The organism is Candidatus Eisenbacteria bacterium (assembly GCA_005893275.1).
Taxonomy (GTDB): domain Bacteria; phylum Eisenbacteria; class RBG-16-71-46; order SZUA-252; family SZUA-252; genus WS-7.
The window spans coordinates 1-50,483 of the sequence record VBOW01000026.1; the positions used below are offsets into that span (position 1 = coordinate 1).

The 50,483-nt window shown below is 67.7% G+C and carries 47 protein-coding genes; 8 read left to right on the top strand and 39 right to left on the bottom strand.

Annotated elements, in window-relative coordinates:
* Positions 1 to 251: 251 nt before the first annotated feature.
* Both E6K76_05950 and E6K76_05955 read left to right on the top strand, forming a co-directional pair.
* The gene (locus E6K76_05950) at positions 252 to 1,250 is read left to right on the top strand and encodes a glycosyltransferase family 2 protein (protein TMQ59018.1); all 999 of its coding nucleotides are present in this window, start codon (positions 252 to 254) and stop codon (positions 1,248 to 1,250) included.
* A complete protein-coding gene (locus E6K76_05955; GenBank protein ID TMQ59019.1) occupies positions 1,240 to 2,433 on the top strand; it encodes a glycosyltransferase in 1,194 nt (397 codons plus the stop codon). The genes E6K76_05950 and E6K76_05955 overlap by 11 nt, the downstream gene beginning before the upstream one ends.
* Here E6K76_05955 and E6K76_05960 read toward each other — a convergent pair.
* The 31 genes from E6K76_05960 to E6K76_06110 all read right to left on the bottom strand — a co-directional run bounded on the left by E6K76_05960 (position 2,430) and on the right by E6K76_06110 (position 38,190).
* On the bottom strand, positions 2,430 to 3,602 hold the full coding sequence (locus E6K76_05960; protein ID TMQ59020.1) for a glycosyltransferase family 4 protein: 1,173 nt from the start codon (positions 3,600 to 3,602) through the stop codon (positions 2,430 to 2,432). The two genes, E6K76_05955 and E6K76_05960, sit on opposite strands and share 4 nt — an antisense overlap.
* A gap of 28 nt (positions 3,603 to 3,630) precedes the next feature.
* Complete coding sequence (locus E6K76_05965) at positions 3,631 to 5,169, bottom strand: hypothetical protein (protein TMQ59021.1); 1,539 nt, start codon at positions 5,167 to 5,169, stop codon at positions 3,631 to 3,633.
* Positions 5,170 to 5,173: 4 nt separating this feature from the next.
* Positions 5,174 to 6,301: a hypothetical protein gene (locus tag E6K76_05970; GenBank protein ID TMQ59022.1), complete on the bottom strand. Its 1,128-nt coding sequence runs from the start codon at positions 6,299 to 6,301 to the stop codon at positions 5,174 to 5,176.
* Between the two features lie 3 nt (positions 6,302 to 6,304).
* Positions 6,305 to 7,984, bottom strand: coding sequence for a hypothetical protein (locus tag E6K76_05975; protein ID TMQ59023.1), 1,680 nt, complete (start codon positions 7,982 to 7,984; stop codon positions 6,305 to 6,307).
* Positions 7,985 to 8,021: 37 nt separating this feature from the next.
* Entirely contained in the window at positions 8,022 to 9,032 is a 1,011-nt protein-coding gene (locus tag E6K76_05980; protein TMQ59062.1) for an SDR family NAD(P)-dependent oxidoreductase, read from the bottom strand.
* Positions 9,033 to 9,362: 330 nt separating this feature from the next.
* Entirely contained in the window at positions 9,363 to 10,865 is a 1,503-nt protein-coding gene (locus tag E6K76_05985) for a hypothetical protein (GenBank protein TMQ59024.1), read from the bottom strand.
* An 18-nt stretch (positions 10,866 to 10,883) separates the two neighbouring features.
* A complete protein-coding gene (rfbB, locus tag E6K76_05990) occupies positions 10,884 to 11,915 on the bottom strand; it encodes a dTDP-glucose 4,6-dehydratase (protein ID TMQ59025.1) in 1,032 nt (343 codons plus the stop codon).
* Positions 11,908 to 12,372 carry a dTDP-4-dehydrorhamnose 3,5-epimerase gene (locus E6K76_05995; protein TMQ59026.1) on the bottom strand — a complete coding sequence of 155 codons (465 nt, stop codon included), beginning with the start codon at positions 12,370 to 12,372 and terminating at the stop codon, positions 11,908 to 11,910. Before E6K76_05995 ends, rfbB begins: the two co-directional genes overlap by 8 nt.
* Entirely contained in the window at positions 12,369 to 13,670 is a 1,302-nt protein-coding gene (locus E6K76_06000; protein ID TMQ59027.1) for a UDP-glucose/GDP-mannose dehydrogenase family protein, read from the bottom strand. The genes E6K76_05995 and E6K76_06000 overlap by 4 nt, the downstream gene beginning before the upstream one ends.
* A 12-nt stretch (positions 13,671 to 13,682) precedes the next feature.
* Positions 13,683 to 14,777: an NAD-dependent epimerase/dehydratase family protein gene (locus E6K76_06005; GenBank protein ID TMQ59028.1), complete on the bottom strand. Its 1,095-nt coding sequence runs from the start codon at positions 14,775 to 14,777 to the stop codon at positions 13,683 to 13,685.
* Positions 14,662 to 15,615, bottom strand: coding sequence for a GDP-mannose 4,6-dehydratase (locus E6K76_06010; GenBank protein TMQ59029.1), 954 nt, complete (start codon positions 15,613 to 15,615; stop codon positions 14,662 to 14,664). The genes E6K76_06005 and E6K76_06010 overlap by 116 nt, the downstream gene beginning before the upstream one ends.
* Complete coding sequence (pyrF, locus tag E6K76_06015; GenBank protein ID TMQ59030.1) at positions 15,612 to 16,346, bottom strand: orotidine-5'-phosphate decarboxylase; 735 nt, start codon at positions 16,344 to 16,346, stop codon at positions 15,612 to 15,614. Before pyrF ends, E6K76_06010 begins: the two co-directional genes overlap by 4 nt.
* Complete coding sequence (locus E6K76_06020) at positions 16,343 to 17,326, bottom strand: dihydroorotate dehydrogenase (protein TMQ59031.1); 984 nt, start codon at positions 17,324 to 17,326, stop codon at positions 16,343 to 16,345. The genes pyrF and E6K76_06020 overlap by 4 nt, the downstream gene beginning before the upstream one ends.
* Positions 17,323 to 18,135 carry a dihydroorotate dehydrogenase electron transfer subunit gene (locus tag E6K76_06025; protein ID TMQ59032.1) on the bottom strand — a complete coding sequence of 271 codons (813 nt, stop codon included), beginning with the start codon at positions 18,133 to 18,135 and terminating at the stop codon, positions 17,323 to 17,325. The genes E6K76_06020 and E6K76_06025 overlap by 4 nt, the downstream gene beginning before the upstream one ends.
* Entirely contained in the window at positions 18,132 to 19,979 is a 1,848-nt protein-coding gene (locus E6K76_06030; protein TMQ59033.1) for a tetratricopeptide repeat protein, read from the bottom strand. Before E6K76_06030 ends, E6K76_06025 begins: the two co-directional genes overlap by 4 nt.
* Positions 19,888 to 21,207: a dihydroorotase gene (locus E6K76_06035; protein ID TMQ59034.1), complete on the bottom strand. Its 1,320-nt coding sequence runs from the start codon at positions 21,205 to 21,207 to the stop codon at positions 19,888 to 19,890. Before E6K76_06035 ends, E6K76_06030 begins: the two co-directional genes overlap by 92 nt.
* The gene (locus tag E6K76_06040; GenBank protein TMQ59035.1) at positions 21,176 to 22,177 is read right to left on the bottom strand and encodes an aspartate carbamoyltransferase catalytic subunit; all 1,002 of its coding nucleotides are present in this window, start codon (positions 22,175 to 22,177) and stop codon (positions 21,176 to 21,178) included. Before E6K76_06040 ends, E6K76_06035 begins: the two co-directional genes overlap by 32 nt.
* Positions 22,174 to 22,725 (bottom strand): bifunctional pyr operon transcriptional regulator/uracil phosphoribosyltransferase PyrR, encoded by a 552-nt coding sequence (pyrR, locus tag E6K76_06045; GenBank protein TMQ59063.1) that lies wholly within the window; start codon positions 22,723 to 22,725, stop codon positions 22,174 to 22,176. The genes E6K76_06040 and pyrR overlap by 4 nt, the downstream gene beginning before the upstream one ends.
* Before the next feature lie 238 nt (positions 22,726 to 22,963).
* On the bottom strand, positions 22,964 to 23,359 hold the full coding sequence (locus E6K76_06050) for a hypothetical protein (GenBank protein ID TMQ59036.1): 396 nt from the start codon (positions 23,357 to 23,359) through the stop codon (positions 22,964 to 22,966).
* A gap of 91 nt (positions 23,360 to 23,450) precedes the next feature.
* Positions 23,451 to 26,693, bottom strand: coding sequence for a PAS domain S-box protein (locus E6K76_06055; GenBank protein ID TMQ59037.1), 3,243 nt, complete (start codon positions 26,691 to 26,693; stop codon positions 23,451 to 23,453).
* A gap of 11 nt (positions 26,694 to 26,704) precedes the next feature.
* Positions 26,705 to 27,253 carry a GAF domain-containing protein gene (locus tag E6K76_06060; GenBank protein TMQ59038.1) on the bottom strand — a complete coding sequence of 183 codons (549 nt, stop codon included), beginning with the start codon at positions 27,251 to 27,253 and terminating at the stop codon, positions 26,705 to 26,707.
* 158 nt (positions 27,254 to 27,411) lie between these two features.
* Positions 27,412 to 29,151 (bottom strand): ATP-binding cassette domain-containing protein, encoded by a 1,740-nt coding sequence (locus tag E6K76_06065; GenBank protein ID TMQ59039.1) that lies wholly within the window; start codon positions 29,149 to 29,151, stop codon positions 27,412 to 27,414.
* A gap of 49 nt (positions 29,152 to 29,200) precedes the next feature.
* Entirely contained in the window at positions 29,201 to 30,382 is a 1,182-nt protein-coding gene (gene larC, locus E6K76_06070) for a nickel pincer cofactor biosynthesis protein LarC (protein TMQ59040.1), read from the bottom strand.
* Complete coding sequence (gene larB, locus E6K76_06075) at positions 30,379 to 31,164, bottom strand: nickel pincer cofactor biosynthesis protein LarB (protein ID TMQ59041.1); 786 nt, start codon at positions 31,162 to 31,164, stop codon at positions 30,379 to 30,381. Before larB ends, larC begins: the two co-directional genes overlap by 4 nt.
* On the bottom strand, positions 31,142 to 32,200 hold the full coding sequence (gene dusB, locus E6K76_06080; protein TMQ59042.1) for a tRNA dihydrouridine synthase DusB: 1,059 nt from the start codon (positions 32,198 to 32,200) through the stop codon (positions 31,142 to 31,144). The genes larB and dusB overlap by 23 nt, the downstream gene beginning before the upstream one ends.
* Positions 32,201 to 32,205: 5 nt before the next feature.
* A complete protein-coding gene (locus E6K76_06085; GenBank protein ID TMQ59043.1) occupies positions 32,206 to 33,852 on the bottom strand; it encodes a S41 family peptidase in 1,647 nt (548 codons plus the stop codon).
* A gap of 7 nt (positions 33,853 to 33,859) precedes the next feature.
* Positions 33,860 to 34,510, bottom strand: a complete 651-nt coding sequence (locus E6K76_06090; GenBank protein ID TMQ59044.1) for a dTMP kinase — start codon at positions 34,508 to 34,510, stop codon at positions 33,860 to 33,862.
* Between the two features lie 16 nt (positions 34,511 to 34,526).
* Positions 34,527 to 35,699, bottom strand: a complete 1,173-nt coding sequence (locus tag E6K76_06095) for an inositol-3-phosphate synthase (protein TMQ59045.1) — start codon at positions 35,697 to 35,699, stop codon at positions 34,527 to 34,529.
* A gap of 87 nt (positions 35,700 to 35,786) precedes the next feature.
* Positions 35,787 to 36,440, bottom strand: coding sequence for a CDP-alcohol phosphatidyltransferase family protein (locus tag E6K76_06100; GenBank protein ID TMQ59046.1), 654 nt, complete (start codon positions 36,438 to 36,440; stop codon positions 35,787 to 35,789).
* Complete coding sequence (rsmI, locus tag E6K76_06105; GenBank protein TMQ59047.1) at positions 36,437 to 37,195, bottom strand: 16S rRNA (cytidine(1402)-2'-O)-methyltransferase; 759 nt, start codon at positions 37,193 to 37,195, stop codon at positions 36,437 to 36,439. The genes E6K76_06100 and rsmI overlap by 4 nt, the downstream gene beginning before the upstream one ends.
* Complete coding sequence (locus tag E6K76_06110; GenBank protein TMQ59048.1) at positions 37,192 to 38,190, bottom strand: aminotransferase class I/II-fold pyridoxal phosphate-dependent enzyme; 999 nt, start codon at positions 38,188 to 38,190, stop codon at positions 37,192 to 37,194. The genes rsmI and E6K76_06110 overlap by 4 nt, the downstream gene beginning before the upstream one ends.
* A 195-nt stretch (positions 38,191 to 38,385) precedes the next feature.
* Here E6K76_06110 and E6K76_06115 point away from each other — a divergent pair, with 195 nt between their 5' ends.
* The gene (locus E6K76_06115) at positions 38,386 to 39,087 is read left to right on the top strand and encodes a zinc metallopeptidase (protein TMQ59049.1); all 702 of its coding nucleotides are present in this window, start codon (positions 38,386 to 38,388) and stop codon (positions 39,085 to 39,087) included.
* Positions 39,088 to 39,177: 90 nt separating this feature from the next.
* On the opposite strand, the gene E6K76_06120 is transcribed toward E6K76_06115, so the two are convergent.
* On the bottom strand, positions 39,178 to 39,456 hold the full coding sequence (locus E6K76_06120) for an integration host factor subunit beta (protein TMQ59050.1): 279 nt from the start codon (positions 39,454 to 39,456) through the stop codon (positions 39,178 to 39,180).
* Positions 39,457 to 39,968: 512 nt separating this feature from the next.
* Between E6K76_06120 and E6K76_06125 the strand changes: the two genes are divergently transcribed.
* A complete protein-coding gene (locus tag E6K76_06125) occupies positions 39,969 to 40,940 on the top strand; it encodes a peptidase (protein TMQ59051.1) in 972 nt (323 codons plus the stop codon).
* On the opposite strand, the gene E6K76_06130 is transcribed toward E6K76_06125, so the two are convergent.
* The 4 genes from E6K76_06130 to E6K76_06145 form a co-directional block, all read right to left on the bottom strand.
* Positions 40,924 to 41,580, bottom strand: coding sequence for a hypothetical protein (locus tag E6K76_06130; protein ID TMQ59052.1), 657 nt, complete (start codon positions 41,578 to 41,580; stop codon positions 40,924 to 40,926). The two genes, E6K76_06125 and E6K76_06130, sit on opposite strands and share 17 nt — an antisense overlap.
* 14 nt (positions 41,581 to 41,594) lie before the next feature.
* Positions 41,595 to 42,167 (bottom strand): arginine decarboxylase, pyruvoyl-dependent, encoded by a 573-nt coding sequence (locus tag E6K76_06135; protein TMQ59064.1) that lies wholly within the window; start codon positions 42,165 to 42,167, stop codon positions 41,595 to 41,597.
* A 94-nt stretch (positions 42,168 to 42,261) separates the two neighbouring features.
* Positions 42,262 to 43,023: a YbbR-like domain-containing protein gene (locus E6K76_06140; protein ID TMQ59053.1), complete on the bottom strand. Its 762-nt coding sequence runs from the start codon at positions 43,021 to 43,023 to the stop codon at positions 42,262 to 42,264.
* A complete protein-coding gene (locus E6K76_06145; GenBank protein TMQ59054.1) occupies positions 42,984 to 43,442 on the bottom strand; it encodes a hypothetical protein in 459 nt (152 codons plus the stop codon). Before E6K76_06145 ends, E6K76_06140 begins: the two co-directional genes overlap by 40 nt.
* Before the next feature lie 64 nt (positions 43,443 to 43,506).
* Between E6K76_06145 and E6K76_06150 the strand changes: the two genes are divergently transcribed.
* The gene (locus tag E6K76_06150; protein ID TMQ59055.1) at positions 43,507 to 44,628 is read left to right on the top strand and encodes a hypothetical protein; all 1,122 of its coding nucleotides are present in this window, start codon (positions 43,507 to 43,509) and stop codon (positions 44,626 to 44,628) included.
* Positions 44,478 to 45,317 (top strand): glycosyltransferase, encoded by an 840-nt coding sequence (locus E6K76_06155; protein ID TMQ59056.1) that lies wholly within the window; start codon positions 44,478 to 44,480, stop codon positions 45,315 to 45,317. The genes E6K76_06150 and E6K76_06155 overlap by 151 nt, the downstream gene beginning before the upstream one ends.
* A gap of 21 nt (positions 45,318 to 45,338) precedes the next feature.
* On the opposite strand, the gene E6K76_06160 is transcribed toward E6K76_06155, so the two are convergent.
* A complete protein-coding gene (locus tag E6K76_06160) occupies positions 45,339 to 46,118 on the bottom strand; it encodes a tetratricopeptide repeat protein (protein ID TMQ59057.1) in 780 nt (259 codons plus the stop codon).
* Positions 46,119 to 46,192: 74 nt separating this feature from the next.
* Here E6K76_06160 and rsgA point away from each other — a divergent pair, with 74 nt between their 5' ends.
* Together rsgA and E6K76_06170 are read left to right on the top strand one after the other, a co-directional pair.
* On the top strand, positions 46,193 to 47,083 hold the full coding sequence (rsgA, locus tag E6K76_06165; protein ID TMQ59058.1) for a ribosome small subunit-dependent GTPase A: 891 nt from the start codon (positions 46,193 to 46,195) through the stop codon (positions 47,081 to 47,083).
* Positions 46,951 to 48,600: a hypothetical protein gene (locus E6K76_06170; GenBank protein TMQ59059.1), complete on the top strand. Its 1,650-nt coding sequence runs from the start codon at positions 46,951 to 46,953 to the stop codon at positions 48,598 to 48,600. The genes rsgA and E6K76_06170 overlap by 133 nt, the downstream gene beginning before the upstream one ends.
* Before the next feature lie 78 nt (positions 48,601 to 48,678).
* Here the strand turns inward: E6K76_06170 and E6K76_06175 are convergent, their stop codons facing one another.
* Positions 48,679 to 49,164, bottom strand: a complete 486-nt coding sequence (locus E6K76_06175; GenBank protein TMQ59060.1) for a heavy-metal-associated domain-containing protein — start codon at positions 49,162 to 49,164, stop codon at positions 48,679 to 48,681.
* An 82-nt stretch (positions 49,165 to 49,246) separates the two neighbouring features.
* Positions 49,247 to 50,404, bottom strand: coding sequence for an N-acetylmuramoyl-L-alanine amidase (locus tag E6K76_06180; protein ID TMQ59061.1), 1,158 nt, complete (start codon positions 50,402 to 50,404; stop codon positions 49,247 to 49,249).
* Positions 50,405 to 50,483: the final 79 nt, after the last annotated feature.

The following is a 50,483-nucleotide window of genomic DNA, read 5'->3' on the forward strand; positions in this document are numbered from 1 at the left end:
GACCAGACGCCGAGGGCGGCCACCCCCCCCAGCAGGAGGAGAAGCCACCAGGCGCCGGTCGCCAGGGACCCGATCAACACGGCGGGCGCGAGAGCCGCCGCGGCGAGCAGGAGAGCCCGACTCCGCCCTCTCTCTCCCGCCCGCTCCGGAATCGCCGCCGACGCCCCAAGGTGCGTCATGCCGGAAATGGTACGGTCGCAAGGCGCGCGGGGAAAGGCGGAATCGTCGCCGGGTCTTTGGGGGTCCGGGCGGTGATGGTATGCTGCCGGCCGATGATCGGGAAGTCGCGCTGCTCGGTGATCGTGGTGAGCTACAACTCAGCCCGCCACCTTCCACCCTGTCTCTGCGCCATCGAAGCCCAGCGGGGGGCGGACCCCCAGATTCACGTCGTGGACAACGCCTCCTCCGACGGCAGCGCCGAGCTGGTGCGCCGCGCATTCCCGCGGGTCCGCGTGGTGGAGAACCCACGGAACCTCGGCTTCGCGCGCGCCAACAACCAGGTGCTGGAGCGCGAGACGGCGGAGTTCGTTGCCGTCGTCAATCCCGATACCGTGCTCACCCCGAACGCGCTGGCCGCATGCGTGGATTACTTGAAGCGCGATCCCAAGGCGGGGGCCGTGGCGACCCGGCTTGTCTTTCCGGAGGGGACCCTCCAGCCTTCCTGCCACTCGTTCCTCAACCTCGGAAACCTGCTCGGGGAGACCTTCGGCGTCCATCGGCTCCTCCCGGGGCTCCGCTCACTCTCCTCTTTGCACATGCCGTGGTTCGCCCACGACCGGATCGCGGAGGTGGACTGGATCCAGGGCACCTTTCTGGTAGTTCGCGGTGAGGTGGTGCGGACCGTCGGCGGTTTCGATCCCGACTACTTCATGTACGGCGAAGAGATGGATTGGTGCCGCCGTATCCGCCGCGCCGGGTGGAAGGTGGTATTTCTGCCCGAGCCCGCCGTGGTGCACGTGGGCGGAGCCAGCAGCGCGCCGATCGCAGGTCCCATGTTCGTGGAGAATCTGAAGGGCCGGGTCCGGTTCCTCCAGAAGCACCGGGGCTACCTGGTGGCGACCGCGGCGCGGGCGCTGATCGCCGTGTCGGTGCTCCTTCGCTTCGCGTGGCGCGAGGCGGAGGCGCTCGGGCTCTCCCTCGCGGGGCGCGCCCCCGGGGAACCCCTTCGGCAGCGCCGGACGATGTTCCGTTCGGCGATCCGCTGGGTTCTTCGGGGACTCCCACTCTCGGCTCCCGACCTTGGGCCCTAGGACGGCGCTGGTTCTCACGCCCCGACTGCCGTGGCCGCTCGACGACGGCGGCCGGATCGTCATGTGGCAGTCGGTCTGGTCCGCGGCCCAGGAATACCGCACGATCCTCGTGAGCTTGGTCCACCCGGACGCGCCCGCGTCACCGGTGCCGCGCGAGATCGAGGATCTCGGCATCGAGGTGATCCCCATCCCCCACCGCCCGCCTTCGACGCTCGCCGCGGCATGGAGCGGCATCGCCGGACGGTGGCCCCTTACCCTGGCCCGATTCCGCAGCGAGGGCCTCCGGAGCACGCTGGGTCGTCTCGTCGAGACCCGCCGTCCCGCCTTCGCGCTCGTGAACCACCTTCACCTGGCCACCTATGTCGACGATCTCGGCCGCGTTCCCATGGTGCTTCGCGAGCACAACGTCGAATACCTATGGATGGAGCGCTACGCGCGCGCGCAGGGTTTGGGCCCGCGGGGTCTCTACGCGCGCGTCCAGGCGGGGCGCCTTCGCGCCGCCGAAGCGCGCCTCTGCGGGCGGGCCAGCCTCGTGCTCGCCATCCAGGCCCGCGAGGCCGAGATCCTACAGCGCCTCGCCCCGCACTGCCCGGTCCGGGTGGTTCCCATCGGCATCGATTTCGCCCGCTTCGGGGAACCATGCCCCGCGCAGCCCCCGGTGGTCCTGATCGCCGGCTCCTTCGCCTGGGAGCCGAACTCGCGGGGAGCGCTCCGCTTCTTACAGGAGGGGTGGCCCCGCCTGCGGGCCCTGGCGCCCGAGGTACGCCTGCGCCTCGCGGGGAAGGGACCGCCCGCCGAGCTGGTGGAAGCAGCCGAGCGGGGCGGCGCCGAGACGACGGGCTACGTGGCCTCCATGAGCGAGGAGTTCGCGCGCGCCTCGGTGCTGCTCGTTCCTCTCTGGGTCGGGGCCGGCGCGAGGGTAAAGATCGTGGAGGCGATCGCGGCCCAGCTCCCGGTCGTCTCGACCCCCTTGGGAGCGGAGGGACTGGGTTTGATCGGCGGACGGGACTACGTGGAGGCCGATTCTCCGGAAGCCCTGGCGGAAGGCGTGGCGGGCGTGCTTCGCGCCCCGGATCGCGGGCGGGCGGGGGCCCGGAGCGCCCGCGCGCTCGCCGCGGAGAGCAGGGGGCTCCCCGCGGTGGCGGCCCTCCAGAACCGCTACTGCGCCGAGGTCGCTGGCTAGCCCGCCCGATTCGGAATCGAAGCCGGGTGGATCACGCGCGCGCAAAACCCACGAAACGACTCCGCGTCGAAGAGAAATTCCGATCGCTTGCGGAGCGCTTGCGCCCGGACCGCGTCGCAGGCGGAGCTTTCCACGAACCGGAACGCATCCTCGGGGGAATCGTAGGCGTGCCCGATCCCGTGCTCGAGAACGAGCCTCTCCATCGCCGGGAATTTGCCCCGGGGAAGGAGAATCGGGACCCCCGCGGCGAGCGCGATGAGGAGCCGGCTCGGGTAGGACGTCCGGAATCGGATCGGAACCGCCTGGCCCGAAGGGAGCCGGTACGTCACGAGGCAGGCGCGAAATCTGCGCAGGAGCGATGCGGTCTCCCCGCTCGTCATCTTCTCCCCCCCGAAGGCCGGGAAGAAGCGGATGTTCTCGTGGGCGAGCCCGTCCATGCGCACGCAGTGCACGGCGAGCCCCGCTTGCGCGAGCGCGCGCAACTCTTCCCTCACGTCGTTCAGCGAGTCGGAGAAGTCGGCCTGCCCCAGGAACACGATCCCGCGCTCCTCGGGCGCCGCGGGACCGGCTCGATCGTCCTCGGGCGCGAAGGATCGCGGATAGTAGAAGGGCCTTGGGTGGATTTCCATCCACGGAAGCTCGCCCAGAATGCCACGCAGATACTCGCGCATCTCCGGATTGGTGACGATCGCGCCGCGCAGGCTTCGCGCCACTCCCCGGAGGGCCGAGACCTCGAGGCGCTCCCGCGCCCCCCGGCGCCACGCGGTCGGAAACGTCTCCATATTGAGGATAACGGGTGGCGCCCGCCGGCCGGCCGCGAGAAGGAGCCGGATTTCCGGGATCACCGTCGCGCCCCAGTGGGCGAAAACGAAGTCCACCGGCCCCGAGCCATCGAGGACCTCCGCCAGCCGGCGGACGAGGGCGCGATGCCAGGGCATCGGAATCTCCGGAAGGAGGCTCGCGTAGCGCGCGAGCCGCGGAGAGGGGATCTTCACCTCGTGATAGAGATTGCTGGCGACGGGAATGCGGGCTTCGAGCGCGGGGACGAATTCGTAGCGGATCGAGGGATCGGTGTTCACCACCACGGGCTCGATGCCCGCTTCGAGAAAGCCCGCGAGCGTCTTCAGCGAATCGGCCACCCTCGCCAGGTGGAGCGCGCGCAGGCTCATCGCCGCCGCGAGAGCTTTCGCTCCTGGGTCATGACGGAATCGGACCCCGAGCCGGTTCCGCCGCCGCCAGCCCGCGAAGCGGAGGAATGCGCCGCAGGATCCAGGAAAGAAGCGCGAAAACGGCCGCCCCCGCGGTTCCGCCGGCGGCGGCGCCGGCGAGCGCCGCGACCCGGCTCGTGACCCACGCCTCCGGCCACCGGGCCACGACGAAGGCCCCGCAGGCGATGGCGGGCCCCACGGCCAGGCCCGGCACCGCGAAGGCCGCCGCCAGCATCCTGCCCGGCGGGATCTCGAAGGCGGCCGAGAAGCGGAGCAGAAACAAGACCGCCCACACCACCATGGCCGCGAAAAAGGCCGGTCCGACGCCGAGGGGGCCGTAGCGCCCGATGAGGATCGCGCTCGCGACGACGTGCACCGTGAGAGCGATGAGCCCCGGGAGAATCTCGAGACCGGGCCGTCCCGCGGCGCGCCCCGCCGAGGTCGCGACCCCGGTGCACAGATTGAGGGCCAAGCCGGCGAGGAGCCACTGCGCCAGACCCGCCGCCGTGCCGTAACCCGGTCCCACCCACGCGCGAATCAAGAGCGGCGCGGCCGGGATGGCGCCCGATGCGAGAGCGAAGGCAAAGGCCGCGAGGAGGCCCGTCCCGCGGCGGCTGAGTCGCCGGAAGCGATCGCGATCGCCCGAGACCTCCAGCTCGGCGAAGGTGGGCAGCAGTGGAATCAGAGCCAGCGTGGGAAGAGACTGCACGGCGTTGGCCACACGGAAACCGAGCTCGAAATGCGTCACGGCGCGCACGCCCGCCCAAATGACTAGCAGGATCTTGTCGACCTGCTGCTGGGCCATGGCGATCACGTTGCTCGCTTGGATCGTCGAGCTGAAGCGAAGCCAAGGGCTTCCGCCCTTGGGCAGGTGAACGGACGGCCAGGACAGGGAGGGCGCCATCTTCCCCAGGGCGTAGAGGATGGCCAGGGCGGCCACCGCCCAGTAGACGGCCGTGCTCGCCACCACCGCATAAAGCCCGTAGCCCGCCTTGAGCCCGGCGACTAGGATCACGATCTGCGGGAGGGAGGCTCCGACTAGAACGGCGTTCTGTGTCCCCATGCGCTGGAGACCATTCAGGATCCCCATCCCCACGCTGACCAGGTTCGCGAAGGCGAAAACCACCGCGCTCACCAAGATCGCGAAACGGACCTCCTCGCGGTAGGGGGGCGTGATCTTGAGCCAGGCGAGCAAAAGCGGGTGGATGGCAACGATCGCCGCCACCCAAAGGGCGCCGAGGAAGAGATAGAGCCGCGTGATGCCCGCCAGCGTGTCGCGCAGCCGGTCCAGCTCGCCGGCCATGGCGTATTGCGCCGTGAATTTGACGACCGAGGGGCCCAGGCCCAGGTCGAAGGTCAGGAAATAGCTCGAGAGGAGGAAGAGGAGCGACCAAACCCCGAATCGCTCGGGACCCAGCTGATGGAGGATGAAAGGGGTGAGGGCGACCCAGAGGAGGATGGACCAGATTCGCCCGAAGACGATGTAGGCGGCGTTGCGGGCGAAGCGGAGGGCGAGGCCTCGGGGCACGGAGCTAGCCGGCGCCGGACCGCCGCACGCTCCAGGCGATCCAGAGCAAGGCCCCGAAGGCCGAAATCACGAAGCCAAGGGCGGTCAGGAGGCCGCGCCGGGGCCAGAATCGCCGATCTGGCGGATCCGCCCGATCCAGCACCTCCACCGTGGACACGTCCCGCGCCTCGGTGATGCGCGCCTCCTCGTACTGCGCCGAGAGCAACGAGAACACTTGCTCCTGGATCTTGACCTCGCGCACCAGACGGGCGAGCTCGAGCCCCAGCTCGGGTAGAGCCCCGATCTGGCGGTTGACCTGGTCGAGCTGCTGGCGCAAGCGGCGGACCTCCTCACTGCCCTCCGAGGCGTACTGGCGGACGACCCCCAGCTGCACCTCGAGGGCGGCCTGGCTGGCGAAAAACCGCGCCGCGCTCTCCACCGCCGAGAGCTGGTCGGCCGAGAGCGCCACGGTGCGATGCTGCTCCCCGTACTTGCGAAGCGCCTCCTCCGCACCGGCCAACTCCTGCTGCGTCTCCTGGAGGCGCTTCTCCACGAAGACCCGCATGCGCCGCCCCTTGGTCATCCGGATCTCGCGATTGAAGCGGTCCAGCTCGTCGGCGTAGGCGTTGGCGAGGTCGGCGGCCCGCTTGGGATCGCGGTCCTTGACGCGAATGATCACCGTGCCCGTCTCCCCCAATTGGAGGCTCGATTCGTTCTGGAGCCTGCGGATCGCATCGTCCTCGCGCCGCAAACCGTAGACCTTCTTGAGATCGAAGCGCCCTACGAGGGTGGCGGCGATCCGGCGGCTGGTCAGGATGGCCATCGTCACGTCTTCCGCCCCCGTCCGGTTCGGGATCCGGATCCCGGGAACGTTGAGACCGCGGAAGGCGGAGGACATGTTGAATCCGGTGTCCTCTTCCGTGGGCGGGAGGAGAACCGCCACGGCGCGGTACTCGGGCGGCCACACCAAAGCCACGGCGGCGGAGAGCAGGGTTCCCACGGCGACGGCGACCGACGCCCGGCGCAGATAGGGCCTCGCGCTGGCGAGGTAATCGGAGGGGGTGGGCTCGCGACCGGAAGGCGCTCGCGCGAAGCGATCGCGGTCCGGCAGCTCGGGGGTGCGATCGTGGGGAAGGTACGGTTCGCGGCTCATGGGCTACTTGCTCAACTGGTTGATGGCGAGAATGATCGTGGCCACCTGCCCCGTCACGATGACGGCGTCCCGGAACAAGGTCCAGAACGAGGTGTCCCTCTTCTCCGGCACCCAGATGAAATCCCCGGGCTCGATGCGGCTGGCGTCGCGGGCGAAAACCGTGTTGGTGCTCCCGGAATGCGTCAGGCGTGCGTCGCGGACATCGCCTCGCCGCGTCGGTCCCCCCGCCATTTTGATGTATTCGGCCGCCGTCCGCCTTCCCTGAAACGTCACCAGGCCGGGGCTCCTCACCGAGCCGTCCACGCGCACCGCCAGCTCGAGCCGAGGCACGTCGACGTGGTCCCCGTTGCGAAGAGGAACGTCGCTCTCCGGCGGCATCGGCGTCCCGGTCGAGAAGTCGATCAAGTAGGCCGACTGGCGCACGGCCAGCTTGCCGCGGAACGTCTGGTACTCGCTGTTCGTCATCTCGTCGCGCGTCAGCCGGCCCAGGCGCTCGAACTCGACGTCGTTCTCCACGCCCGACGTGTGGCGCTCGAGGCGCACGTTGCGCGCCGCCCCCTGCGGAGTGAAGCCACCCGCCCAGCGCACGAGGTCGCTGACCCGGCTTCGTCCTTCTTCGATCACGTAGGTTCCGGGGGACATCACCTCCCCGGTGATCGTCACCTGGCGGATCGGCCGCCACTCCGGCTGGGAACGAATGAAGACCCGATCGTCGGCCCGGAGCGCAACCGCCTCGGCCCCGGCGCCCTGCTCGAGGCTCGTGGTGAGGGTATCGAGCTGGTGCGCGCCGCGGAAACGGACGATCAGCACCGAGTCGAGACGGGCTTCGAGCAGCAGACCACCGGCGATTCGCAGGGCGGTGGCCAGGCTGTCACCCTCACGGAGCTCGTAGAAATTGGGGCGGGCCACCGCCCCGAACACGCCGAACCGCTGGATCGCCACCGGAACGATCACGCGGTCGCCGTCCTCGAGATACGGATTCGCTTCCCAATCGCCCGTACGCTCGAAGCGCTCGACGTCGGCGATCTCGACCCGTCCGTCGCGGCGGAGCACGCGAATGTTCCGGCGCGAGGCATTCGGGTTGGTCCCGCCCGCGGCCTCGATGGCCTCGAGCACGCGGGCCGAGCCCGCCACCTCCTGCATGCCCGCACTCTTCACCTCGCCCAGAACGTAGACCTTGAACGTGCGCGGTTGGAGGAGGCGGAGGTCGAGGGATGCCCCGGGTACGTACGGACGCAGCCGCTTCAGGATGTCGGCGCGCGCGTCTGCGAGTGTGCTCCCCCCCACTTCGACGAGCCCGAGGTTGGGAATGCGAACGCGGCCCTCGGCGTCGACCACGAAAATCTTCGTGTCGAGCGCTTTGCCGCCGTACTCGAGGCTCAGGACGTCCCCCGGCCCGAGGCGGTACGACGCAGGATCGACGGGGCCGGCGAGCGCAGGGCGCGGACCGCCGAATCGGGGTGCCTCGGCGCCCACACCCACCGCCGGCCCGCCCGTGGATCCGGTCAGCATGCGCAGCGCATCCTCTCCCGCCGTCTGCGCGCCCGCGGGCCCACAGCCGAGGGCGAGCGCGGCGGCGATCCCGATCCACCCTCGGGGGCGAGCGATCTTTCGGCGGGCCGCCGTCTCGATCCGGGTCGCGTCGCAGGCGTGGCGGTGGTCGTGCACGGGCAGGTCCTTCACATGCTGGATCAGGATCCCTTGTCGGTCAAAGGGTTCCCTAGCGCAAGCCTGCGGCCTGCTCGGGCTCGGGGATCATGGAAACCGCCGCTCGGACCCGGAACTCGGCGATCACTTCCCGGAGCGTCTGGTCCAGCGGGATGCGAGGTTCCCATCCGAGGAGCCGGCGGATCTTCTGAATGTTGGGGATCCGACGGCGCATGTCCTCGAAGTCGGAGTCATAGGCTTTTTCGTACGGAACGAATTCGATCTCCGACTCGCTCCCCGCGAGGCCGATGATGCGCCTCGCAAGCTCGAGGATCGTGGTCTCCTGGTCGCTGCCCACGTTGAAGATCCCCCCCTCCGCGCGCGGGCACAGCGCGAGGTCGACGAGCGCGCGCACCACGTCAAAGACGTTGCAGAAGCAGCGCGACTGCCGTCCGTCCTCGTACACCGTAAGAGGCCGTCCTTCCACCGCCTGCTTCACGAGACGCGGGATCACCATCCCGTACGCTCCCGTCTGACGCAGGCCGACCGTGTTGAACAGCCGCGTGATCACCACCGGAACGCGATACTCCTTGTGGTACGCGAGCGCGAGGAATTCATCGAGCGCCTTGGACTCGGCGTAGGCCCAGCGGCTGCGCGTCGTGGGTCCCAGCACGCGGTCATCGTCCTCTTCATAGGGAAGGTGGTCGCTCTTCCCATACACCTCGGACGTTGAGGCGATCAGAGTCTTCTTGTGGTGGCGGCGTGCCAGGCGCAGCACCGCCTCGGTTCCGAGAACGTTGGTCTCTATGGTCTGGACCGGATTCCTGATGATGAGATCGACGCCCACCGCCGCCGCGAGGTGGTAGATCATGTCGCAGTCATCGACGAGTCGGTCCATCACGCTCACGTTCGTGACCGTCCCGTGGACGAATCGAAACTCGGGACGCTCGACCAGATGGGCGATGTTCTCGAAACGTCCCGTGGAGAGATCGTCCACGGCGGTGACCGCCGCGCCGTGGGCGAGGAGATGTTCCGCGAGATGGCTCCCGATGAATCCGGCGCCTCCCGTGATCAGGATCCGCATGGACCGCGAGAAACGCGCCGTGGATTCGTTTCCGTTTCCGTTTCCGTTTCCGTTTCCGTTCCCGCTGCCATTCCCGTTCCCATTCGGGTGCATCGGTCCCTCTCGTTTCACATAGGGTCGGTGTAGGCCCCGACGTGAGGCCCTAGAGCTCCGGGGAAACGCCGCCGGTGGAAGCGATCGCACGGGCACGGCACGAACCGACAGGCAGCCGAGAGGTGCAAAAGGGGGATTGTCACCGTGCTCGATGGCGCCATGATGCCATACGGGGTGCTTCTTGCCAACGCCCTTCCGGGACCTCCTTCCGGAGTCCCAAGTCCATGGATCGTGACGTCAGGAATTGCCCGCCTCACGCGCCGGGCGCGACAGAAGCCCCCCGGCCCTCCGCCACGCCGTCCGCCACTCGTGGGGGCGAACCACGAGCCCCGCCCAGGACGCAAGCGCCGCCAGGGCGAGCGCCACGCCTGGGATGCCCCGCGGGGTCCAGATCGACAGGCCGAGGAGAAGCGCGAGCGAGGCGAAAAGGAGCCGACGATTATCGGGTCCGAATCGAAATCGGAGGGTCTTTCGCGCGAGCGCGTAATTGAGCACCGCATGGCTGACGTGCCCTGCCACGTAGGCGATCACGGCGCTCTTGAGGCCCACGCGATCCACGAGCAGGGTGAACGTGACGAGCATCACCGCACCATAGACCACGTCGAAGAGAACCCAGGGTCTCAGCCGGTTCTTGGGCACGAGCCAGATGGCGCAGAACCAGGCCACGGTGCGGAAGTAATCGCCCAGGAACTGAACGGGGAGCAGATCGAGCGCGGGGAGGAATTTCTTGGAATAGAACAGGGGAATCCAGATCGGGGCTCCCGCGAGCATGGCGCCGGTCACGGCCGTCATGAGCAGGACCCCAAGCCGGAGCGCTTCGCGCATGGTCGCGCTCGTCTCCTCGTCGCTCCGCTGCGCGGCGATCTGCGGCCAGACGATCGCGGTGATCGAGTTCAGGATGAGCGGCATGTAGAGGCCCGAGATGCCGATGCACACCTGGTAGATCCCGTTCGGACCCAGGCCCAGCTTCGACACGAGAACCGAGCGCAGGATGAGGACCGTCAGGGTCGCGGCGAGCCCGACCAGGAGCGCGCTGGATCCGTAGCGGAGGAGCGGGCGTACGAGCGGGCGATCGATGAGCGCGCGGCGCGGCGCGGGAACCGCGCCGGCGGCCGCCTCCTCGCCGCCCGGCACCCCCGCATGCCGCGCGACCATCCTCCCGCTCGCCCATGCGTAGACGCCCGCCACGACGACGAGCTGCGCCACGGCGCCGCGCAACCCGAAGAACCATGCCAGGGGGATGATCGTCGCGATCCCCGCCGCGGCGACGACCGCGTTCAGCGCCGCCATCGGCTTCACCGCCTGGTGCCCCTGCAGGATTGAGACCCGCAGGGAGGCGATCGCGGACAAGGGGACCGTCGCCGCGCCGGCGAGCACGACCCACGTCCATGCGCGGTCGTGGTAGAGCGCGTCCGCGAGCCAGGGGGAAGCAAGCGCCGCGAGCAGCGCGAGCGTCAATCCGGTGAGCCCGGAGAGGGTCAACGCGGTGGTGCGGACGCGCCGCACGAGGAACGCGTCCCCGCGTCCGCGCGCCTCCGCGATCATCGCCGTGATGCCGTTTCCCATGCCGAGCGTCGCGAGCGGGACCAAGACCGCGGTCAAGGTGGAGAGCTGCGCCAGGAGGCCCGTTCCCTGCGGGCCCAGGAGCGCGGCCAGGACCTTGGCGCGGAGGATGGCGGCCACGACCGTGGCGACCGAGCCGAGGCCCAGGAGGGCGGTCGAGCGGATCAGTCGGCGCACGGAGCCCTGGAACCCGGCCTAGCGGGCGCCGTACATGCGTTCGTAGTAGTGCCGGTATTCTCCGGAGCGAACCGATTCCCACCAGGAGCGATGCTCGACGTACCAATCGATGGTCGCGGCGATTCCGCGCTCGAACGCGACGGAGGGCTGAAATCCCGTCCGCTTCCTAAGCTTGCTCATGTCGAGCGCGTAGCGGCGGTCGTGCCCCGGCCGGTCGGTGACGTGCTGGATGAGGCTCTTGGGCTTCTTGAGCCGCTCCAAGATGAGCGCGGTGATCTCGAGGACCGTTTTCTCGTTCCCGGCCCCGATGTTGAAGGTCTCGCCCTCCACGTCCTTCGCGGCGAGAATCGAGAGCATCGCGGCGCAATGGTCGTCGACGTGAATCCAGTCGCGGGTGTTCTTGCCGCTTCCGTAAACCGGCATCGGCATCCCCTGCAACGCGTTCGTGACGAAAAGCGGGATGAGCTTCTCGGGATGCTGGAAGGGGCCGTAGTTGTTGCTGCACCGCGTCACGATCGTGGGAACGCCGTACGTTGCGAAGTAGGAGTACGCGAGCCGCTCTCCGCCGATCTTCGAGGCTGCGTACGGATTGCGCGCCAGGAGCGGCGACTCTTCCTTCGCGGCCTCGCCCAGAATTTCGCCGTACACTTCGTCGGTCGACACCTGCAAGAACCGGCGAACCCCGATCCGGCGCGCCTCCTCGAGAAGCACGTACACCCCGAAGGTATCGGTGAGCACGAACTCGTGCGCCCTCTCGATCGACCGGTCGACGTGCGTCTCGGCGGCGAAATTGACGACGATGTCGCAACCTTCCATCGCGCCGGCCACCGCTCTCGTTTCGCAGATGTCCCCTTTGATGAAGCGGTAGCCCGGGTCGCCCGACAAGGATTCCAGGTTCGCGAGGTTTCCCGCGTAGGTCAGCTTGTCCAGGACGGTGACGCGGGAATCCGGGAATCGCTTCCGGATCAGGCGGACGAAGTTCGATCCGATGAATCCGGCGCCCCCCGTGACGAGAAAGCGGGCCCGCGCGAGATCCGGCGCCTCAGCCATCCTTGCGATCCCAGCTGTAGGGAATGTCGTTCTTGTGGGGATCGATGCGATACTCGTCGGGCTGGTCGTATCGATAGAGCTCGGTCGGGACGTTCACGAGCATCGCGGGCTCGGTGCCGATTCCCTTCATGCCGTGCACCACGCCGGGCGGGATCGTGACGAGGATCGGGTTCTTCTCCCCCATGAAGAACTCGTTGATGAGCCCCCGGGTCGGGGAGCCGTCTCGCTGGTCGTAGAGCACCACCTTCATCATACCCTTCACGATCACGAAGTGGTCGGTCTGGATCTTGTGGAAGTGCCACCCCTTGACGACGCCCGGGTAGGCGACCGAAACATACGACTGGCCGAAGCGCTGGAAAAAGGAGTCGTCCGAGCGCAGCATTTCCATCAAGTACCCCCGCTCGTCCGCGATGATCTTCAAGGGTTTCACATGAACGCCGTGGATCAGCTGCATCATGCCCTCCCCACGCAGCTGTACGTGAACCCGAGGCGCCTCACCATCGCGGGATCATAGATGTCTCTCAGATCCACGATCACCCGCCGGCGCATGACACGGCGAATCTTGAGCAGGTCCAGCTTCCGGAATTGGTTCCATTCGGTCACCAGAACCAGGACGTCCGCTCCCTTCGCGGCGTCATACGCGTTCGCGCCGAACGTGACCCCGGCTGGGACTCCGGCGCTTCCGCGCCGAACGGCGGGGTCGTAGGCCCGGACACGCACCCCCTTTTTCAGAAGGGCCCGGATCAGGTCCAGAGCGGGCGCTTCGCGAAGGTCGTCGGTATCCGGCTTATAGCTCAGGCCGAGGATCGCGGCCGTGCGCGTCCCGCGCCCCTTGAGGGCGGCGAACACCTTCTTGGCCGCGACCACGCGCTGCGCCTGATTCGTGTCGATGACCGCGCTCACGATTCGGAGCGGCACCCCTGCCCGTTTCGCGAAGGAGCGAAGCGCCACCGTGTCCTTGGGGAGGCAGGAGCCCCCGAATCCCGGGCCGGGGTGCAGGAACTTCGGCCCGATGCGCCGATCGAGTCCCATTCCTTTCGCCACGTCGCGGATATCCGCCCCGACCGCCTCGGCCAAGTTGGCCATTTCGTTCACGAAGGAGATCTTCGTGGCGAGAAACGCGTTCGCAGCGTACTTCAACAGCTCCGCCGTGCGCACATCCGTGAGCAAGGTCGGCGTCTCGAGAAGATAGAGCGGCGCGTAGATACCCCGAAGAATTTTCTGTGCGCGCTCGGTGTTCGCGCCGATCACGATCCGGTCCGGCCGCATGAAATTCTCGACCGCCGTTCCCTCGCGCAGAAACTCGGGATTCGAAGCAACGTCAAAGGGCACGCGGCGTTTGGCGTAGCGCTTCAAGATCGCATGGACCCGGTCCCCCGTTCCCACGGGCACCGTGCTCTTCTGGACGACGAGCCGGTACCCGGGCATCGCCTGCGCCACCTTCTTCGCGACGGCGAAGACCGCGCTCAAATCGGCGGTTCCGTCGCGGCGCGGCGGGGTGCCCACGCAAATGAAAACCACTTCCCCCCAGCGTGTCGCCTGCTCGAGCGACGTGCTGAACCTGAGCCTCCGCTCGCGGACGTTTCGGGCGACCAAATCCTTGAGACCGGGCTCGTAGAACGGGATTTCGCCGCGCTCCAGGAGGTCGATCTTGCTTCGATCGACGTCCACGCAGAGCACCTCGTTGCCGAAATCGGCGAGCCCGGCGCCGCTGACGAGCCCCACGTAACCGGTCCCCACCATGACGATCTGCAATGTTTCCCCCTTTCAGCGGCCGATTTCTCGCCGCAGCCGTTCGCGTGCGTCGGTGTACAGATCTTGCAGCGTTCGCTCGATCGGAATGTCGGGAGACCACCGGGTCTTCGATCGAAGCTTCGTCGGATCCCCCACCAGGTAGTCGGCGTCCCGGGACCGCATCCGCTCCGGATCCTGGACGATCGTGGGCTTGAATCCCGCGGCACCGCACAGGATCTCGAGCAGGTCGCGAAGGACGTGCCCCCGTCCGGTGCAGACATTGTAGGTTTCGCCCGGCCCGCCGCGCTCGAGAAGGGCGTCGTACGCGCGCACCACGTCCCGCACGTCCCCGTAGTCCCGGACGCCCTCCAGATTTCCCACGCGCAGCTCCGCCGCGACGAGACCCGCGTCGATCCTCGCGAGCTGATCGGCAAAACCGGCGAGCGCGAAGCGCGGCTGTTGACCCGGTCCCGTGTGGCTGAAGGTGCGCGTCCTCACGATGTTCAAGCGATAGGTGCCCGCGTAGAGCTCCCCGAGCGAATCCTGCGCGGCCTTGCTGAAGGCGTAGGGGTTCATGGGCTTCATCGGGGCATCCTCCCGGATCTTCTGCCCCGGCGAGCCCGTCCCGTACACGTCCGCCGAACCCACGAGGAGCACCATGGCTTCCGGCGCTTCCGCCCGAACCGCCTCCAGGAGATGGAGCGTCCCTACCGCGTTCACGAGATAGGTGCCGGCGGGATCGCGGATGGATTCGGCGCCGGAGGATTGCGCGGCGAGATGGACGATTCGGTCCGGCCGGCATTCCCTCACCCACCCCGCCACCTGGCCGAAATCCCTGACATCGAGGGGACGATGGCTCTTGAGCTTCGCCCGCAGATCCCCGTCGGAATCGGAGTAGCCGAGCGCCACGTGATCCGCGCCGTAGAGCTCCTCCTTGGGACGTTTGGCGAGCTCGCGCGCGAGGTGGCGCCCCACAAAGCCCGCGACGCCGGTGATGAGCGTTCGCAAGGGGCTAGCGGGCCCTCCAGTACTCCAGGAGGTCCCGGAGCGTCTGCTCGAAGGGGATCTTCGGTTCCCAGCCGGTAACCTTCTTGAACTTGCCCGCGTCGCCGAGCAGAACGGGGACATCCGACGGACGCATGCGGGCGGCATCCTGCTCGACCTTCACCTTGACCTTCGACATGCCCAGGAGAACGTCGAGCATCTCGCGGATCGTCCAGGCGCGCCCGGAGCAAATGTTGTAGACCTCCCCCGCCTGGCCTTTCTCGAGCGCGAGCCAGTACGCTCGCACGACGTCGCGCACGTCGGTGAAATCCCGGCGCGCGTCGAGATTGCCGACGCGAATCACGGGCGGACGCAGCCCCCTTTCGATATCCGCGATCTGCTTCGCGAAATCGGAGCACACAAAGACCGGGCCGCGCCGCGGACCCTCGTGGTTGAATCCGCGCGTCCGGATCACGGGAAGCTTGAAGCTCATGAAATATTGATACCCGAGCATGTCCTGACCCACCTTGCTCACCGCGTACGGCGAGAGCGGCCGGAGCGGATTCGTCTCGCGGATGGGCAGCTCGTTCTCATGCACCATGCCGTACTCCTCACTCGAGCACGCGAGCTGGATTCGCGGCAGGATGTGCAGCTTCTTCACGGCCTCGAAGATATGGAGCTGGCCGATGATGTTGGTGACGAGCGACTCGGTGGGGGCGGTCCAGGACGTCGGCACGAAGCTTTGGGCTGCGAGGTGGAAGATCCAGTCCGGCCTGGCCTCGTCCAGCACGTCGCGCACCGAGGATGCGTCGCGGAGATCGCACTCGAACATCCGCACCTTGCCCGCAAAATGCTCGATGTTCTCGGTTCGGCTTCTCCAGCGCTGGATCCCGACGATCTCAACGTCCTTTTTCTCCGCGAGCATGTAGTCGACGAGGTGGCTTCCGGCGAACCCCGTGATCCCCGTGACCAAAACCCTCATGATCCGGTCCTTTCTATGGAAAGATTCGATGCGATCGAGGCCTCATAGGCGGCCACCACGGCCCGCGGGTCCCGTGCCTCGAGGATCGGCCGTCCCACCACGAGATAGTCCGCCCCGCGCGCCAGCGCCTCCTTGAGCGAGAGCGTCCGTTTCTGGTCCTGTACGGGGTCGCCGGGACCTCGGATGCCGGGCGTGACGATCAGGAACGGCGGCGCGTGCTCGTGACGGAGCGCCTCGATCTCGAGCGGCGAGGCCACGACCCCCTCCACCCCCGCCTCACGGCAGGAGCGGGCGAGCCCGAGCACTTTCTCCTCGAGATTCGTCGTGGGGTTCCAGAGCGCCGGCAGCTCCGACCCGGTCAGGCTCGTGAGCATCGTGACGCCGAGAACGCGCGGCCGCGAGGACAGAGACCGGGCCGCATCCGCGGCGGCACGGAGCATCTCGGGGCCGCCGGCCGCGTGGACCGTCAGGAGCGAAACCGGAAGCCCCTCGAGGGCCCGGATCGCTTTCTCGACCGTGGCCGGGATGTCATGGAGCTTGAGGTCGAGAAAGATCCGCTTGCCGCGCTCGGCGAGCGCCGAGACGGCGGGCCTTCCCGCGGCGTAGAAGAGCTCCAGCCCCACCTTGTACCAGGCGGCGGCATCCCCGATCCGGTCCACGTGCAGGAGCGCGGATTTCAGATCGGGGCGGTCGAGCGCGACGATGAGCCGGTCGCGCAGGGCGCCGCTCACGAAGCGTTCCCACGGCGCGCCCGCTTCAGGACCGGCCTTCCGGCGCGGATCACGCCGTGCTCGGAGGAGACTTCCAGGGCACCGACCAAATCGGTCACCGATGCGATTTCCGAGCGGCGCAAGTAGGATTCGATCTCCTCGACACACGCCTCGGGAAGGCCCGGGTTCGCGAAGAGGGCCGTTCCCACCTGGATCGCGGTGGAGCCTACGAGGATGAATTCGATCGCGTCGGCGGGATATGTGATCCCCCCCATCCCGATCACGGGAATGTCCACCGCCTGGACCACTTCCCAGACCTTCGCGAGCGCGAGCGGCTTGATCGCGGGGCCCGACAAGCCCCCGACGACGGTTCCCAGGATCGGCTTGCGCGAGATGGAGTCGACCGCCATTCCCACGAACGTGTTGACCAGCGATACGGCGTCCGCGCCGCAGGATTCGCATGCGGCCGCGATCTCCGCGATCCGGGTCACATTCGGGGTGAGCTTCGCGATGAGCGGCAACGCGGTGAGCGGGCGGATCGCGGTCATGACCTCGCGGGCCATGTCGGCGTCGGTCGAATAGCGAAGCCCGTGCGGTCCGACGTTGGGGCAGGAGATGTTCACCTCGATCGCGTGCGCGACGTCCGCGCGGCTCACCCCCTCGACCAGCTCGCAGAATTCCTGCACGTCCTCCCCCTCGACGGAGACGATCACCGCGCAGGGGAGTTCGCGCAGGACGGGAACTTTGATCTCGAGAAATCCATCGAGGCCGGGGTTCTCGATCCCGATCGAATTGAGCATGCCGGAAGGGGTCTCCACGACCCTGGGAGGAGGATTCCCGGCCCGGGCGTGTCGGGTCACGGTCTTCGTGACGATGCCTCCGATCGTGCTCAGGTCCACCAGGCGCGCGTATTCGGTCCCGTATCCGATAATCCCCGAGGCAACGAGCACGGGATTTCGGAGCACGAGGGAGCCGATGCGCGCTTCGAGGTTCGGCGTCACGGGAGCCGCTCCCAGTCCACGAGGGTCGCGTCCATGACCGGACCCTCGAGGCACATCGCGGGGTAGCGGGCGCCGTTCCCGGGCGCCCCGGGGGTAAGCGGCACGGGGCACCCGCGGCACGCGCCGACCGCGCAGGCCATCGGCCCCTCGAGCGAGGCCTCGCATCGGACTCCACGCCCCCCCGCGAACTCCGCCACCTCGTGGAGGAGCCCGTGCGGACCGCACGTGAAGATCTCCGCGGTGAGGGGCGTGTGGCCCCCGGCCTCCCATTCGCGCTTCAAAAGGGTGAGCACGCTCCCCCGATATCCCGTGGAGCCGTCGTCGGTGGCGAGATGGAGCCTCCCGCCGCGCACTTCGCGCGCTCCGTACAGCTCCCGGTTGGTTCGCGCGCCGAAGAGGAAAATGAAGGGGCGCTTCCTTTCCCGAAGCTTCCGGCTGAGGAACAGGAGCGGCGCCACGCCGCGCCCGCCCGCGACGAGAATCGGCGTGCGGCGGGGGCGCGGCGAGAACCCGACGCCCAGCGGGCCGATGAGGTCCAGCTTCTGCCCTTTGGGCTGCGATGCGAGCGCTTTCGAGCCCCGTCCCACGACCGAATAGTAGATGCGGACCGCGCGGATCTTCCCGCGTTCCACGAAGCCTTCCAAGCTGTAGGGCCGACGGAGCAGGGGCTCGGATTCAAGCGAGACGCGCAGGTGGACGAACTGCCCTGGCTGGGGCCGCGTGAATCCTCGAGGCACCTTGAGCGTGAGGAGGAAATTTCCCGCGGTGACCTCGCGGTTCTCCACGACCGAGCACGATACGAGGTTCATCGCGAGGGTCCGATGGTCGGCGTCGAGGTCGTATCCGCGGGCAGCGGCCCGGATGTGGCGCGCGAGGTATCCGCGTCGGCCGGCCTTGAGACCGCGGGCGGGAACGGGGGGGCCTTCCCCTCGCGCTGCGCCCTGTAGAGCGCCCGTGTGTAGTCGGCGAGCGAATCGCGACGCGCTTCTTCCGCCGGGGTGAGCGAACGCGCCTCTGGCGAAGGAGGCGTCTTCGCGCTGTCCTGCGCCGCGGCCCTGATCGTCGGGAGCAGCTCCTCCATCCGCTCGCGGGCGAGGCTCGTGTCGGGATGCGCCAGCATCGAGTCCAGGAGCGCCACCCTTTCGTCCGTTTTCCCGCTCCAGCGTTTCCAGAGATAGAGCGCCGATTCCGCGTACCGGGTCTTCCGATAGCGCCTCGCGATCGAGTCGGTCAGCGCGGCGGCCGACAGGGTGTCGCCCTGGTCGTGCGTGTGGATCCAGAGCCGGGCGAAGGCCGCCTTCGGGGCATAGGAGCTTTTCGGGAAATCGCGCTCCACCGCCGCGTACTGGATCAGAGCCGAGTCGATGTTTTGGATCTGGAAGTAGTAAAGCTCGGCGAGAAGAAACGCGGCCCGTGCCCGCGCCTGCGTCGAGTCGGACTGCAGGGTCTGCCGATACTGCTTGATCGTGGCGAGGCTCCCCGATCGTCGCGCCGCCTCTACCTGGAACTCGGAGGAGGCGGGCTCCGCCTTCAGCTTGTCGTATTCACGACCGGCGGATTCGAAATCGCCGAGCTGCGACTCATAGAGATATCCCAACCGGAACTGGGCTTCGTACGCCACCGGCGTGTGCGGATTCTGCGCCACGAGATTCCGGTATCCGTCGAGCGCCTCGTTCACCCGCCCGAGAAGCGCCATGCACCCGTACACCCGGAGCCCAAGCTCTCCGCCGCGATTCTCGTTCACGGCAAAAGGTTTCCAGCTCTCGTACCACGCGAGCGCGTCGCCCCAGCGTCGTAACTCTTCGAGCGTCTCCCCGCGCTTCAGGGCGAGATCCAGCCGGCGGCCGCCGTCCTCCTCGGCCTTGAGGCACTGCTCGAACACGATTTGGGCGCTTTCGTACTTCTTGCTCGTGAAGAGCGCGTCCCCCGTGCGCCGTAACGCGTCGGCGCGCTCGCGCTTCTTCTTCGCGGACTTGACCGCGTGGTCGTACCAGACAAGGGCTTCCGGGTATTTCTTGAGCGCGACCTCGCATTCCGCGCCGTAGTAGTAGAGCTCCCACTTCCGCTTGAACGAGGGGTACTGCGCTTCCGTCTCGCGGAACATGGTCTCCGCCTCTAGATAGTCTTTCCTACGGTACAGGGAAAGCGCCTCCATGAGCTTCGAATCGGGCACGAATGGGCTCTTGGGCAGGGAGGCGCGAAGCTCGCCGAACTTCTTGATCGCCCCCGTGTAGTCCCCCCTCCCGTACATCGCCGCGCCCATGTAGTAGACGGCGTCGTCCACCCACTTGCTCTTGGGATAGTCGACCAGGATCTTGTTGCATTGGCGAATGGTCGCCTCGTATTTCTGCGCCGCGTCGGCAGAAGGCGAGTCGTTCACACTCCGCTCCTGCGCCTTTTGGGCTTCGCGGTAGTAGCGCTTGGCGAGATAAAACGTGTTGTAGTAGGCGCAACCGGTGAAGGCGACGAGAAGAATCGATCCGAGGATCCAGGAGCCCGGGGGCTTCGCGTGCGGGGTCTGCATGAACGGCCCCATCGTATCACTTTCGGGAACGGCCCCGCTATCGGGCGCCGGCCGGGGCGGTCTCGGCCCGATAGGTGACTCGGCCACCGACCATGGTGAGGAGCACCTGTCCAGGAAGCTCCCACCCATCGAAGGGCGTGTTCCGCCCCATCGACGCGAACTCGGACGCGCGCACGGTCCAGCGGCGCGCCGGGTCGAAGACGGTGACGTCCGCCTGCGCCCCCGCTTCCAAGGTGCCGCCCGGCAGGCCCAGGATCTTGCATGGGTTCACGGTGAGACGGAGGATCAGCTCGGGCAGCGAGAGATGCTTCGGCTCCACCAGCGCTTTCAGGTAGATCCCGAGCGCGGTCTCAAGACCCACGACCCCGAACGGCGCCGAGTCGAAGTCATCGTCCTTCTCGATTTCCGTGTGCGGCGCGTGGTCGGTCGCGAGGCAATCGATCGTGCCGTCCACGACCGCTTCGATGAGCGCGTCGCGATCCTTGGCGCTCCGAAGCGGCGGGTTCATCTTGGTGCGGGGATCGTATCCCTCGACCGCCTCGTCGGTGAGGAGGAGGTAGTGCGGGGCGGTCTCGGCGGTCATGCGGATGCCGCGTGCCTTGGCGCGGCGGATGATCTCCGCCGAGCGGGCCGCGCTCACGTGAGCCACGTGGACGTGCCCCTGCGTCAGCTCGGCAAGCAAGGCGTCGCGGGCCACCATGGTGGACTCCGCCGCGTCGGGGATTCCTCTCATGCCGAGGCGCGTCGAGGTCCAGCCCTCGTGCATGACGCCGTCCCCCTTCAGATCCGGGTCCTCGGCGTGCTGGATCACGGGAACGCCCAAGCGGCGGGTCAGCTCGAGCGCGCGGCGCATGATCTCGGCGTTCCGAACGGGCTTTCCGTCGTCGGATGCGGCCACCGCGCCCGCCTCGACCAGATCCTCGATCTCGGTGAGCGTCTCCCCCATCTGGCCGCGCGTGACCGCTGCGACGGGGAAGACGCGAGCGTGCCCCGACTCCCGAGCGCGGCGGATCACGTACTCGATCCGCGGCCGATCATCGAGCGGAGGCACGGTATTGGGCATGCACGCGACGGCGGTGAAGCCGCCGCGGGCCGCGGCTCGCGTTCCGGTCTCGATCGTTTCCTTCTCTTCCTGGCCCGGCTCGCGCAAGTGCACGTGGATGTCGACCAGACCGGGGCAGATCACGGCGCCCTGGACCGGAAGCACCTCGACTTCGGGATTCGACCTCACATCCGCCGGGGCGTCCTCTCCCAGACCCGCGATGCGGCCGTTCGCGATCCAGAGATCCTGGACGCGATCGATTCCGCGAGCGGGGTCGAGGACTCTACCGCCGCGGATGCAGAGAGGGCTCGCCATGGGCCTGCTTCGTCTCCGTGGTAGGGGTCTCGGCGGCCGGCTCGCCCGGGGCCTTGTGCCCGGCGAGCAGATAGAGCACCGCCATGCGTACCGCGACGCCGTTCGTCACCTGTTCCAGGATCACCGAATGCTTCCCGTCCGCGACGTCCTGGGCGATCTCGACCCCGCGGTTCATCGGTCCGGGGTGCATCACCGTGACGTCCGGCTTCGCCCGCTGGAGCCGCTCGCTCGTCACGCCGTAGACGCGCGCGTACTCGCGAAGCGAGGAATAGAGGGTGCCCCGCTGCCGCTCGAGCTGGATGCGGAGGATATTCACGACGTCCGCCCCCTCGATCGCCTCCTCCACGCTCCGCGCCACCGTCACTCCAAAACGCTCCACCTCGGCGGGCATCATCGTCGGAGGCCCGGCGATCGTGACGCTCGCCCCGAGCTTCGTGAGCCCCCAGATGTTCGACCGCGCCACGCGGCTGTGCATGATGTCCCCGATGATCGCAACCCTAAGCCCCGCGACCTTTCCGCGGCGCTCCCGAACCGTAAAGATGTCGAGGAGGCCCTGCGTGGGGTGCTCGTGCGTCCCATCTCCCGCGTTGATCACGCCGGCATCCAGGTTTCGCGCCAGGTAGTGCGGCGCGCCGGAAGCCTGGTGGCGGATCACGACCAGGTGGATCCCCATCGCTTCGATGTTCCGCGCGGTGTCCTTGAGCGACTCCCCTTTCGAGACGCTGGAACCCGCCGCCTGGAAGCTCACGGTATCGGCGCTCAGCCGCTTCTCCGCAAGCTCGAACGAGAGCCTCGTGCGGGTGCTCGCCTCGAAGAAGAGGTTGGCCGCCGTGAGCCCGCGAAGGGACGGCACCTTCGGGATCGGACGGTCGAGGACTTCGCGGAAGGTGCGTGCCGTGTCGAGAATCGAGACAAGCTCCTCGGCAGAAAGGTCCTCGAGACCGAGCAGATCCTTGCGAGTCCCGATCATCCGAGGATCTCCCCGATCGACACGCCATCCAGGCCGTCGACTTCGTTCACGTGGACCATGATGACCTCGCGCCGGGACGTGGGCACGTTCTTCCCGACGAAGTCGGCGCGGATCGGGATCTCGCGGTGGCCCCGGTCGATCATGACCGCGAGCTGGATCGTCTTGGGCCTTCCCAGATCGATCAGCTCGTCGAGAGCCGCGCGCACCGTGCGTCCCGTGTACAGCACGTCGTCCACGAGGACGACGATCTTGTCGTTGATGCCGGTCGGGACGTCGGTTCCCTTGACGACCGGCTGGTGCGCGATCATCTGGAGATCGTCGCGGTACAGCGTGATGTCGAGCGCCCCGACCGGGGGATCGATGCCCTCGAACTCCTTGATCTTCCTGGAGAGGCGCTCCGCCAGCGGGACGCCGCGGGTGCGGATCCCGACGAGAACGAGGTCCCGGGCTCCGTCGTTTCGCTCGATGATCTCGTGGGCGATGCGGGTGATCGCGCGGCGGAGCCCCTCGCCGTCGACGATCTCCGCCTTCTCGCGAACGCGTTCCACCGGCTTTTCGGTAGGCACGAAAAAACCCCTTCCGGGACCGGAAGGGGTGATCGAGCGGGTGCCCCTTTCTAGTCTCTCGGAACTAGTTTGAAGGGAATCAGCGCAACGGGCTTCGATAACTGCCCATCGAAGATACCACCGACCGGGCTTCCGCTCAAGCCCGGTATTCTCCCGGAACTCGGCCCGGCGATAACTTGTTTCAGCGCAGGGGCCAGCGCGGCGCGGGACGCCGCCGGGATCAGCGGTACTTGAGGAAGAGAGCCTGGACCTCCTTTTTCTCTTCGGACGAGGTGTTGCTGTGTCCCGTGGTGGTCGTCTTCCTGCCCTTGTCCTCGGTAGTCTCCCGATAGTTCGTATTCTCCCCCGACTTGTAGCGGTCGAGCCCCAGCAACACGACCGCGTCGGCGCCTTTGGATTGCGCCTTCTCGAGGACCTTCGCCTGCAGCTTTTCCGCGCTCACGAGATCGTTGGCCGTGGCGACGACTTTCCCCATCACCTCGTACTCATGGGTCACGTCCTTCTCGGCAAAGAAGAGATCGACGTGGTTGGTGGGCGCATACGATCGCCCGATGTAATCGACGTGCGCGCACGCGGCGATCATCAGCAGAAACGGAATCGCGACAGCCGTTCTCATCGTGGTTTCTCCGTTGTGGTTTGCCCCGATCCGGGGCGCGTGGATCGGCAGCGGCAGTCTAGCGGCCCAGGGCGACCTTTTCCACCCGCTTTCATCGCCCCCGGGGCGGAGCCGCCCCGCGGCGGCCGCGCCGAGCGTTGGAATCGCCGAGCGAGGAGCCCGACAGGAGGTCCGCCAGCACGCGCCGGACATCCTCCAGCGTGTACGGCTTTTGCAGGAAAGCAAATCCCTCCTCTTCGAACTCGCCTCCGGCAAGCGAGTCCTTTGTGTATCCGGAGACCAGAAGCACCTTCAAGTCCGATTTCATGCTTACGAGGCGCCGCGCCAGATCCACCCCGTTCATGCCCGGCATGACGATGTCGGTCACGACCGCGCGGAACGCCCGCTCGTGCTCGTCGAATATCCGGAGCGCTTCTTCGCCGTTGCTCGATTCCAAGACCTCGTACCCCAGGAAGTGGAGCATATCGCGCGCGAGGGCGCGCACCGCGTCCTCGTCCTCGACGAGAAGAATGGCCCCACGCCCCTTCGCGGGCGGCTCGGATTCGGCCGTCGCGGCGCGGGCGCCTGAGGCGCCGGATTCGCCGCTCCGGGGCAGGAGAACCCGAAACGTGCTGCCCCGGCCGAGCCCGCTCTCGACGAGAACGTCACCGCCGGCCTGGCGCACGATGCCGTATACGACGCTCAGGCCAAGGCCGGCGCCCTTTCCCTGATCCTTCGTGGTGAAGAAAGGCTCGAAGAGATGCGAAAGCACCTCCGAGCCCATGCCGGTTCCTTGATCCGAGACTGCGAGCATGACGTAGGGTCCCGGAAGCAGGCTCGCGGCCTGCTTCGGATCCTCGAGAGAGACCTGGAACTCGGCCGCCTCGATGATGAGATCGCCCCCCCGAGGCATTGCGTCCCGCGCGTTCACCGACAGGTTCGCGATGACCTGCTCAATCTGGCCCCGGTCCGCACGGACGCACAGCGACCGCCCGTCCGTCTTGGTGAGGAGGCGGACGTCCGCGCCTATCAGCCGGTGGAGCATGGGCTCCATGCCCCTCACCACCTCTCCCACGTCGAGAATCTCGGGCGTCACCACGTCCCGCCGGCTGAACGCGAGGAGCTGCCGCGTGAGGAGGGCGCCGCGAGCGCCCGCCTTCTGGATCTCCTGGGCACTCCTACGCAGCGGATCGTCGGGAGCCATCCGCGTGAGCATCACTTCGCTGTGACCCTTGATGACGGTAAGGAGGTTGTTGAAATCGTGCGCCACCCCCCCGGCGAGCTGCCCGACCGCCTCCAACTTCTGCGCGTGACGGAGCTGCGCTTCGAGAGTCTTCCGCTCGGTGATATCGGTCGCGACGCCCAGCAGGCCGACGACCCGGCCCTCGCTGTCGCGCACCGGCACGTAGTGGCTCTCGAAGGAGACGTCCCCTAGGTCCACGCTCGACGTGAACTCCTCGCCGGCCAAGCAGCGCTCGACGCTTGCGATCACGTCCGGATAGTCCCCGTACAGGTCGTAGACGGATTTCCCGATCGACTCTCCCTCCAGCCGCCCGAGCCGCTCGAGCCCCCTGCCCTCGGACAAGGTAAGAATGCCGTCGCGGTCCATCGCGAAGAGCACGATGGGGGAACCCGCGACGACCATCCGCAGGCGCTCCTGGACGCTCCGGAGCGTGTGTTCCGCCTCCTTCCGTTCTGTGATGTCGCGCAGGAAGCCGGTGAACACGGGGGGGCCTTCCGAGGAAATTCGCGCGATCGCGAGCTCGACCGGGAACTCCGAGCCGTCGGCGCGCATGCCGGTGATCTCGATTCGGCGGCCGATCACACTCGCCTCGCCCGTGGCCAGGTGGCGCGCCATGCCGCGCCGATGTGCTTCTCGAAGCGACGGCGGGATGATGAGCTCCACCATGTCCCGGCCCAGAACGTCCTCCCGTTTCCGCCCGAAGATGCGCTCCGCGGCGGGATTGAACTCGAGGATCCGCCCCGCGTGATCCATCGAGATGATCGCATCGAGCGCCGCCTCGATCATGGCGCCCTGCCGGGCTTCGCTCTCCCCGAGCGCCCGTTCCGCCAGGCGACTCACGGTGACGTCGACCATCTCGACGAGGTCGACGCTCTTTCCCTCCATCTCGACGCGTGTCGAGGACACGCGCGCGATCCGCTCCTTGCCTTCCCGCGTGAGAACGCAGCATTCGATCCGACTGGGCGCCTCGTGCCCCGCGGCCGCCTCGTAGAAGCCCCGGAGGCGCTCCCAGTCATCGGGGGAGTGCAACGATCGGAGCGAGAGCTTCGCCAGCTCTTGCGGTGAATGCCCCAGCATGCGCTGCGTCGCCGGATTGGCGAGAAGGATTTGGTGGGTCTCGGGATCGACCATGAGGATCGCCTCGGCGTTCGCCTCGAAGAGGGCGCTGTAGCGAACCTCGGATTGGCGCAACGTCTCCAGGCCGGTCAGGTCCTGAACGAGGACCATGGCCTCGTGGGGTTTCCCGTCGAGCCCCTTGATGGGAAGCGCGGTCAGGTACAGGACGCCGGATGCGCCCTGGATCGTCATCCTCAGCTCCTGGTGAGTCACCTCGTTCCTCTCCAAGGCGTGCCGGATCGGGCAGTCGCAGGAGTCCGCGCCCGGCGCTCCTCGACCGAGCCGCGAGCACACCTCGCGGCACGGCCTGTCGATCCAGCTCGATCCTTCCCCGCCGGGCGGAAGGAGGACGGCCATCGCCCGGTTGTTCCAGCGAATGGTCCGTGCCTCGTCGGTCACGAAGACGAACGTGTCGGTTTGGTTGACGACGGCCGCGAACTTCTGACGCTCGCGGTCCAAGACGCGGAGATGATCGTCGAGTGTCTTGAACCAGCGCTTGTCCCGCTCCGCTTGGAGGCGGAGCTTCGAGACCTCGCTTCGGCTGATCGCGGTCGACGCCACCATTTCGACCACGGCGACGATCCAGGGGACGGTCTTCGGATCGCGCGCAACCTCGGCGGAGGACCAGGCGAGCGCCGCCGCGCCGAGCGGCCCCGACTCGGTCGAGAGGAAGAGCGTCCTGGTCGCGTGCCCACCCGGCTTCGCGCAGTCCGAAGCCGTCAGATGGGGTCCGCCCCGCCGGATTGCTTCGAGCGCTTCGACCTTGAGGCGCGGGCGCAGGGAGGCTTTGATCTCGGGATCGTTGGGCGCCCAGTGCTCGCGCAAAGGCGCATCGCCGTCGGCGAGGAAGATCACGGCGGCGTCGGCGCCTGTCCCGCGGCGAAGCAGCTCAAGAGCCTCCCCGATCGAGCCGTCGAGCGAGCTTGCCTGGAGGATGCGCGGGATCGCCTGGAGGAGGTGGTCCAGGTCTCGCTGCTCGAGCGGATCGTGGGTCATCGGCGGCCGGGCTAGGGAGCGCGCCCGAGGCGCTCGCGGGAATGGTAGAGCGAGGCGAGCCAGTCCGCGACCCGTTGCACCTGCATCACGGCACCCTCATCGAAGGCGGCGACCTGATGGCTGTCGATGTCGATCTGGGCGTAGATCTTCTCGCCGCTCCGGATGAGGATCACGAGCTCGGATCTCGTCTCCGTGCTGCACGCCAGGTAGTTGCTCACGAGGCGCACGTCGGGGACGTTGATGTTTCGCCGCTCGGCCACGGCCGTGCCGCACACGCCGCGTCCCACGCCGATGAATACGTGATCGGTGGGCGCCCCGACGAACGGTCCGAGTCTGAGAACGTTGTCAGGGAATAGCTCGTAAATGCCGGTCCAGTGAAACCGTTCGTCCAGGTCGTGCAGGCCGCGGACGGCCGCGTGAAGAAGGTCCTCGAACGGGACCCCCAACCGATGGCGCGCTTCGAGATCGGCGATGACTCGGTCTGCGTTGTTCATTCGCTCTGCGCCCCATGGTTCCACGCCGGTGGTCCGACCCGCGGGCTTGGCCGTGCGGACCCGCATCGGGATAGATCGGCGGAGGAGGCGGCTTCTTGATGCCGGGGTGGGTCGGGGGTTCCGCGAATCGTGGGAAGGGAGCTGCCTCCAGGTCGTTGAGGACAATGCCGTTACGGTCTTCTCCCCCCCAGCTCCGGGCGCTCCTGGCCGATCGGCAGTAAGTCCTAGGCGGGGCGCGCGGCCGCGGCGCCCCGCGCCACAGCCTCAAGCAGGGTCTCCTCGTCGCGGACGGGGGAGGGCCCGAGAAGCCCAGCAAGGCGGAGCACACGCTCGAGCCGTATGAAATCGGGCCCGGGAATTCGCGCGCGGGCGAGCAGGCGATCATCCCGCAGCAGGAGAGCCGTCGGGCCCTGGACGTTCGCCGACCCCGATCCATCTTCCCCGCGAAGGAGCACGACGACGCGGCTCGCGACCGCGGCGACGAAGCCGAGATCATGGCTCGCGAGGAGGACAGTCCGCCCGCGCTCGCGGAGGCCGTCGATGACCTGGGCCAGCGCGCGCCTTCCTTCCGGGTCGAGCCCCGCGGTTGGCTCGTCGAGGAGCAAAATCTGAGGAGGCTCGACGATCACGCCGGCCAGCGCCGCGCGGCGCTTCTCTCCCTCGCTCAGCGAAACCGGGAATCGGTCCGCGAACCTCTCGGGATCCAGCCCGACCTCGACCATCGCCCTCCGCGCGCTTCTCGCGCGTTCCTCCGCCGGGATCCCCTCGACCCAGAGCAGCGCGGCCACGTCCTCGAGGACCGTCCGTCCGAAGAGCTGCCGCTCGGGGTACTCGAGCGCGAGCGCGACCGGCCGCACGCGCGGGATCGCCGGCCTCTCGCGGTGGATCGTGCCCTCCGTCGGATCGACGATGCCGGCAGCAAGCTTGAGCACGGTGGTCTTGCCGGTTCCGCTCCGGCCGATGAGCGCGACGACCTCGCCGCGCCCGACTTCGAGATCCAGCCCCGACACGACGGGTGCGCCGCGCCTCCCGCCGGGCGACCACGCCACGCCGCGCATCGTGAGCGCGGCCGGGCCACGGGGGGCGGGGATCGGGTCCGGCTCCGGCAGGGGCCCCGCCGATGCGGCGTGGGTCTCGCCGGCCCTTCCGGCGTCGCCCAACACGCGCTCCACCTGCTCCGCGTCCGCGGACAAGGGCCCCGACCAGCGCCCTTCGATCGCGAGGAGCGCCGAGACCCGGAGCGCGAGCGGGAAAGGAACGCCGGTGCTCTCGATCACGGCGCGCGGCGTGAGCTGGGAGGCGGGTTTGAGCGCGCGCGCCTCGAGGACGTAGAGGGTCTCTCCGGGAAAGGGCGGGTCGGCCTCCTGGTGGGTACGGATGACCGCGCGACCGCACGCGATCGCCTCACCGACGATCCTCCCTTCCAGCTCGCGTCGCGAGCCCGGGTCCAGGTGCGCGAGGGACTGATCGAGCAGCAGGCAGCGCGGCGCCGCGGCGAGCGCCGCGGCGAGGAGGGTTCGGGCCTTCTCCCCGGCGCTCAAGCTCTGGGGCGGGCGCCCCGCAAGGGACGACAGGCCGAAGTCCCGGAGCGCCGAGGCGGTCCGATCTCGAACGTCGCGCGGGGTGATCCCGAGCGATTCGAGGCCGAACGCGATCTCGGCCTCGACGGTGTCCGAAAGGAATTGAGGATCGGGCTCTTCGAAGATCGCCGCGACGTCGGGCCAGAGCGAGCGACCTTCCGGACCGACGCGCACCTCCTCCCCGCCGAGGAGAAACCGGCCCGTGGTCGGCGGAGCGAGCCCCGCGAGAATCCGGATGAGGGCGGTCTTGCCGGAGCCGTTTTTTCCGAGGAGCAGGTGGCTCGACCCGGGAGGAGCCGCGAGGTCCACCGGTCCCACGAGGAATGCGGCGCCGCCGCCGGGAGGAGGGGGCGCCGCGTATGCGACGCCTTCCAGCCGGATCACGGACCGGCTCCGGCGCCTTCGACGTCCCGACTCCGGCTCCTGCGCCGGATCACATCGTGGTCCGCGCGCTCTCGTGGAGGAAGGAGCGGACCTCGTCCATGACTTCGACCAGGGGACGCCCCGCCGCCTGCGCGAGACGCTTCAGGTCCTCGTATTCCGGAACTCGCCGTTCCTCGCCCGAAGGGAGGACGGCCGTCTTCACGCGGATTCGCCCCAGCGGCGTCTCGACCTCCGCGATCGTGCGCGTGAGCTCCACCCGCCCTTCGTGACGCACGCGCACGCCGATCGTCGTTGATTCCGCGAAGAGCCGCTCGATCACGGCATGGGCGGACGAGGGCTCGCAGATCGCCGTGACGAGGACGCCCGGGCGCCCCTTCTTCATCTGCACCGGGGTGAGAAAGACCTCTCGCGCCCCGCTCTGGAAAAGACTCTCCGTGAGGTGGCCGTAGAGCTGCGGGTTCATGTCGTCGATCGTCGTCTCCAGCACCTCGACCGCCCCCTCCGCCTCCGGCGTCAGCGGATCGCCGAGCAGGGCCCGCACGATGTTCGGGCGTTCGGCGAGATCGCGCGAGCCCGCGGCGATGCCCGTTCGACGCGGCCGGATCCCGACGGGCTCGCCGATCGTCTCGCAGAGGGTCCGGAGGAGCGCCGCGCCGGTGGGCGTGGTCAGCTCGGCTTCGATCTCGGTCATCCGGACGGCCACGCCCTCGAGAAGGCGCATCGTCGCCGGCGCGGGGACCGGGAGCGTTCCGTGGGCCGCCTGGACGAAGCCCCTCCCTTGGGGAATCACCGAGGCGTGGCATCGATCGACCCGGAGGATTTCGAGCGCCCATGCGGTGCCCACGATGTCGACGATGGCATCAAGCGCGCCCACCTCGTGGAAATGGACCTTTTCCAGGGTTGTCGCGTGCACTTCGGCTTCGCAGCGCCCCAGGAGCTCGAAGGCGCCCAGCGCCCGGCGAAGCACGCGCGGCGGCAGAGCGCCCCCTTCCAGCATGCGGCGGATTTCCGTGAAGTGCCGGTGGGACCGGCTTTCCTCGACCTCCACGTGGAGCTGAAGGGCGTCGAACCCGTGACGCTTCACGGTGGTCGAGCGGAGCTCGATTCCTTCGAGAGGGAGCGAGCGCAGCTTGCGCTCGATCTCGGGAAGCGGCGCGCCGAGCGCCACCAACGAGCCCAGGATCATGTCCCCGCTCGCGCCGCCGACGCAGTCGAAGTAGACGATGCTCACGCCGATCTCCCCGCGCGGGACCTGAGCGCGATCACGCCGGCGGCGTAGCCCGCTCCGAACCCGTTGTCGATGTTCACGACCGTGACCCCGGCGGCGCAGGAGCTGAGCATCGCGAGGAGCGCCGCCAGACCCCCGAACGAGGCCCCGTAGCCGGCGCTCGTGGGCACGGCGATCACCGGTCGGTCGGTGATGCCGCCGACCACGCTTGCGAGCGCGCCCTCCATGCCGGCCACGACTACCACCGCGGAGGCCCGCCTGAGCGCCGGGACGTGCTTCAAGAGGCGGTGGATCCCGGCCACCCCCGCATCGTACACCCGGCCCACCGGCAGGCCCATGAATTCAAGGGTGACCGCGGCTTCCTCGGCGACCGGCAGGTCGGATGTCCCCGCGCTCACGACGAGCACACGAGCTGCGCGCCGCCGGGCCCCGCGACGACGACGCCCCGGGTTCTGAACGACCACCGTCCGTGCCGCTTCGTTCCAGGTCGCGGCGCGGCCGAACTCGCCGACCATCGCCCGGGCCTGCTCCGCGCTCGCGCGTGTCGCGAGCAGCCGGCCGCTCTTCGCAAAGATCGCGCGCGCGATCGCGAGGCACTGCGCCCTGGTCTTGCCCTGGCAGAGGATGACTTCGGGAAGCGCCTGGCGGATTCCTCGGTGGTGATCCACGGTTCCCGCGCCGATCGATTCGAACGGAAGGTGGGCGATCGCTTCGAGCGCCTGGCGCGTGGTGACGCGTCCCCGGCGTACGTCGAGGAGAAGCTTACGGAGCCGCGCAGGATCCATGCGCGTCTGCGTCCCCGCCGCTCCACTCCGCCGTGCCCGAAGGCCCGGGCTCGGGGGCGCTTGCCTCGGGGGCGCTCTCGAGCTTCTCCAGATACCGGGTGAGCAGCGTCTCCACCTCGGCCGGGGTCGTGCTGTGGTTTACCTCCCGGCAGATCGAGGAGTTGTCGTAGAGCCCACGCACATACCATGCGACGTGCTTTCGCATGAGGACGGCGGCGTAATCCCCCTTCTTCGAAGCGAGGTCGTGGAGGTGGGCGATCGCGGTCAGGATCCGTTCGCGCGGGGTGGCGTCCGGACCGGGATCTCCACCGTTCAGAAGCCTCTGGGCGCGCGCGAAGAGCCACGGATTCCCGAATGAGCCCCGTCCGACCATGACCCCGTCGCATCCGGTGTCCCGAATCATGCGGAGCGCGTCCTCGGGAGTCTTCACGTCGCCGTTTCCGATCACGGGGAGGGTCGTGTTCCGCTTCACCTCCGCGATGACCTCCCAGTGCGCCTGGCCGGTGAATTTTTCGGAGCGGGCGCGCGCGTGCACGGTGACCCACTTCACCCCGGAGCGCTCGAGCGCCTTCGCGACATCCGGGGCGTTGGTCGAATTCCGGTCCCAGCCGATTCGGATTTTCGCGGTGACGGGAAGCGAGACGGCGTTTACGACCGCGGTCGTGACGCGCTCCAAACGGTCCAAGTCCGTGAGCATCGCGGCGCCGGCATCTCGGGCGATGACCTTGCGGACGGGACAGCCGTAGTTGAGGTCGAGCGTGTCGAAGCCCAGCCCTTCGCACATCCGGGCGGCCTCGGCCATCACCTGGGGATCCGCTCCGCAGAGCTGGGCGCCGATCGGGCGCTCCTCGGGGCGGTATTCGAGCAGCTCGAAGGTCTTGGGATTCCGCCGGACGAGACCGTCCGACGAGGTCATCTCGCAGAAGACCATGGCGGCGCCGTGCCGGCGCGCGATTTGCCGGAACGGCGAGTCGGTTACCCCGCAGAGCGGCGAGAGGAGAACGTGGCCCGGGACCTGGACCGATCCGGCACGCATCGCTCCTAGCGAACCGACTTGGAATTCAAGGGAGAGGTCTGCGTCGTCATCTTGCCCTTGTTCAGCTCCGACGCGAGCGCCAGGAGCTTGGGCAGGGTCGGCGCCTTGTCGAAGAGCGCCGCGGCCGCCTTGACCTGCTCGTCGTCTTCGAGCGCGATGCGGTAGGCCTCTTCCTCGCCGCCGAAGCGCCGGCCCAGCTCGCGCCGGATGCCGCCGTCGACCCACCGCTTGGCCGCGGCGAGCGAGTCCGGACTGGCCTCCACCTTCTCGTCCTTCATGATCTGCAGGAACTCGTCACGGATCCCGGAATTGAGCGCGTAGTCGGCCGGGGGTTCCTTGTGTCTCGCGGCGTACCGGACCGCGTACTTGAAGAAGACCTGCTTCGCCTCCAAGTCCTCGATCACGCGCGGGAGCTTCACGTCGACCAGCTCGACGTCGGGGTTGATGCCGCCGCCCCCGTACACGACGCGTCCCATTTCGGTGCGGTACTCGGGCTTGGCCTTCTTCGCGTCGGTCGCGTCGGTCTTGTCGGTCTTGTCGCCGTCGTCGGTGTCCTCGTCGTCCGCCAGCGCCCCATCCTTGAGCTGCTCGTCCTTCTGGATGCAGCGGCCGCTCGGGGTGTAGTACTTCGCCGTGGTGAGCTTGAGCTTCGGCCCCTTGACGCTCCGCGTGAGAGGGATCACGGTCTGAACCAGACCCTTGCCGAACGTGGTCCTTCCGACGACGAGGCCCAGATCCAAGTCTTGCAGCGCGCCCGAGACGATCTCGGAAGCGGAGGCCGTCCATTGATTCACGAGGATCACAATCGGGTACTGATTATGCGTCTGATCGGCGGTCGAGACGAAGTCGCGGTTTTGGGATGAGTCGCGCCCGCGCGTGTAGACGATCTTCTTCCCGCGCGGCGTGAACTCCTCGGCCACCTCCACGGCCTGGGACAGGAGGCCGCCGGGGTTGTAGCGCAGGTCGATGATCACACCCCGCGGGTGCAGCTTCTCGAGCTTGTCGAAGGCGGCGTCCATCTCCTGCCGGCTCCGCTCCGAGAAGTTCGAGAGCCGGACGTAGCCGACCCCGTTCGAGAGCATGCCCGAGTAGGGAACGCTCTTGATCTGGATGATGTCGCGCACGATGTCGAAGTCGAGCGCCTTGTCTCGGCCTTCGCGGAGGATGGTCAGCTTGACATGCGTTCCCTTTTCGCCGCGCATTTTCTTCATCGCATCGTCGAGCGAAAGGCCCTCGGTGGACACATCATCGATCTTCGAAATGCGGTCGCCGCCCAGGATGCCCGCCTTCCACGCCGGCGTCCCTTCGATCGGAGCGATCACGGTCACCCAGCGGTCGCGCATGCCGATTGAGATACCGATTCCGCCAAAGGCGCCGTGGGTGGTGGTCTCGAGGCGCTCGGCCTCCTCCTTGTCGAGGTACTGCGAATAGGGATCCAGCGTTCGGAGCATCCCCCGGATCGCAGCGTCCATCAGCTTGTCGCTGCTCACGGGTTCGACGTAATTGTCCCGGACCTTCGTCAGAACCTGGATGAAGCGCTCGATATTCGAATAGGTGTTGTCGTTCGATTCCTGGACTCGAGCGACCGCCCACGTGCCCGCGATCAGAGCGACGACGAGGACGCATACCGCGATGATTTGCCTTCGATTCATGGACGGTTCACCTCTGTACGTTGGGAGTCCGGCCGCTCAAGATCCGGTGCACATCCTCCTCGATTTGACGCGCGAGAGTCTCTTCCGGAGACGTACCCCGCAGTACCACAATCCGTTCCGGCTCACGCCGCGCGATCTCCAAATAACGCGCGCGGACGGCTTCGAAGAACGCCCGGCTTTCCGATTCGATCCGGTCCGGCGGCACGCCCGTACGCTGCTTCGCCCTCGCGAGCCCGACCTCGATCGGGACGTCGATCAAGTAGGTCCGGGCCGGCTTGAGCCCGCCCGTCGCCCACTCGTTGAGCGATGTCAAGAAGGCTTCCGGAATCGTCCGACCGCCCCCCTGGTAAGCCAGCGTCGCATCGGTGAACCGATCGCAGACAACGACTTCGCCGCGGCCGAGGGCGGGCCGAATGGTCCGCGCCACGTGCTGGGCCCTCGCCGCCAGGAACAGGAGCAGCTCCGCACCGGGGGCGAGAGGCTCCTCCCCTGCCCGCAAGATCAGGTCACGGACCCGTTCCGCAAGAGGGGAGCCGCCGGGCTCACGGGTTAAGCATACAGGAATTCCCGCTTCGACGAGCGAATCGCGTAGCCGGGAAGCCTGGGTGGTCTTGCCGGACCCCTCGATCCCCTCCAGGGTGATCAAGAGCCCCGTCACGGTGTCGCCGCCCGGATTAGACGCTCTTTCGAGCGGCGCGCTTGAGACCGCTTCGAGGCGCCGCCACCTGCCGCCGCCGCTCCGCTACCGCGGCCTTGGGGGCCGGCCTTCTCTTCTGGCCGTACTTCTCGATGAACTCCTCGACCATGCGGCGGGCCTGATCGTCGGGGTACTGGACCGGCGGGGACTTCTTGAAATACGCAGAGGGCCCGATGAGCGCCCCCGAAAGCCCGTTGTCGAGCGCGAGCTTCGCGCATCGGACCGCGTCGATGATGACGCCGGCCGAGTTCGGCGAATCCCAGACCTCGAGCTTCAGCTCGACGTTGAGCGGAACATCGCCGAATGTGCGCCCCTCGAGCCGGATATAGGCCCACTTGCGGTCGTCCAGCCATTCGACGTAATCGCTCGGCCCGATGTGTACGTTCTTCTCTCCCAGATCGTAGTCGAGCATCGACGTGACCGCGTTCGTCTTCGAGATCTTCTTCGATTCGAGGCGCGAGCGTTCGAGCATGTTCAAGAAATCGGTGTTCCCGCCGACGTTGAGCTGGCTCGTGCGCTCGAGGCGAACGCCGCGCTCCCGGAACAGACGCGCGAGCACGCGGTGCACGATCGTCGCCCCGACCTGCGACTTGATGTCGTCGCCGATCACGGGGAGTTTCTTCTGCTCGAATCTCCGCTGCCAGTACTTTTCCCGCGCGATGAAGACCGGTATGGCGTTCACGAAACCACAGCCCGCGTCCAGGACCTGCTCGACGTACCACTTCGTGGCCTCTTCGCTGCCCACCGGAAGGTAGTTGATGACGACGTCGGTTTTCGTATCGCGCAGGAGGCGGACGATGTCCGCGGTCGATCCGGGCGCCTTGTGGATGATCTTGGAGAGGTATTGCCCGAGCCCGTCGTGCGTCATGCCGCGCGCCACGGGCACGCCGAGTCGCGGCACGTCGGAGAATTTGTACGTGTTGTTGGGCCAGGTGAAGACGGCCTCGGAAAGGTCCTTCCCGACTTTGTTCCGATCGATGTCGATCGCGGCGCTGAACTCGATGTCGCGAACGTGATAGCCGCCCAGGTTCACGTGCATGAGCCCCGGAATGAAGTCGCTGTCCCGGGCGTTCCGGTAGTAATGGACGCCCTGGACGAACGATGATGCGCAGTTTCCGACGCCGATGATGCCGACGCGAATCTTCCCCATTGGAATCCTTCCTCCGTCTACGGATGAGCTCGAAAATGGCGGTCGCAGGCGCGGGTCCCGGCACCCCGATGGGGGCGCGCCCGGGCGTTACGCGGAGTTCGCTTGAGTCAGCTTCCGCACATGATACACACGCTGAAGGACCGTGACGAGAGTCAAAATGAAGATCACTCCCAGCACCCCGGGCATGAAGCGATGCCCCAGGAGCGCTCCCGCGCCCAGTGTCAGCGCACGCTCGGGACGTTCCATGATGCCCACCCGGCACTCCAGCCCGAGCCCCTCCGCGCGCGCCCGGGTGTAGGAGACGAGGAACGAGAGAATCAGGGTCGCGAGCGCCAGAATGCCCAGGGTCGCGCCGTCCGCGTCCCCCCACTGGGCGCTCCCCTCGAACATGCCGCGCATCCACAGGGTCGAGCTCTGGCTCCGGGTGAAATAAAAATACGCGAGGCCGACGTAGAGCGCGCCCTCGCTCAGCCGGTCGAGCGTGGAATCGAGGAAGGCTCCGAACGCGTTCACGATTCCGCGCTCGCGGGCCACGTCGCCGTCGAGGATGTCGCAGAGCCCGGCCAGCGGAAGAAGCAGCCCCGCCGCGAGGAAGGAGCCCCGGCCCAGGAAGAGCGCGGCGAGGAGCGACAGACAGACCCCCGCGAGGGTCAAATGGTCGGGCTTGACGCCCCGCGCGGCGAGATAGCGGGCCATGGGCCGGAACATTCCCCGCGCCTGCTCTTTCCAGTTCCGGTTCACGCCTCCTCCTCCCCCTCGTCTTCCGGGCCGTCGGCTTCGCGCGGCGAGGTGGAGTCTTTCCGCGGCGCGCCGCCCACGACCACGACGAATTCCCCGCGGGGCGGCTCCGACTCCGCCCACTCGAGGAGGGACCGAAGCGTCCCGCGCCGCGTCTCCTCGAACTTCTTCGTCAGCTCGCGCGAGACCGATGCGGGCCGCTCCCCGAGGAACTCCGAGAGATCGCGCAGGCATTCTCGCAGCCTGTGCGGCGACTCAAAGAAGATGAGGGTCCGCGGGTCCTCGCGCAACTCCTCGATGCGGGCGCGGCGGCGCGACGATCGGCGTGGGAGGAACCCCTCGAACGAAAACCGGTCCGTCGGAAGCCCCGATACCTCGAGCGCGCACAGGGCGCTCGAGGGGCCCGGGATCGGAACCAGGCGAATCTCGGCGGCCACCGCAGCGCGGACCAGCGTGAACGCGGGATCGGAGATCCCCGGCGAGCCCGCGTCCGAAACGATCGCGACCGAGAGGCCGGATTTGAGCTTCTCGACCAGCTCGGGCGTGCGGCGCTCCTTGTTGTGGTCGTGGTAGGACACGAGCGGCCTCCGGATGGCGAAGCGCGAGAGGAGCCCCTGCGTGTGCCGCGTGTCCTCGGCCGCGACGAGATCGACGGCGCCCAGGATCCGGCGGGCCCGCGGCGAGAGGTCCTCCACGTTTCCGATGGGGGTGCCGACCAGGTAGAGCGTCCCGGGTTGGGGCTCGGACGCTTCGCTCATCGGGCGAGCACCGAGCGGGCCGCATCCCGAACCGCCGCGATCGCGCGATCGATGGCGGCGTCGTCCACGTCGAGGTGGGTCACCGCGCGGAACCGCCCCGGTCCGCCGAAGGGAGCGATGAGGACCCCGGCGGACGCGACCTCCCGGACGAACTCCTGGATTCTTTCGGGACGTGAAGCCGCTCGCGCGATCACGATGTTCGTCTCGATCTCGCCGGGGTCGATCGTGAGCCCCTCCATCTCGGCGAAGGACTCGGCGAGCCTCCTAGCCCTCGCATGATCGGAGGCGAGCCGCGCGAGGTGGTGCCGGAGCGCGTGGATCGCTCCCGCCGCGATGATTCCCGCCTGGCGCATCGCGCCCCCGAGCATCTTCCGCGCGCCGCGCGCCTCCTGAATGAAGGCCTTCGTGCCGGCGATCGCGGAGCCCACGGGGGCTCCCAGCCCCTTCGAGTAGCACACCATCACGCTATCCGCGCAGGCGGCGTAGCTCGCGGGGGCGATTCCCGTCGCGGCGCTCGCGTTCCACAGCCGCGCCCCGTCCAGATGGACCGGCAGGGATCGCGCCCGCGCCGCGAGAGCGACCGCCTCGAGCCTCTCCAAGGGGTAGATCGCGCCCGACCCCCAGTTGTGGGTGTTTTCGACTTCCACGAGCCCGAGCCGGGACGCGCCGGGCTCTCCGTTCGCGCACGCCGCGGTGACCTCCTCGGGGTCGAGCCGGCCGCGGTCTCCATCGCGCAGGAGAAACGTGCGCCCGAGCATCTCCGTCACCGCTCTCGCTTCGACCTGGACGATGTGGCTGTACCGATCGAGAAGAATCGAGTCTCCGGCACGGGTGTGCACCGCCACCGCGATCTCGTTCCCCATGCAGCCGCTCGGCACGAGGAGCGCGGCTTCCTTGCCGAGAATCGCCGCGGTCTCCTCCTCGAGGAGGGTTACCGTGGGGTCCTCGCCGAACACGTCGTCCCCCACCTCCGCCTCCGCCATCGCGCGCCGCATGGCGGGGGTCGGGCGGGTAACCGTGTCGCTGCGCAAATCGATGTAAGTTGTTGTCAGATCGTCCCCGTTTCCTTGAATCGCGGCCCCGGTGCTGATAGTCTCAACTTGGGTGGTTTGCCGAAACTTTCCCGAGTTGGAGCAGTATAGGGGAGCGGGGGAGCCGCCTCAAAACCGAGAGAGACGAGGAGGAGATCGATGTTCTTGCCGTTCTGGGATCCGACGATGATCTTGTTGATCCCGGCTATCATCTTGGCCGCGTACGCGCAAGCCAAGGTCCAGTCGACGTACGCCAAATTCAGCGAGGTGCCGTCGGCCAGCAATCGCACCGGCCGCGAGATCGCCCAAGCCATTCTCGCCGCGAACGGAATCTCCGGCGTCGCGGTCGAGCCGGGCCAGGGTGTCCTCTCGGACCATTACGACCCGATCCACAAGGCCGTCCGGCTCTCTCCGCATAACTACGCCGAGTCCTCGATCGCCGCCATCAGCGTCGCCGCGCACGAGTGCGGGCACGTGATCCAGCACGCTCATGGCTACGTTCCCCTTCAGATGCGGACCGCGATCTTCCCGCTGGCCAACATTGGAACGAACCTCGCGTGGCTCTTCATCATCGCTGGATTCATCTTCGCGAACAAGCTCGCCCTGTTCGGCGTCGGGCTGCTCGACATCGGCATCTTCCTCTTCTCCTTCGGCGTCCTCTTCCAGCTGATCACGCTGCCGGTCGAGTTCGACGCCAGCAGGCGGGCGCTCGTGCAGCTGAACCGTCTCGGCCTGATCGCGCCGGACGAGCAGCGGAGCGCGAAGAAGGTGCTCGACGCCGCGGCGCTGACGTACGTGGCCGCGGCCGCGGTCGCGATCCTCGAGCTTGTGCGGCTCCTCCTCATCCGCGAGCGCCGCTGAAGGACCAGCCTCCGGCGCGAGTCGGCGCCGGGAGCAAAAACGGGACGCCCCCTGTGGGGCGTCCCGTTTCGTTGAAGTCGCGCGGACGCTTCAGACCTGGGCGACTATGTCCTTCAGCTCCTTCGAGACCTTGAAAACCGGCACCCGTCGAGGGGGCACCGGGACCGACTCGCCGGTTCTCGGATTTCTCGCCAGGCGGGACTTTCGGTCCTTCACCTTGAAGGTCCCGAAGCCTCGAATCTCGATGTGCTTGCCAGCCGCCAGGGCCCGGGAGACCGCTTCCAGGAACTGATCGACGGTGTCGGCCACATCCTTCTTCGTCAGCCCGGTCCGCTCCGCAATCTCGTCGACTATCTCTGCCTTGGTCATCAGCCCCTCCTGAAGAGGTAGTCCTCTCGGCCTGAGCCGGGCGGATGTTGGATCTGCCGCGCGGGATCGCCAGCGCGCGTCGCGGAGCGCCTAAGGCGGAGTTGGCATTGAACATAAGCGCCTCGCGGTACGCGATTGGGGAATATAGGGCGCTGGCGAAAGCTGTCAAGGCTTTTTCCCGCTGGAAGTTCCGCGACAACCGCGAATTCTGCACCGCCGCCCGGTGCAGGCTGCGTCCGGGGGCGCGGGCTTCGCAAAGTGCACAGTAGAGTGCGGGGTGCAAAGCAATAATCTATTTAGGCATAACAACTTATCTACTGAGGGCGTCGAGGCGGAATGTACCCCGCGTGGCACGTCGATTGCGATGTCCTACCGACAGGAAAAGATTCGGGAGCTGCACGAGCGAAGGTCCATGATCCTGCGTCGCCGGCCTGCCACCACCTTACGCTCGGTTCGCGGCTCCCGATTTCTATTTCCGATGCGGCAGCCGCTATAATCCCGTCTCCCAGAACATGGCCATCCCTCCGGTTCCAAATCACGCTCCGGTCGCGCACTTCGATCGCATCCGGCGGCGCGTGCTTCTCTTTTTCATCGATGGCATCGGGGTGGGCACGGACGATCCCGCGCGAAACCCTCTCGCGACCGGCGAGTTTCCCACCCTCCGGCTCACGGAGTCGCTTCGGCCCGATGCCCGGGTCGGGCCGCCGCGAATCGCCTGGGGCCTCGACGCTGCCATGGGGGTGCCCGGTTTACCACAGAGCGCGACGGGGCAGACCTCGATCCTCACCGGGATCAACGCTCCGAAGGCGATGGGGCACCACGTATCCGGCTTTCCGGGGCCCACGCTGCGGCGGATCATCATGGAGCACTCGCTCCTGAAACAGGTGCGCGAGCGCGGCCTGAGCGCCACCTTCCTGAACGCGTTCCGTCCCGAGTACTTCGAGATGCCCTACGCCCACCGTCGCCTCTCCGCGACCTCGCTCGCCACGCTCGCCTCGGGCGCTCGGTTTCGCTCCTGGGAGGATCTCCTCGAGGGACGCGCGGTGACGCACGACCTCACCCACTGGAGGATGCGCGAGCGAGGGTACGAGCTGCCGGAGAGGACCCCGGAGGAGGCGGGCGCGATCATCGCGGAGGAGGCGATGCAGAACGACTTCTCCCTCTTCGAATACTTCGAGACGGACCGTGCCGGCCACGCCCAGGACCGCCCGCGCGCGATGCGGTGCCTGGCCGACCTGGACCGGGCGCTCCAGACGGTGTTGAGCCGCGTCGATCTCGATCGGCTATGCGTGCTGATCGTGAGCGATCACGGAAATCTCGAGGATGGCGCCCTGAGCACCCACACCGCGAACCCGGCGATCTTCGCGATGTGGGGGCCGCCTGGGGACCCGGCTTCCACACCGCCGCGGCGGCTCACCGATCTCGCCCCCCTGGCGCTCCGGGCGCTGGGAATCGAGCCGGAGAGCCTTACTTCAGCCTCTTGATGATGTGCCAGCCGAACGGGCTCATTTTGGGATCATAGTCGGCGATCCCGATGTTCCCCGGGCTGATCGAGAAGCCCACGTTTCCGAACGCGGGCACCAAGCTTTCGCGCGGGTATTCCCCTTCCAGGGGCGGGACTCCGGTCCCGCTCATCCCGTAGATCCCCGGGGGGGAATCATCGGTATACCGGCCCGTGAGCTCGTCGAAATCCTCCCCCTTCCGCGCGCGCTCGAGGATCTGGTAGGCGAGCGCCTTGGCCTCCTCCTTCGTCCGAGTGATGTTCTTGCCCGGGACCGACCCGGAGAATCCGATGAGGATGTGCTGCACCTGCACGTGCAGCGGCAAGACTTCCGGCTTGACCGGCATGGTTCCCGCCTTCGCGCCCACTTCCACGGTCTTCTCCGTTTTCTTCCCGCCCGAGGCGGCTTTGGTCTTGTTTTTCCTCTTCTTCGGGCTCACGACCTCCTTGGCTCGGGCCCTCGCCTCCGACTTGGCGCCCGTCGAGTCCGAAGACCTAGCCTGGACGGAATCCGCGGAGGAGGCGGCCTGGGCCGAGTCGGCCGACGGGGTCGCAAACGAAGTCTGGGGAAGGGTGAGTAGGGCAGCGAGCGCGATTACGGGAAACAGCTGTCGAGATGGCATGCCGGGCTCCGGGCCTAGAACAAGAACACGGCGCTTGAGAGGACCGTTGTCCAGCCTTTTGCCGAGATGACGGCCGATTGGGTGACGTTGAACGTGCGGATGATCTCGCCGGAGATCTTGAACACCTGCTCCTTTTCGTCCCAGTTCGCGCTCTCGTCGAATTCCACGCCGAGTGTCGACGCGAGCATCGAGGCGGCCATGTCCTCGGCGAACTCGCCGGCATACTCGTCCGTCTGTCCGTACGCGTGGTGCTCGCTCAGATAGCCGTACGTGCTCTTGTCGGCCGGGATGGCGCAGCCGATCGAGGACGCGATGAGCCGGCGCATCTCGTTCGAGGCGAGCCGCGCCATGACGCAGAACGCGATGCTCCCGGGGGCGATGAGCTTCACGCCTTCGTCCTTCGGGATGATCTTGCACTTGGGAGGGAAGATGCTCGACACGTGGACGAGGTTGAGCTTTTCGATGCCGGCGTCCTTGAGCGCCAGCTCGAAGGAACGCAGCTCGTCGCGGTGGCTGCCGACCCCCTTCGTGAAGAACACCCGCGTGGGAACCAGGCTGAAACCGGCGTTCGTCCGGTCCGCCACCATGGTCGCTCCCTGCGGATCCATGGCCGCGTTCCCGGCAGGATTCGGATCGGTCGTTCGCTTCATCCTTGTCGGTCTCCTCTCTCCGTCTCGTGTCTTACCGGACCCGCGCGTGATCTGACGAGGAGTCGGGCCCCGCCTTATCGAGAAGGATCGTGACGACGCAGCGACGCGTCTCGAGGTTGGCCACGTTCGCGGGCAAGGCCAGAGCGACCAAGCGCTGGATTCTCTCGCGTTCTCCGGTGATGTCAACTGCCACTGTGTAGAGCGTGTCGATTTCCTGGACAAGCTTCGCCGGTCCCATCACCCGCACCGAATCGGGCACGACGGCCGGCTCGCTATGAAGGACGTACCCCTCCGCGGGGCGCCCCACCACGCGCACGCGGACGGGCAGGGTCCGCGTCGCCTTGAGCTCGATCGCGAGATCCACGCTGCGAGGATCGCGCACTTCGGTCACGGACACGATCCGGGCGAGCTCGGGCGGGATGGCCCGGCGCGAGATCTCGTCCGCCGTGATCGACGTCTGGAACACGCCCGGCTTCGCGCCGGCGAGGTCGATCGAAAGGAACGGCCGCGTGAGGCTCAATCGGATCAGATCCTTCCATTTGCCTCGGACCTTGACCGCGACGCGCGGAGGAAGCTCACCGACGCTCGTCAGCGTGTCCGCCAAGCCCACGACGGCGATTGGAATCTGGATGATGGCGTCGCGTTCCTGCTCGGTGACGACGTGGGCGTAGAGCAGGCAGGCGAGAAGAAGCGACGCAAGCTTGAGACCGAGGTTATCGAAGAGAATCGCGCGGACACCATTCCACATGCTGATCAGAAGCCGGAAGCTTCCGACGAACCAAGCTCGATCCAATATTTCGTGTCCTTAGGATCGGCCTCGTCCACCGTGTGCCCGCTCACGACCGAGAACCTCACGTTTCGGTTCGCCTCGTCATCCGGAAAGTAGATCCACCCGAGACCGCCCGAGACCGAGCGCCACTTGAGCTCGAACGTATTGAACAGGAGGGATCCTCCGTCGGCCACGGTCGCGAGCCCTTTGTCCCTCTGTCCCGGGAACACCCAGAGGAACGCCGGGTGCTCGACGTAAAAGAAGTAGCGGAGCGAATCCTTCCCGCCCGACATCTCTTCGATCGGAAGCACCGCGGCAAACTCCCCTCCCTTTCGCAGGAGAAGGACGTTTCCGGGCTCGAGGCGGAGCCTCAAGTCGTGCATGTTCCCGAGCATGGCCCGGTCCGATTCGGGCACTTCCTCCAAGAGCCGGACGAGGCGCACGTGAGCCCGGCTCTCCCCGGCGCGCCCCGGCGGGGTCTGGGCCGCGATCAAAACCGTAGCGAGCGTGAGCGAAGCGGGAATGGCGAGCGTGCGCCATGTGGATGAATATCGGCTCATTCTGGTCAAGGGGTGCGTCGGGCAGCGCCGCGGAGACGCGTCTCCGACCGGCTATACCCAAAAACGCAACCAAAGTTTCCCACGCGCGCGAAGCGGGGGTCAACGGAAACCGCCCCCTCGGACAAAAGAAATTGACGCCATCGCCTCACGCCCCGAGGCTATTCCCGTGCACTACGAGCTTCGCGTCCCGGGACCGATCGATCTCGATCTCACGTTTTCATGCGGCCAGGCGTTCCGCTGGGTCAGGGAAGGCGAATGCTGGCGCGGAATCGTGGGCCGTGCCGAGCTTTCGGTCGCGTTGCTTGGGCCGGCCGGCCTCGCGGTTTCCATTGCCGGAGAGGACCCTGGCCGCCAAGCCCTGGTCCGATATTTCAGGCTGGACGAAGATCCCAGGGTCCACCTGGAGCACGCGGAGGAGCTTCGCGCGCTGCCGGGGATCCTGCCGCTCTTCGGCTTGAGGCTCCTCCGCCAGGATCCATGGGAAACCGTTGCCTCGTTCATCTGCTCCGCGGCCGCGAACATCCTCAAGATCAGCCGCTGCGTGGAGGCGATGGCGGCGCGCTGGGGCGAACCCATTCCCGGCTCCCTAAGGCGGGCCTTCCCCGGGGCCGAGACGATCGCCCGGGCGCGCGAACCGCAGCTCCGGGCGAGCGGCCTGGGATTCCGCGCACCCTATCTCCTTCAGAGCGCCCGCGTCATCGCGTCGGCCGGATGGTCGTGGGATGCCCTGCGCGACGCTTCGCACGAGGAAGCGCGGGGTCGCTTGTGCGAGCTGCCCGGCGTGGGGCCGAAGATCGCCGACTGCACGCTGCTCTTTGGCCTCGGCCGCCTCGAGGCCTTCCCGGTGGACCGATGGATCCGGCGCGCGACGCTGGAGCTTGCGTCGCGGCGGAGGGCGAAGGATGAGGAGCTGTCGCGCTGGGCCGAGCGGTTCGGACCGGGGCGCGGCTACCTGCAGCAGATCCTCTTCCACTTGCGCCGCACGCAGGGCCCGCTCCCGCCCCTCCCGCGCTCCTCGGAGCGCCGTTCCGCGCGCCCCCTCGCCGCGCGCGCCAGGCGGATCGCGTGAATCCGGCGGGTGAAGGATCCCCTCGCGATCCCGCGATCGCGCTCTTCGCGAAGGCGCCGCGGCCCGGCCACGTGAAGACCAGGCTCGTTCCTCCCCTGACCCATGAAGACGCGGCGCGCGTCGCCCGCGCCTCCCTCGAGGACACCGCCCGCTTCATCGTGCCCGCGGTCCCCGCGCATTGGACGCTCTTCCTGGACGGAGAGCCGGACCGTCCCCTGCAATCCCTCGCCGGGGAGATCGGGATCCCGATCTCGCCGCAGCGGGGCACCGACCTGGGCGGACGGCTCGTCGCCGCGTTCCGCGACCTGCGGGCCAAGGGCGCGCGTCGCGTGGTCGCGATCGGCTCGGACGCCCCCACACTCGATCCGGAACGGATCCTGGAAGCCATCGAGTCGCTCTCCGTCTGCGATGTCGCGCTGGGACCGACCGAGGACGGCGGGTACTACCTCATCGGCACGAGCGGGGACCACGAGTCGATTTTCGAGGAGATCCCGTGGGGAAGCGGCTCCGCCGCCGCCACGACGCTCGAGCGGGCCCGCGCGCGGAGCCTGGACGTGCGGCTGCTCACGCCGTGGTATGACCTCGATGACGCGGCGTCGCTCCTTCGGGCGTACGACGCGACCAGGCCGGGGTGGGCGCTGCGGGAGGTGCTGGACGAGGTGAGGGCGAGGCTCGTGACGGGCTCGTGAAGCGGGGAGCTTTGGAGGAGCTCAGCCGGTCGATTTCAAGCTCGCCAGCTCCTGGCGGACCGCGGCCGCGTGCTCGCCGTCCGGAGCCAATTCGAGATAGCGTTCCCACGCCCGCTCGGCGCCCGCGCGGTCGCCGGTCTCCCGCATCACCACGCCGAGGTTGAGCCACGCATTCTTGTGGCGGGGGCTCTCCTTCGTGACTTTTAGGAGCTCGGTCTTCGCGACGTCGTTTCGCCCGCTCGAATGGTAAGCGATCGCGCGATCCACTCGGACGTCGGCGTTCTCGGGATCGATCGCGAGCGCGCGCGTGTAGTACTTGATCGCGTGCTCCCACTGACCCGAATCGAACTCCAAATTGCCGAGACCGACGTTGGCCTCGAGGTCATCGGGGTTTTTCGCGAGCGCTGCTTTGTAGGATCGCACCTGCTGCATAATCTGCGTCGGCATTCCCTGGGGCGCACCCTGCCCCTGCGGGGCTCCCGCGAGGATGTCCGCCGGGCCGGACGGCATCCCGGCTTCCCCGCGCGGACCGATCGCGGAGTGAAGCGCGAAGCCGATCATGCCCCCCACCGCGAACCCGACGACGAGGAGCAGCCAGGCGATGCCCGGAACGGCCTGCGCGCGGTGGCGCCGCGCGGGCCCCGAAGGGGCGCGGCCGCGCGCGCGAGCCGGGGCGGATCCCGCGGCGGAGGATGCGGCCCCGCCGCGCGAGCCCAAGAGGGCGCCGCACGCGTCACAGCGGTCCAGGGTAGCGGGGAGCGATTCGCCGCAGCGGGGGCAGATGATGCGATCGAGAGCCATTCTCGCTGGGAGTCTACGCCTTGCGTGAATCAGGGATCAACCTTGTCCCTTCGCCTTCGATCGGGTAAACAGGCGTGATGATCCTGGCCCAGATGTTCGGATCGAGCGCCCTGGTGTGGGACGGAACGGAGATGCTGCAGGCCGCTCTGGGTCCGAAGCTCAGGTCCAGATCCGGGAGCCGCCTGGGGGCGCCGGCGGTCGGGGATCATGTGGAAGTGGGGCGGGATGCCCAGGGTACCCTCTCCGTGCTCTCGATCGCGCCGCGCCGGACGTCTCTCGCGCGCGCGGGGAGCGGGGCGCGCGACCGCCAGATCGTCGCGGCGAACGCCGAGCAGGCAGTGATCGTTTCCTCGGCGGCCCAGCCTCCGTTTCGCCCGGGGCTCGTGGACCGGTGGGCGCTTCTCGCCCACCGCGGCGGCTTGAGCCCCGTGCTGTGCCTCAACAAGGCGGATCTCGTCTCCCGCGAGGAGGCGGAGCGCCTGATCGCCGATGCGGCGATCCCGCTTCCCTGCGTGCTCGTGAGCGCGAAGACGGGCTCGGGAATCGCCGAGCTCAAGGAGTCGCTTCAAGGAGTCTCTTCGGTCCTCGTGGGGCATTCCGGGGTGGGCAAGTCCTCGCTGCTTCGCCGCCTCATCCCCGAGGAGCAGATCGTGACCGGAACGCTGAGCGAGAAATCGGGAAAGGGCCGCCATACGACCTCGAGCGCGCGGCTCTACCGCCTGCCGGAGGGGGGGGTTGTCATCGATACGCCGGGCGTACGGAGCGTCGCCCTCGGAGAAACCGGTGCCGCGGAGGTCGCGAGCGTCTTCCCGGAGATCCAGGGCGCTCCGCCGTGCCGGTTCACTTCGTGCACCCACCGGATGGAGCCCGGCTGCGCGGTGCTGGCGGGGGTTCAGGCGGGGGTCATCCCGGAGAAGGTCTACGCGCGCTACAAGAAGCTCCTCCTCGAGGTCCTCGCCCCGTGAATGCCGCCGCGCTGGAATCGAGTCTCGGAGAGCTCCTGATCGTCGGGTTTCCCGGAACCGAGTTCACGGCCGAGGCCCGGGAGCGGCTCATGCGCGTGCGGCCTTCGGGGGTAATCTTTTTCGCGGCGAACTTCGGGGACGCCGACCAGGCCGCGGGGATCACGCGGTCGGTCCACGAAACCATCGGAGCGCCCGAGCTTCCCGCGCTCGTCTGCGCCGACGAGGAGGGAGGGATGGTTTCTCAAATCTCGGGCTTCTGGGAAGTGCCCCCGTCGGCCCGCGCGGTCGCATCTTCGGGAGGCCCGCCGCTAGTCAAGGATCTCGCGCAGCGCACCGCGCGCCGCCTCTTGGCGCTCGGGATCAACCTGACCTTCGCCCCGGTCCTCGATGTCGACTCGAACCCTGCGAATCCGGTGATCGGAATCCGGAGCTTCGGCAGCTCCGTCTCCCAGGTGACCGCCTGCGGGCGGGCCGCGGTGGAAGGGGTCCTCGCGACGGGAGCGATCCCCGTCGTGAAGCACTTTCCCGGCCACGGGGACACCAGCCAGGATTCGCACGTGGCGCTGCCGACCGTGACCGCCGACCGGGCGCGGATGGACCTTCGCGAGCTGCGCCCCTTCGAGGCCGCCGTGAATTGGGGGGCGCCGGTGGTGATGACCGCGCACGTCCTCGTTCCGGCGTTCGAGCCCGACCCAACGCGGCCCGCCACGATCTCACGCCGGGTCGTGACCGATCTCCTGCGCGGCAGGATGAAGTTCGATGGGGTGGTGATCACCGACGCGCTCGAGATGGCGGGCGTGACTTCCATCGCGCCCTACGGGGAGATCGCGGTTCGCGCGATCGAGGCGGGCTGCGACCTTCTTCTTTACTCGAGGCCCTCCCCCGGTCCCGAGGAAGCGCTCACGGCGCTGCGCGAGGCGCTCCGATCGGGACGGCTGAGCGAGGAACGGGTCCAAGCCTCGCTAAGCAGGATTAGGACGCTCCGCGCCGCGAGCGCCGCGCGGCCCCATCCATGGAGCGATTCCCTCGAGCGCGAGGCGCGCCAGCTTGTCCCCCCCGAGGAGCTGGATCGGATCGCGGAGGGCGCGATCCGGATGCTCAAGCAGGGCGCGGGGGGGATCCCGCTCCGGAATCCGATCGATGTCCTGGAAGTGAATCGGCCGGCCTCCCGCGCCGGGATTGCGGATCTCCTGCGCGCCCACGGCATGACCGCGCGCGAGGTGGGCCCCGATGATTCGACGTGGCCCCGACGCATCGAGGGAACCGCGCTCCTCACGCTCGCGGCGCGCGCGTCGCTATCGCCCGAGGACGAAGCTACTGCCCGCGCATGGCTCAGGCGCTACCCGGAAACCGTGGCCGTCGCATCCTTGAACCCTCACGTCGCGGACGGCTGGGCGGAGGTGCGGACGCTCCTCGCTACCTTCGACAACACGCCGGCCAGCCGCCGCGCGCTCGCCAGGCGCCTGGCCGGGGCCACCGATCCCGCGAAGTCGAGGCGCGCGCCGAGGGCGAGGTAGGGCGCGGCCGTGAAACGAAACGGGCGGCGCCTTCGGGGCACCGCCCGTGTTTTCGATCGCGCGATATCTAGCGGAGGATCAGACCTTGTCCTTCTTGGCCGCGGCGGGCGAGGCGTTCGACCCAGCGGCCATCATCTTCACCAGCTCCTCGCGCACCTTCGGGCCCTTGGCCTTGAACGTGCAGGTGAAACCGGCGCCCTTGATCGCCTTCGCGATCGCCTTCTGGTCCAGCTTCCTGTCGCCGGCGACGTAGGCGGTCCTCGAGTCCAGGTCTACCTTCGCGCAGAGCACGCCCTTCTGCGCCATCGCCGTGGTCTGGATCTTGTCCACGCACGCGCCGCAGTGGGCGGTGGGCACCGCGAAGCTGAATACCGCGTTGTTCGCGCCGAACGTGCACTGCCCCTTGGCCTGCGCGGCCGAACCGGCCGTGCAGCGCGAGCCGCCTGCCGCCTGCTTGGCCGCGCCCTCGGACTTGCCCGTACACGCGCTGCCGCCGGCCCAAGCCGACGCGGCAAGGCTCAATGTGGCCAAAACCGTTGGAACGATCGTAACCCTACGCTTCATGGCGGCTCTCCTTCCGAGAATTCGTGTTTGATCCGGATTAAAGCCTCTACAGTGTACACCGCGCGCGTGGAACGGTATCCAGCTAATTGGAGGCGCTCCGGGCGTGGGTTTTCATGTAGGCCTGGACGCCGTCCGCGAGGCGCTCCGCCACCTTGGACTGGAACTGGGAGTCCTTGAGCATCGCCGCTTCGCGTGGGTTCGAGATGAACGCGGTTTCCACCAGGACCGCGGGAATATCGGGGGCCTTGAGCACAACGAAGCCCGCCTGTTTCACCCCGCGCGTGTTCAACCGGTCCTCGTCCCGGAGGGCGTCGACGAGCTTCTCGGCCAGCTCGCTGCTGCGCCGGATTGTGTCGTTTTGCTTCAAATCGAAGAGGATCCCCAAGAGGTCGTCGCCCGTTTCGGGGGGTACGCCTCCGATCAAGTCGGCCGCGTTCTCCGCCTCGGCGAACGATCGCGAAGCTTCGTCGGTCACGCCCGTGAGCGAGAGGAAATAGACTTCGGTGCCCGTCGCCTCGTGATTCCTGCTGGCGTTGCAGTGGATGCTGATCATGATGTCCGCCTGGTACTTCCGCGCGAGCTCGATCCGTCTCCGCAGCGGGATGAAATAATCCCCGGCGCGGGTGAGAAACGCGCTCACGCCGGGGAGCTGTTCCAGCTCCCACCTCAGCTTCTTCGCGATCGCGAGGACGACGTCCGCCTCGGGGAGCCTTCGATAGCCGAGCGCTCCGGAATCGTCCCCGCCGTGGCCCGGGTCGATCGCGACGATGAGCCGCTTCGATTTCTTGATCTCGCTCAGCTGCTGCTCCAGCTTTAGCTCGGCTTGAGGATTGGGGGGTGCCGGCACGTCGATGACGATCCGGTCCGGCACGCCGTCCCCTGAGGCAAGCACGAAGGCGAGCGGCGTCGTCGTCTGCTTGAGGCCGATCCGGATCACAACTCCCGAGTCGGAGACGGCCGGGAAGATGTCGGCAACCAGGCTGTCCCCCACGAACTCCCCCGTCACGGCGAGCGACTTACGGACCCCTGGGATGGAGACTTCGTAGCTCGTCGGCCCCGAAAGGCGGAACTGGGGTTCGGCGGGAGGCGGGCCGGAGAGATCGAATACGAGCCTTGTGTGATCCGGCGCGGTCCAGAAGCGGATCCTCACCAGCTCGGGCGACGGCCGGGGAGCGCGGGGAGGCGTTCTCGCAGCGTTGCGGGGAGCCGGCGGCCCGACCCCCAGGGACAAGACAGCCAATAGTCCCCAAACGGGGAGGCCCGTCCGGAGCCCCCATCTCGGGAGCCACGGGCCGGGCCTCGTTGCCGAGTGAGAACGA

Excerpts from the sequence above, each read along its gene's own strand:
- E6K76_05960 (TMQ59020.1), bottom strand. The coding sequence starts at position 3,602 with ATGAGCCTGCGCGCGCTCCACCTGGCGAGGGTGGCCGATTCGCTGAAG.
- E6K76_05970 (TMQ59022.1), bottom strand. The coding sequence starts at position 6,301 with ATGAGCCGCGAACCGTACCTTCCCCACGATCGCACCCCCGAGCTGCCG.
- E6K76_05980 (TMQ59062.1), bottom strand. The coding sequence starts at position 9,032 with ATGCGGATCCTGATCACGGGAGGCGCCGGATTCATCGGGAGCCATCTC.
- rfbB (TMQ59025.1), bottom strand. The coding sequence starts at position 11,915 with ATGGCTGAGGCGCCGGATCTCGCGCGGGCCCGCTTTCTCGTCACGGGG.
- E6K76_05995 (TMQ59026.1), bottom strand. The coding sequence starts at position 12,372 with ATGATGCAGCTGATCCACGGCGTTCATGTGAAACCCTTGAAGATCATC.
- E6K76_06005 (TMQ59028.1), bottom strand. The coding sequence starts at position 14,777 with ATGTCCCCGTTCTGCTCGGCGACGCGGGCAAGTTCAAGAAGGTTACCG.
- E6K76_06010 (TMQ59029.1), bottom strand. The coding sequence starts at position 15,615 with ATGAGGGTTTTGGTCACGGGGATCACGGGGTTCGCCGGAAGCCACCTC.
- E6K76_06025 (TMQ59032.1), bottom strand. The coding sequence starts at position 18,135 with ATGAACCTCGTATCGTGCTCGGTCGTGGAGAACCGCGAGGTCACCGCG.
- E6K76_06030 (TMQ59033.1), bottom strand. The coding sequence starts at position 19,979 with ATGGGTGGGAGCTTCCTGGACAGGTGCTCCTCACCATGGTCGGTGGCC.
- E6K76_06035 (TMQ59034.1), bottom strand. The coding sequence starts at position 21,207 with ATGGCGAGCCCTCTCTGCATCCGCGGCGGTAGAGTCCTCGACCCCGCT.
- E6K76_06040 (TMQ59035.1), bottom strand. The coding sequence starts at position 22,177 with ATGATCGGGACTCGCAAGGATCTGCTCGGTCTCGAGGACCTTTCTGCC.
- E6K76_06050 (TMQ59036.1), bottom strand. The coding sequence starts at position 23,359 with ATGAGAACGGCTGTCGCGATTCCGTTTCTGCTGATGATCGCCGCGTGC.
- E6K76_06055 (TMQ59037.1), bottom strand. The coding sequence starts at position 26,693 with ATGACCCACGATCCGCTCGAGCAGCGAGACCTGGACCACCTCCTCCAG.
- E6K76_06060 (TMQ59038.1), bottom strand. The coding sequence starts at position 27,253 with ATGCGGGTCCGCACGGCCAAGCCCGCGGGTCGGACCACCGGCGTGGAA.
- larB (TMQ59041.1), bottom strand. The coding sequence starts at position 31,164 with ATGGATCCTGCGCGGCTCCGTAAGCTTCTCCTCGACGTACGCCGGGGA.
- dusB (TMQ59042.1), bottom strand. The coding sequence starts at position 32,200 with ATGCGTGCCGGATCGGTCCAGGTCCCGGGCCACGTTCTCCTCTCGCCG.
- E6K76_06085 (TMQ59043.1), bottom strand. The coding sequence starts at position 33,852 with ATGAATCGAAGGCAAATCATCGCGGTATGCGTCCTCGTCGTCGCTCTG.
- E6K76_06095 (TMQ59045.1), bottom strand. The coding sequence starts at position 35,699 with ATGGGGAAGATTCGCGTCGGCATCATCGGCGTCGGAAACTGCGCATCA.
- rsmI (TMQ59047.1), bottom strand. The coding sequence starts at position 37,195 with ATGAGCGAAGCGTCCGAGCCCCAACCCGGGACGCTCTACCTGGTCGGC.
- E6K76_06110 (TMQ59048.1), bottom strand. The coding sequence starts at position 38,190 with ATGCGGCGCGCGATGGCGGAGGCGGAGGTGGGGGACGACGTGTTCGGC.
- E6K76_06115 (TMQ59049.1), top strand. The coding sequence starts at position 38,386 with ATGTTCTTGCCGTTCTGGGATCCGACGATGATCTTGTTGATCCCGGCT.
- E6K76_06120 (TMQ59050.1), bottom strand. The coding sequence starts at position 39,456 with ATGACCAAGGCAGAGATAGTCGACGAGATTGCGGAGCGGACCGGGCTG.
- E6K76_06125 (TMQ59051.1), top strand. The coding sequence starts at position 39,969 with ATGGCCATCCCTCCGGTTCCAAATCACGCTCCGGTCGCGCACTTCGAT.
- E6K76_06130 (TMQ59052.1), bottom strand. The coding sequence starts at position 41,580 with ATGCCATCTCGACAGCTGTTTCCCGTAATCGCGCTCGCTGCCCTACTC.
- E6K76_06135 (TMQ59064.1), bottom strand. The coding sequence starts at position 42,167 with ATGGTGGCGGACCGGACGAACGCCGGTTTCAGCCTGGTTCCCACGCGG.
- E6K76_06160 (TMQ59057.1), bottom strand. The coding sequence starts at position 46,118 with ATGGCTCTCGATCGCATCATCTGCCCCCGCTGCGGCGAATCGCTCCCC.
- E6K76_06175 (TMQ59060.1), bottom strand. The coding sequence starts at position 49,164 with ATGAAGCGTAGGGTTACGATCGTTCCAACGGTTTTGGCCACATTGAGC.